This is a genomic window from Acetobacter senegalensis (assembly GCF_001499615.1).
Taxonomy (GTDB): domain Bacteria; phylum Pseudomonadota; class Alphaproteobacteria; order Acetobacterales; family Acetobacteraceae; genus Acetobacter; species Acetobacter senegalensis.
The window spans coordinates 1663848-1721518 of record NZ_LN606600.1 but is presented as its reverse complement, the minus strand read 5'-3'; the positions used below and the strand labels follow the sequence as shown (position 1 = coordinate 1721518).

Below are 57671 nucleotides of genomic sequence, written 5' to 3'. Positions count from 1 at the left end.
AGGCGTGATGGATAGCCCTGCAAACGATCCAGAAATGCAGAAACTTATTGCTATGGAAGTTGCCGATATTATGGAAGGCATGACCACCCCCACCAACTGGCCCAACCCCGAGCGGCCCGGTTATCCGATGTTTCCTGAAAAGACCTTGCACCATGTGCTCAAGAAGAAAGATACCGGCGAAATCATAATCCGAAATTGGAAATCTGATGGCCATCATTGGGATATGATTGGCCATTTTGCCCAATGGTGCTCTGAAACATACTTTTATGAAGGCCCCGTCCTTACCCCCGCGCAGATAACCGAGATGCTGACAGCAGAGCGTGAGCGGTGTGCGAAGGCTGCTCGGGAAGTTGATATGAAATACCGCAGAAAATGGCAAACAGCATCAATAGACGCTGATTTTATTCGTGGGCAATCAGAAGGAGCATATGAAGTGGCCGAAGCGATCCGCAACCTAGGAGCCGCGCCATGAGGACGAGAGAGGAGCAGATAGGAGCGTTGGCTTGTTGTTTGCACGGACAAGATATGACAGCAAACAGAGAAACAGCAGAGCGTATGGTGCGTGAGGCAGAACAGCGCGTGCGGGCGCAGATTGGGCGCGATAGTGAGCGGTTGGATTGGTTGGAAAAAACGAGATTTGTCACTCTTGAAGACGCAATAATCGGATGGCGTATCTCTTTTATTGGGGAAAGGTTTTTCTCCATGAAAGGTACAGTCAGAAAAGCCATCGACGCAGCGCGGGCATTATCAGGCAGCGGAGAAACAGAATGACAACGAACACCACGCTTAACAGCGCTCTGGCGTCCCTGAGTGGCCTGCTACGCCAACAACCGGATGTAGCCACAGTTGCCGTCAGCCGTTCAGAACTTGATGCCGTTGTGGGCAAAATTCTGAATGACGAACGCCGCCGCAAAGAAAGCCATGAAAAAAGCGATCAGAATCTGAAATTCATGGCTCGTATCTCTCCGCATGTCCTGAATTTCATGTCTCCGATTTTACGTGGCCCGAGAAGTCTGTCCCTGACAACAGATCATTGGCTGAGTTATGGCGGTGTGTCCGTGACACGCTCTGCTGCAGGTGGGTGCATTGTGGCCGCAACCAATGGACGCACAATAGCGATTGCCTATGACGCAGAAGCGTCGCTGGCTACTCCAGATGGCGTCCAAGAAATGCGCTTCACCTTACCAGACTGCATTCTTGATGCATGCAGACCACCATCTGCTCCAAAGCTGATCCCGCCGGGTGGAGAGCCAGAAGAGATACCCGAAGGGATCTGCGACCTGATGGTGCCGGACATGGTTTTTGCCAGTGGTGCTGGTATCTTTGTCTGTCCAGTTGGAAACCCGTCTGAATACTCTGGCTGCGATGAAGACGGCTGTGACGAATGGCCAGAAGGCGGCGTCCTGGCGACCAGTCATATTTCCACACGCGAACTGTCTGATAATCGTTACTGCATCATGGAAACCCGTGGGAAAGGCAATATCGTCAATGCAACTCTCCCCATCTTGGCGCGTGCTCTGGCTCAGAAAAACTTAAAGCCAATTTCCGATGTTGGCATAGGATCTGATGCTACTGGTCAGATGACCGACTGTATGGCCCGGATTTTGGAATGGGAGCATTTTAATCCGCACAGGGTGAATAAAGGACAAAAAGAGCCGGAACCATGTGGCATCTATTATAGCAATTTGGGTTGGCAAATGGGTGCATGCCCACCTCATAACGATGATCCACTCCGATCCCCTATGATTATTTATACCCACGGGTCAGGACGCTACGCCCTTATCCAGTGTGGCTTCAGGCTTGCGAAAATGCCCGATACACCCAAGGAGGACTGGTTCACCCCTGAGGCGAATGACTTCAAGGCGGCGCAGGAGGGAGAGTGATGGATAAAGCCATGAGCTTGCCACCGAAGATGATGAGCGTGGCTGATGTAGCTGATCGGTGGTCAGTATCATCCCAGACCGTTCTCAATATCATCAGACGTGGCCAGTTAAGAGCAATCCGAATTGGATCACGCTACCGAGTTCAACCTACCGCTGTTTATGATTACGAGAGCACCCAGTGTCACGCCCCAAGTCAGCTACCCCCACATACAGCCTCTGCAACCGTGGCGGGAAATACTACGTCCAATGGTGGGACGGTAAACAAAGCAAGCGCCTTTCGCTTGGGACAACAGATCGGGAAGAGGCAAAGCGCGCACTAAGGCAGTTTCTGGCTGGTGTAGATTCACCGGCCGCACCTAACTGCCCGCTCATCTCTGATATCTTGGCAGGCTACATACAGGACCGGACTGGCCGCGTCCGGAATATCGCCTCAATACAATATGCGTGCGCTGCCCTTAACGAGCACCTTGGGGATCTCCGGCCGGATCATATCACCACTCAAGTCAGCCGGAAGTATGCGCAGAAAAGGCGCGCCCAAGGACGCCGAGGCGCAACTGGTCACGGGAAACCATTGAGTGACGGCACAATCATCAAAGAGATTGTCACGCTCAGGGCTGCTCTGCGCTGGGCCGTCAACGAGCGATGGATCCAGACTGCGCCCAAAATAGAGGCACCGCCTTCCCCCCACGCGAAAGAGAGATGGCTGACACGAGCCGAAGTAAAGAGGCTTCTGGACGTGACTGGAACGCCTCACGTCCGCCTGTTTATCCAGCTTGCTCTGTACACTGGCGCACGGACAAGCGCGATCCTTGAGCTGCAATGGGACCAGGTTGATTTCGAGAGAAACGTCATCAATTACGGCACGGGATCCGGGAACAAAAAACGGGCTATCGTGCCGATCATACCAGAGTTGCGTGAAGTCCTGTGGGAAGCAGCGACGATTCGCACCCGCGATTGCGTGATCGAATTTAGAGGTGGCCCAGTGGCCAGCATCCGCCATGCCTTCCGTGAGCGTGTCAAAGCGGCAGGACTTCAAGATGTGACCCCTCATACTCTGCGGCATACCTGCGCCACCTGGATGGTCATGCAGGGGGTGCCATTTGAGATGGTTGCCAAATTCCTGGGCAACAGCGTGGACATGATAGAGAGAGTCTACGGCCACCACAGCCCTGATTGGCTCCGCAAGGCTGCGACTGCGCTATCAGGATTTGCAGGCTGAGAATCGGTGTTTTATGCTCGGCCAGAGGACGAGAAAACATCCTTTCCGTTTTGCTAAACTGCCGTTTTTTGGCGTTTCCCTTACCTAAAAACGGCAGTTTTGTGCGGCCATCAGAGTTTTGGTAAGGGAGAGGTCGACAGTTCAATCCTGTCCAGCAGCACCAGTTCTCTCCACAAAAAACAATCTTTGCGTTCTCTCCGCCCGTGTAAGGCAGAGGCGCATCTCTCCCCCTTCATTTTTTCCTGAAAAGCTGTTTGAAAATTCAGCAGGAAAAAACGGTAGCGGGACTGTTTCTGGCTGAGAAAATTGAATGGGGAATATCTGCGCGACCATAACGCAGCAAATTCATGTCCAGCAGACAAAAAAAGAGAGAAAGCGTGATGGCTTCCTCTCTTTTGATTTCTTTAAAACACGGTAAACGGGCCTCGTTTTAGCGAGGGCCGCGGGGGCCGCCGGAACTATGACCTCCGCCGCCGCCTCTTGAGGGACCGCGCTGGCCACCTCCGCCACCCGGACCTCCACCAGGACGCCCACCCGGACCACCATGAGCTCCGCCTCCCGGGCGACCACCGCCTCCGGGTCTACCTCCGGGCCGTCCACCACCACCCGGCCGTCCGCCAGGGCGAGGCGGCGGCGGCATGGGCCTTATCCTGCGTGCCGCATAGCCCCACCGTGGGCCGGGACCATAGCCGTAATACCCATCATATTGTGGGCCGTAGCCATAGCCTGAATAGCCATATGTTCCGTATCCCACATCCGGGCCCACACAGCCTGAAAGAGAGCAGGTTACAGCCAGACAGACCACGAGTAGAGGAATGCGCTTCATTTTTTCTCTCCGCCAGTCATCTCTGACAGGCCAGTCCCTTTACCCGGCCTTGATCAGCACATGATGCTTTTTACCTGAAGAAAGCCGAATAGCCCCTTCCACCGCGTCTGCCTGAGTCACCAGCCTGTTTTCATCAGCAACAGGCTGGTTATTCACGCGTGCTCCCCCACCGCGAATCAAACGCCGGGCTTCACCATTGGTTTTGGCAAGCCCTGCCTCCACCAGCAGACGGAACACAGGCACACCCTCCGTCAGCACAGAGAGTGGAACTTCGTGCACTGGCAGGTCTGCCGCGGCCACCTTGCCTTCTTCAAAGGTCTGGCGGGCCGCTTCTGCCGCAGCCAGAGCGGCTTTGCGCCCATGGCAGAGAGCCGTGGCTTCAGTTGCCAGAACTTTCTTGGCCTCATTGATCTCCGCGCCTTCAAGCGCTTCAAGACGGGCGCATTCTTCCAAAGGCAGATCTGTAAACAGGCGCAGGAAGCGGCCGACATCGGCATCTTCCGTATTCCGCCAGAACTGCCAGTAATCAAACACCGGCAGACGAGCCTCGGAAAGCCACACCGCGCCGTTGGCCGTCTTGCCCATCTTGGCGCCTGATGCGGTGGTCAGCAGCGGCGTGGTCAGCCCCATTACGCCTTTCTGGTCTGTACGACGCACCAGATCCACACCCGAGACAATATTGCCCCACTGGTCTGATCCGCCCAACTGAAGCGTGACGCCATGCCTGCGATTCAGTTCACGGAAGTCATAGGACTGGAGAATGGAGTAATTGAACTCCAGAAAGGTCAGGCCCTGCTCACGGTCCAGACGGCTTTTGACGGAATCAAACGCCAGCATGCGGTTGATGGAAAAATGCACCCCCACATCCCGCAGCAGGTCAATATAGGCCAGTTTGTCCAACCAGTCCGCGTTGTTAACCAGCTTGGCCTCAGATGCACCCTCACCAAATGTCAGAAACTGGCGAAGACAGCCTTCAATGCCTGCCAGATTGGTGGTGATGGTCTCTTCCGTCATCAACCTGCGGGCTTCCTCGCGGAAAGACGGGTCACCGATCCGCGCCGTGCCTCCGCCCATAAGGGCTACAGGCCGGTGGCCATGCTTTTGCAGCAGACGCAGCATCATGATCTGGATCAGGCTGCCCACATGCAGACTGTCTGCCGTGGGATCAAACCCGATATACGCGGCGACAGACCCCTTCGCCATGGCATCATCCAGCGCCTGTGCATCCGTGCACTGGAAAATGAAACCGCGGGCGGCGGCTTCCTGCATGAAAGGACTCTGATACCCGTTTTCGACCATTCTCTTACCCTTGTCTGTCACGCGCCAGCACGCCGCGTGGTCTTTCCGCACCACGCTCTACCACGAGAGCTCAAACAGCAGAAACCTCTCGATTCGCCCACGCATGCTCCTTTTGCCGCCTTTTTCGGTTCAATAAAATCCGCGCGTCAGCCCGCACGCGCTGCCACGCGTATCCCCTTTTTATGCTCAGGCCGTGCCGCCTACAGTCAGACCCGCCATTTTCAGGGTGGGCTGACCCACACCCACCGGCACGCCCTGCCCGGCCTTGCCACAGGTACCAATGCCCGGATCAAGTTCCATATCTTTCCCGATCATGGAAACCTGCGTCATGGCTTCTGCCCCGCTGCCAATCAGCGTGGCCCCTTTAACGGGAGCCGTAATTTTTCCATCTTCCACCAGATAGGCTTCAGATGCTGAGAACACGAACTTGCCGGAGGTAATATCCACCTGACCGCCACCAAAATGCACCGCATACAGACCGCGCTTCATGGAGCGGATCATATCTTCCGTTGACGCCTGGCCCGGCAGCATGAGGGTATTGGTCATGCGGGGCAGCGGCACATGTGCATAGGACTGACGCCGACCATTGCCGGTAGGGGCCATGTGCATCAGTCGGGCATTCAGGCGATCCTGCAAGTAACCCGTTAGAATACCGTCTTCAATCAGCACGGTGCGGCCCGTGGGGGTGCCTTCATCATCCACGGTCAGACTGCCGCGCCGATCAGGCAAAGACCCATCATCAATCACCGTGACACCGGGAGCCGCCACCCGCTTGCCCATAAGGCCAGCAAAAGCGGATGTACCCTTGCGGTTGAAATCTCCTTCAAGCCCATGCCCAACCGCTTCATGCAACAGAATACCGGGCCAGCCAGCGCCGAGCACCACTTCCATCTCACCTGCCGGAGCAGGACGGGCTTCAAGAGCGACCAATGCCTGCCGCAGGGCTTCATCCACAGCGCCCTGCCAAGTCGGTTCTTCAAGCAGGCGGTTGATTTCATAGCGGCCGCCCAGCCCGTGGCTGCCGCTTTCCCGTTTGCCACCCTGCTCCACCACCACGGACACATTTAAGCGCACCAGAGGCCGCAGATCGGCCACGCGCACCCCGTCCGCACGGATAATCTGCACGGCCTGCCACTCACCAGAAAGAGACGCCATAACCTGCACCACACGGCTGTCCTTGCCCCTGGCATAGGCATCAATGCGGGACAGCAGCCCGGAGCGGGCGGCAAAATCCGTATCCCCCAGAGGGTTTGCATCCGTATAAAGGCGCGTGTTGGTGGAGCGCGGCGCATCCGCCATGGTGCCGGACCGACCATTGCGCACAGCACTGACCGCATCAGCAGCCCGCTTCAGGGCTGAACGGCTCAGATCATCAGAATGGGCAAAGCCGGTTTCCTCACCCAGCACTGACCGCAAACCAAACCCGCAACTGGTATCAAAAGAGGCGGAGCGGATCACACCATCATCCAGCGCAATGCTCTCGCTTTCCCTGTATTCCAGAAAAAGTTCACCATCATCCATGCCTGTCAGCGCATCGCGGGTCAGCCCTTCGGCTTCGTCCCGTTGCAGCAAGGCGTTGGGCCGCTTGAAAAACAGGTCATCCGTAACGGCCAGAGCCCCGGGGCTTGAAAGAGGGGACGACATGAACAAAACTCCTGACAGGACTAAAGTGCGCGGGCCACAATCGCCCAGCATGGCTGAAAAGCATAGACAGTTCCGGTGTTACGCAAAACCCGATCCCGGTTGCACCGTTCTTTACCTACCAGCCGGAGGTTTCCATTCCCCCGCCTTGGCAAGAGAGGCTGACAGGTTTTGCGTTGGCCAGAAAGACTTCGACCGAAAGAAAGACATGAGCGCGCATACGGACAGAACAAGCCCTACAGCCCATATTTCCAGCATATTCCCTTCTTCCGTGCTGACTCCGCGCTCGTTGCCTGCTGCCACTATCTCTCGCTCACGCCTGCGCTCTGTGGCCCTGTTCCTTTTTCTGGCCAGCACACCGCTCAGCGGGTGGGCGCAGTCTGCTGCGCCACTTCCCTCCCCCACTTCCTCCTCCATGCAGGCAGACGCTCCAATAGGCGCACGAGCCCTCCCCTCAGTGGAAACTTCTAAGGTGGAAGGAGAAAAACCAACTCCGGCCCTCGCGGCTCCGTCCTCCGTGGTCAGGCTCACCTCCACCGCAACGCAGGCTCCTGCTCCTGCTCCTGCTCCTGCTCCTGCTCCTGCTCCTGCTCCTGCTCCTGCTCCTGCTCCTGCTCCTGCTCCTGCTCCTGCTCCTGAAAGCAACGCTGGCGTGGCGCAGCCCGCAAGCCCTCGTGATGCCTCTCCCGCGCTGGACCAGCAGGACGATGCAACGCCACCCGTGCAGGCCAAACTGTTCAATCGGCTTCCTGCTCCCCATGCGGGAGATCACCCTCTCTCCATTCCGCAGGATCTGCGTCCGCCGTCCATTGCGCTGGGAGAACTGTTCGCCGCCATTCATGCAGCCAAAATCTTCACGGATGCAAAAGCCGTGGCCGATGCCATTCCTGATCAGGCTCCTGTTGATCTGGTTGCCATGTGGAAGCAGCAGAAAGACCTGCCCGATTTCAACCTGAAGCTGTTTGTATCAGAACATTTCACCATTCCTGTTCTGCGGTCTGCTGCCTATTCACGCAAACCTGATGAAAACGTGCGCGATTACATTACCGGCATGTGGGATGTCCTGACGCGTGACGCCGATACTGCCGTGCCGTGGTCATCCCTGCTCGCACTGCCACAGAAATACATTGTTCCCGGCGGACGTTTTTCAGAAATATATTACTGGGACAGCTATTTTACCATGATTGGCCTCTATGAGGACGAGCGCATCGATCTGATGCGCAACATGGTGCAGGATATTGCCTCCCTGATCGCACGGTATGGGCATATGCCCAACGGAAACCGCACCTATTATCTCAGCCGGTCTCAGCCTCCGTTTTTCTCCGTGATGCTGGATCTGCTCGCCAGCCATGATGGGCAGGTGGTTTACACATCTTTCCTGCCGGAACTGCAACGCGAATATGATTACTGGACGGATGGAGCCGCCACACTCAAACCCGGAAACGCGTGGCGACACGCCGTAAAACTGCCTGACGGAACACTCATGTTTCGCCCATGGGATGACATGAACACGCCTCGCGATGAAAGCTACCCGCAGGATCTGGCCACTGCCCGCCAAACACAACGCAACGCCAATGATCTCTGGCGTGATCTGCGCGCGGGCGCTGAAACCGGATGGGATTATTCCTCACGCTGGCTGGCGGACGGCAAAACCCTTTCAACCATCCAGACAACATCACTCCTGACAATAGAATATAATTGTCTGATGGTGCATCTGATGCAGACCCTCTCCCACGCCTACGCGCTGAGTGGAGATAAAGGGAAATCCGCGTCATACATGCAGCAGGCCAAACAGCTTCAGGACGCCATCAACCATTATCTGTGGGATGAAAAAGAAGGCGCCTATTTCGATTACAACTGGAAAACCGGCAAACCCACCGGCATTCTGTCCACTGCCACGGCTGTTCCACTTTTCCTGCATCTGGCCCCGCAGGACAAGGCCGATGCCGTGGCGCACACCATCCAGAAACGGTTGCTGCATGTAGGCGGGCTGACCGTAACGGATCAGGTAACCGGCCAGCAATGGGATGCCCCGAACGGGTGGGCTCCTGAAGAATGGATGGCCATAAAAGGGCTGGAACAGTACGGGCATCATGATCTGGCAGCCGATATTGGCCGCAGATGGATGGCACGCGTTATTGGCACCTTTGAAAAAAGTGGTGTTCTATTGGAAAAATATGATGTTGTGGCAAACGACATAAGCCCCACCGGAGGCAAGGGCGGTGGAGAATACCCCATGCAGGTCGGCTTTGGCTGGACAAACGGTACTCTGCTGGGATTGATGAACCGCTACCCGCAAAGCACCCGAAAAGTTCTGGACAAAAACCCATTGGCTGATCAGCCATCCCAACAGCCGCTTCCCCCTGTTGACGCGTGGGATGCCAAGGGACCGGATATTCCTGTGACCGAAAAATCTCCGCTGAAGGGCGTGCCGCTTTCTGCTTTGCATACAGAAGAGAACGCACAGGATGATCAGCCCCGAAAAGACGCCCCTGCGGGAGCTAACGTGCAGCAAAACCCGCCAGCGGCGTCACAACCCATACCACCGGCAGAAAACGGAAAACCGCCGGTGGTCACGCCCCCGCTGTCACCCGCACCGCCTTCGCCACAACAGCAGCAACAGCAACAGCAACAGCAACAGCAACAGCAACAGCAAAAATCTGGCACTCCCTGAGAAGGGATAAAGCCTGATTTCTGCTGCCGATTGCTTAAAAAATCAGATGCCCGGCAGTTCGTTGACGGTTACAACCCGCCATCCCTCTTCCAGCCGCTCCAGGATGGTGAGAGATAGATTCTGGATGGAAAAATGCAAAGCTGTTTCAGCATGAATACGCAGAGCATGGGCCAAAGCCGCACGAATGGCACCGCCATGGCTGACAGCAATCATATCCTGCCCGGCATAGGTTTCTGCCAGATGATCCAGCCCGCGCCCCACGCGGGCGCAGACATCAATCATGCTTTCCCCTTTTGGGGGGCATTCAGAGGCCGCAACGGACCAGAACGGATGTGGCGCAAGATGCAGGTGATCCGGCAGATCCTGATGCGCCATTCCCTGCCATTCACCCAGATTCTGTTCAATCAGGGCTGGCTCAACCTTTAGCTCGGCAGGCCCGTATCCGGCATCCTGAATGGCTTCCGCCGTGCACCGCGTGCGCGAGAGGGGGCTGATCAGCCAGCGGGCCTTGCGGGGCAGGCGTGCCGCCAGCGCTTCATACATCGGGCGCTGGGCAATCAGGCTATCCGGGCAAAGGGGCACGTCCAGAGTGCCATACAGGCTCATTCTGGCATTTTGTTCCACCAGCGCGTGGCGAATAAGCCAGAAACGGGTCACACCCGTGGCCAGTTGAGGCGTATCCAGAAAGTTGCCCTGATTGGATTGTACGATTTGGGGAGAGGTTACAGATGCACTCATGCTGTTGTTGTGCTGTCAGGAACGACCCAAGGCAAGAGAAGAAATTGTAACGCTCGTCTGCTTCTGGCCTGATGGGTAATCGCGGGGCTCTGCCCCCGAAGCCAGAACACCCGCCTGAACCCTGGGGGCATATGAAGCTGGCGGATCTGCCTTGGCGATGGCGGACCAATGCACCAGAATAAGGCTGATTTTTTCCAGAACCTTGAGGGCGTCTGCGATCTCGCGCGCCATTCTGGCTTTGGTTCCCAGCCCATCATGGGACGGTTCACCCGAAATCAGGCGTGCTCCGGCAGAAAGCCGCAAGGCTGCCGCCTTTCCCCCTCGTGCATGAGGATGAGGAAGTGCCACGGGCTGACCGATATGGCACAAAAGCGCCCCCAGCTTGCGATCAGCCTGCGGTACGTACTCTGATACATCCGCATTCAGCCACTGATACACTTTTCGACATCGGTCAAAATCAAGCGGTGTATCAATATCCGGTGCCTCCGGCGCCCGAACCATGAAAGAGAGAATTGTCTGCCGCCTGTCCCAGTCATCTGTCAAAGCAGGACGTTGCGGCACATACGGGGTTAGTAATTGCAGGTCAGGCTGAGCAAGAATCGCCTGCGTTACAGCGTGAAGAAAACTATGGAGACGCTCGGAGACCACATCAGCCGGAATGGCGGCAAAAGCTTCCATCTCCGCGCGGGCGGCGGCCCAGCGCAACAACAGGCCATGATTGGCACTGCTTGCAAGCACTTGGCAGGCGGAAGAGGACGGCCATTCACACTGGTTGGCGTACGCTGCAAGCCCCACCGGAAGTGTTCCTTTTGCCAGGCGATTCTTCCAGGAAGCCGGTAACAGCAACGCCCCACAGAAGGGCGGGCCCGTATAGAATTTGGAGCCCGTGACCATCACGGCCCACTCTCTCTCCAGATACGCGCTGATCCGCTGTGGCATAAGGCGGGTCTGACAGGCATCGACCACCACATCCAGCCACCCGGGATAAGCGGCACACAAGGCTGCAACAGCCTCCATATCCGGTGCCAGAAGGCCCGTTTTGGACAAATCCAGCACGTGGAGAAGAACGCGCCGTCCTGCGGCAACCTCTTCAGCCACCATAACCTGACAGGCGCGCACAACGTCTTCTGATACGCACAGACCGCCTTCCACATTCCGCAAGGGAAGCGTCAGACTCCGCGCATCTGCGGGGAAACCCTCTATCAACGCGCCTTTTTCAACCGAGACACCACGCGCTGTTTCCTGCGCAAAATGACATCCCTGCGCAGCCAGGGGGATACCACTTCCTGTTTCGTCCGGTGCGGTCAGCACTGTGGTGACAGGCACCCCACCTGACGCCGACAACGCAAGCACAGCCAGCGCGCTATCCGTGCCAGATGGAGAAAGAATGACGGCATCAGAGTCGGCCACGCCAAAGAAGCCCGCCAGAAAACGTCGCATATCCCGCGCCTGTTCTCGCAAAAACGCCAGAGCATCGCCATGCAGCACAGCGCGCATCAAGGCCAACCGGGCAAGTTCTCCGCCAGTAAATCCCCGTTCAGACAACGATGATGCAGTAGAGGACGCGAAGGTCACAGCCCATGGGCGCGGTCGATGCGAACAGCCATAATGATTCAGCCCCGTGCGCACTCCCACGGTGAGGCGTGCATCGCCCCCTTCAGCCATGAGAGCTTCTACCGGGCCGATCAGCTCCCATGCTCCCGCCAGCCAGCGGAGAATCTCGTCCCATTCCTCAGAAGAAAGCGTGTGCTGTTGAGGACTTCCAGCTTCTGCCACAAGTGGCAAAAGAGCGGGGTAAACTGCCTTCAACGCAGCCTTTGCGGGGACATCAGCCGCCGTAAAAAGCCGTACCCAGGATTCGGGTTGAGGATGATCAGCAAAACTGTCCAACAGCCAGAATCGGGCTGTTGTGCGGGTTGCTGCAAAAAGGATTTTAGCGGTTTCACAGGACGATTCGGCCGTGCCTTTCAGCAGAACGGCCAGTTCAAGCGCATGGCGCAGGTGAAACGCCACCACTGTTTCTTCGCCTAAACAGGGGGCTCCAAGGACTATGTTGCCTTGCCGGTCGACCTGAAACGGGTGCCCAATGGAAGGGTTAAGGGTAATACAACAAAACTGTGCAAGAACTTTCAGTTCAGGCCGTTCCAATACCCTCAACAGCGCTTCCGTCAGGTTTTCGGCAAACATTCTCTTCGTCCCTACCAGTCAGTCACGCCGCGTCATTTAGCCCTTTTCATACTGCTGCCCGCCCTAATTGCGCAAATTATGCATGATTACTGGCGAACCGGAATTTTCTGCGTTATGCCTGTTATGTAGAAATTTGAACGTCTTCTTTGGTCACAAAAGCGGAAACTCTATGCGTATCTTATTAACTGGCGGATGCGGATTTATCGGGTCTGCGGTAATCCGACATATTATTCGGTCAACCGATCACTCTGTTCTGAATGTTGACTGCATGACTTATGCAGCTTCTGAAGAAACAGTGGAAGATGCCCCCTCCAGCGGACGCTACGAGTTTGCACGGGCCAATATTGTCAACGGTAGCGAGATGAGTCGTCTGTTCGAGGCGTTCCGCCCGCACGCCGTGATGCATCTGGCGGCTGAAAGCCACGTGGACCGCTCCATCGATGGCCCCGGTGTCTTTATCCAGACCAATGTGGTCGGCACCTATTCCCTGCTGGAAGCGGCACGGAAATACTGGCTCACACTGGACAAGGCAGATCGTGAAGCCTTCCGGTTCCACCATATCTCCACCGACGAAGTATTCGGGGCGCTGGAACCCAACGACCCGCCATTTACGGAAACTACGCCTTACGATCCGCGCAGCCCGTATTCCGCCAGCAAGGCCTCTTCTGATCATCTGGTGCGCGCCTGGTTCCATACCTATGGCCTGCCCACTTTTGTGACCAACACCACCAACAATTACGGTATCTGGCATTTTCCGGAAAAGCTGATTCCGTTGATCACCATCAACGCTATTGAAGGCAAGGATCTGCCTGTTTATGGCGATGGCGCCAACGTGCGGGACTGGCTGTTCGTAGAAGACCACGCAGAAGCGCTGGTCAAGGCCGTGGAAAAAGGCGTGCCGGGCGAAACATATGCCATTGGAGCCCGTCAGCCCCGCAGCAATCTGGAAGTGGTCAAGACCATCTGTAAGGTTCTGGACGAATTGTCACCGGATGCCGCTGGCCCGCGTGAACGTCTGATCCGCTTTGTGTCCGATCGTCCTGGTCACGACTTCCGGTATGAAATTGATCCATCCCATGCCGAACAGGCATTGGACTGGAAAGCCAAACATGATTTTGAAACCGGAATCCGCCGCACTGTGCAGTGGTATCTGGATAATCGTGACTGGTGGGAAGCCATCCGCGCCCGCCGCTATACCGGAAACCGTCTGGGAACTGCCGCAGAATGACACAGAAACCCCCTGTCGCCACGCCCATGAAGGGCATCCTGCTGGCCGGTGGTTCCGGCACGCGCCTTTACCCCATGACTCTGGCTGCCAGCAAACAGTTGCTGCCAGTTTATGATAAACCGATGGTCTATTATCCGCTCTCCACGCTTATGCTGGCGGGCATCAAGGATATCATGATCATCAGCACACCTGCTGACCTGCCGCAGTTCAAACGCCTTCTGGGAGATGGGTCCCAGTTCGGCGTACGGTTTGAATACCGGGTCCAGCCGTCTCCGGACGGGATTCCGCAGGCCTTCCTGATCGCGGAAGACTGGTTGGGGAACGCTCCCTGCGCACTGGCGCTTGGTGACAACCTTATTTTTGCTGATCACCTGAGCGCCGCCCTGCAAACCGCGGCCCTTCGCCCCACGGGGGCTACAGTATTTGCTTATCAGGTACGTGATCCGGAACGCTACGGTGTGGTCACGTTTGACAACACCGGTCGCGCGCTGAGCATTGTGGAAAAGCCGAAAGAAGCTCCTTCCAACTGGGCGGTGACCGGGCTCTATTTCTACGATAACCGGGTGTTGGACTTTGCAAAGCGGGTCAAACCTTCTGCCCGCGGGGAACTGGAGATCACGGATCTCAACCGCTTCTATCTGGAAGAAGGATCCCTGCATGTTGACCGCCTTGGCCGTGGCTGCGCTTGGCTGGATGCAGGCATTCCCGATAGCCTGATGGAAGCCGGTCAGTTTGTGCATACCATTCAGGCTCGTCAGGGCATGCTGGTCGGTTCTCCGGCTGAAGTCGCCTATCGCATGGGCTTTATTGATGCAGACCAGTTGCGGGCTCATGCACAGCGCATGATCAAAACCGAACTGGGCCGCCTGCTGATGCAGGTTGCCGATTCTGCTCCCGTGGGCTGCTGATCAGGCAGCCCTTTTTTCTATGCCCGCCTTAATTTTATGCCAGTCTTAATTTCTGGAGATCTGCCTTCATGAAAGTTGATCGTCTCGCCATTCCGGACGTCATCCTTGTTACGCCGCCGCGCTTTGGAGACAATCGGGGGTTCTTCTCCGAAACCTACAATATCGACCGCATGCGTGACGCAGGCATTACCCAGCCATTCGTTCAGGATAACCAGAGCCTTTCCCGCCAGAAAGGTGTTGTTCGTGGCCTGCATTGCCAGCTTGACCCATATGCTCAGGGAAAACTGGTACGCTGCACCAAAGGGGCCATCTGGGATGTCGCAATTGATGCCCGCACTGGCTCCCCGACCTATGGCAAATGGGTTGCGGCTGAACTGTCAGAAGAAAACTGGTCCCAGCTCTGGATTCCGCCGGGCTTCCTGCACGGTTTCTGCACGCTGACTGAAAACGCGGAAGTTCAGTACAAATGCACCGGCCTTTACAACAAGGCTTCTGAACGGGCGGTGATTTGGAACAGTGCGGAACTGGCCATTGACTGGCCTGTCAAACCTGAAGACGCCATTTTGTCAGAAAAAGATCTGGAAGCACCGGAATTTTCTGCCGCCGAAGGCTGGTTTCAATTTTAAGAACGGGAGCACGTCATGAGCATTCTGGCATCTGAGGGCAGTCCCATTCTGGTCACCGGTGGCACCGGGCAGCTTGCAACCTCTCTGGTCACACTTGGCGGTCCGCGCATTCATTGCGTTGGGCGTCCCGGTTTTGATTTTGACAAACCTGAAACATTGGCTGCCACGCTGGAAGCCGTCAATCCGGTTGCCGTGGTCAATGCCGCAGCCTGGACTGCTGTTGATCTGGCGGAAAAGGAACCTGAAGCGGCTGCCCGCGCCAACACGAGTGGTCCGGCAGAACTGGCCCGTCTGTGCGCCCAGCAGAATATTCCGCTGATCCATGTTTCCACTGATTACGTCTTTTCCGGAGACAAAGGCACACCGTATGTGGAAACAGATGCAGTCTCCCCTGACACGGTCTATGGCAGCACAAAGGCTGAAGGCGAAAAACAGGCACTGGCCGCCAATCCCAAGACCCTGATTTTCCGGACCTCCTGGGTGTATTCGGCTCATGGCAAGAACTTTGTTCGCACCATGCTGAACGCAGGTGCCAAAAATCCGGCCCTGAAAGTGGTCGGGGACCAGAAAGGCAATCCCACCAGTTCAGATGATCTGGCGCGCGCCATTCTTTCCGTTCTCGCCATTCTCGAAAAAGACGGCTGGAAAGATGATTTTGCCGGGATCTACCATGTGTGTGGAACCGGTGAAACCACATGGCATGGTCTGGCGGTAGAAGCCCTGAAAGATGCGGCGGACCATGGGCAGCCGATGCCCACAGTCACCGCTATCCGCACGGAAGATTGGCCCACCCCGGCTAAACGGCCCGCTGATTCACGGATGGACAATTCCAAGCTCACGCGTGTATTTGGCATTACCATGCCGGCGTGGGAAGAAAGCGTAAAGAAGGTTGTAAACCAGATTTTTGCCCAGACTCCTTCAGCCTGAGCAAAACGCACCTGCTGCTTCTGACTGCGTTACAGAAGCAGCCTTCTACCCCCTGTCAGAGGACACCGAGTGCAGGATAACAGTCAGAGCACCATGCCCGGACGCTTCCCTGCACAATCGGGCCTGTCAGATGCCCCCGTTGCTATTCTGCTTTCGCTCTATAATGGGGGCACCTATCTGAGCGAACAGCTTGCTTCCCTTGAAGGCCAAACCCACACCAACTGGGTTCTCTATTGGCGGGATGACGGCTCTACCGACGGCACGCTCTCCCTGATGCAGCATTTCAGCCAGAAAATGGGCCATCGCTGCATCATGGTCACACCCCGCAATGGCCAGCATCTGGGTGTTACAGCCTCCTATTCCCACCTTCTGGCGGCTGTTCCGCCTGATATGCCCGTTGCATTCTGTGATCAGGATGATGTCTGGCTACCTGATAAACTGGCACGTGGGCTAAAAGCTCTTGCGACTCTTCCCCCCACGCAGCCCGGCCTGTACTGCGCCCGGCAAACCCTGACAGACAGAAATCTCACACCTGTTGGTCTGTCTCCGCCTCTGCCACAGGCAACGTCTTTTCTGGCGGCTCTCACCCAGAATATTGCAACCGGCTGCACCATCATGCTCTCCCCCGCAGCGTGCGATCTTCTGAAGAAAGCCATGCCAGCATCTTCGCATATCCTGCATGACTGGTGGGCCTATCTTCTTGTTGCTGGCGCGGGCGGGAATATTCTGACAGATAACCGGCCTGTTCTGCTCTACCGCCAGCACGGACAAAACGCTGTTGGCGCGCCTGCACGCTTCATGCAACGTGCTCTGGGTGCCTTACGACGCGGCCCCAGCCTTTTCATGGACATCTTCCGTGCCAATACCCTGTATCTGCTCAGCCGCCGCCAATTGTTGACTCCGCAGAATCAGGAAAGCCTGCGCCTTATTCAACAGGGGCTTGGCCGTGGGTGGCGTGGTCTGGCTGCCCGATTCTCCCTGTTGCAGAAGATGGAACAGCTCCGGCGACATGAAAAACTGGAGCAACTGGTGTTCCGGTTGTGGTTTCTGCTCGGGTAAAGAGCAAAAAACGGGCATTTTGCCAAAACTCTGCCTTACAAACCTTCTTTACAGCAGAAGTTCACGGTAGGTTGGGCCACCGTTTCCGAACGATGTTTTTGAATTAACTGTCCTGAAAGAAACAGGCTGCCATTTGGCCTGCATGATCTTCAGGGCCATTTGGAGTCAGGATCCAGACCCTTGGCGCGAGCGAGCCACACACGATCTGCCGACTATGTCCTTCCCACTTACAAGAGCGCGCTTCGGCTGCGGCTTGAAGAAGGAGGAGGCCTCCTTCTCTGTGTGCTTGCCTGCGCGCTGCTGGTTGCTCTGGCCACGTACAACCCGAAAGATCCCTCTTTCAATACGGCAACAGGCCAGCCCCCCACCAACCTGCTTGGCATGGTGGGCGCTGTGCTGTCAGACACGTTGCTGCAAGGTATTGGCATGGCGGCCGTGCTGCCTGCCTTTATTCTGATGGCATGGGGCTGGCGCTTCATGAGCCACCGGTTGCTGGGCCACGAATCCCTTGTGGTGTTTGGCTTGCGGTTTCTGGCTATCCTCTGCCTTCTACCGGTAAGTGGGGCCCTGCTGGCCGCCATCCCCCTTCTGTTTACTGCCCTCCCCCCCATGCATTGGCCCACAGAAGCTGGTATTGGCGGCGGTATCGGGTTTTCCATCGCCCAGACCTCGCTTTCCGCCGGAACTGCCGCCATTGGTCCGGCTGGTGGCATGCTGGTGTGGATTCTCGGTCTGCTTCTGTCATGCCTGCTTCTGGCGCTAGGCACCGGGCTGCGCCGTCAGGAATGGGCGACGCTATGGCACGGGGTGATGGTTGTGCTCCGTCTGCCGGGCCAGCTCGGTATGCGCTTTGTACGCTATTATGCCAGCCGCAAACCGCGTGAGGAGGAAGCTCCCATTGGTACGGCAGGCCGTTTTGCCACCGCGGAGGAAACCTCCTACGCGGCAAGCAGAACCTCTGCCCACTCCCTTTTTGCGCAGGAAGAAGAGGAAGATGATCTCTCACTTCCTGACCACACTCCCCCTGGCACCGCTCTGGCCCTGCGGGAAGAAGACGCACCGGCAGTCTCACCCAGTGCAAGTTCTACCGCTCCAGCCCTGCGTGAGCCACCAGCACCAGCCCCCACACCTGCTGTTGCGCCGCAACCTGTAACGGCCGCAGCCCCCAAAAGCGGCCTGTTGGGTCGCCTGTTTACAGGTAAGGAAAACGCAGCCGGGCCAAGCATGCCCAAGGCTCCCGCCGTATCTGCCAAAAAAGGCGGCTGGGAACTGCCACCCCTTGATCTGCTGAAACCAGCCCCCGCCCACACGCAATATGGCCCCTCCGCCGAAGCACTGAACGCCACGGCGCGCCTGCTGGAACAGGTGCTTTCTGATTACGGTGTGCAGGGAACCATTGTGGGCATGAGCGCTGGCCCTGTGGTCACGCTTTATGAACTGGAACCCGCCGCCGGTATCCGCTCCGCCCGTGTGATCGGGCTGGCGGATGATGTTGCGCGCTCGCTCTCGGTTCTGAGTGTTCGTATCGCCACCGTGCCGGGACGGAATGTGATTGGTATTGAAGTACCAAACCAGACACGCGAGACAGTTTATCTTTCTGAACTGCTCAGCCAGCCGGATTGGCAGAATGATCCGGCCCACCTCTCCCTTGCTCTGGGGAAAGACATTGCGGGTGAGCCCGTGTTCAGTGATCTGGCACGCATGCCGCATCTGCTTGTTGCGGGCACCACGGGTTCAGGGAAATCGGTTGGCGTAAACGCCATGATCCTCTCGCTGCTTTATCGGCTTTCCCCCGATGAATGCCGCCTGATCATGATTGACCCCAAGGTGCTGGAACTTTCCATTTACGATGGTATTCCGCACCTGCTCACCCCGGTTGTGACAGAACCCCCAAAAGCCGTGAACGCCCTGAAATGGGTGGTGCGGGAAATGGACCGCCGTTACCGCACCATGGCGCACATGCAGGTGCGAAACATTGCCGGCTATAACGCCCGCGCCGCCGAAGCCCGTGCTGATGGTGAAGTGGTGGTGCGCCGTGTGCAGACGGGCTTTGACCCTGAAACCGGCAACCCTGTGTTTGAGGAACAGTCCGTCACGCTGGACCCGATGCCCTATATCGTCGTGATTATTGACGAAATGGCGGATCTGATGATGACCGCCGGCAAGGAAATTGACGCGTGTGTGCAGCGGCTGGCCCAGAAAGCGCGTGCGGCTGGCATCCATGTGATCATGGCCACGCAGCGCCCCTCCGTGGATGTGATTACCGGCACCATCAAGGCCAACTTCCCCACCCGTATCTCCTTTCAGGTGATCAGCAAGTTTGATAGCCGCACCATTCTGGGTGAACAGGGTGCGGAACAATTGCTGGGCCAGGGTGACATGCTGTTCATGCAGGGGGGCGGCCGCATTACCCGCGTGCATGGTCCGTTTGTGGCCGATAGCGAAGTGGAGCAGGTTGTCAGCTTCCTGAAAGAACAGGGCGAACCCATTTACGATGATGACGTGCTGGCCGAACCCGTGGAAGAAGCGCCCGCTGGCGGCGGCAAGTCGGGCGGCGGAGATAGCGGCGAATCAGACATGTATGATGAAGCCGTAGCCATTGTAACGCGGGAAGGGAAAGCCTCGACCTCCTTCGTGCAGCGGCATCTTTCCATTGGCTACAACCGCGCCGCCAAGCTGATTGAACAGATGGAAAAGGAAGGCATTATCAGCCGGGCCGACCATGTAGGCCGCCGCAAGGTGCTGGTGGGGTCCGCCCGCGAGGAATGAGCACCCTTTCAGCTCCGCCCTTTCCTCTCTCCGTGCTGTATCAGGACCAGCATGTGGTGATTCTGGACAAACCGGCGGGTATCCCTGTGCATGCAGGACCGAAAGGTGGCCCCTGTGTGGAGGACTGCTTTCCGCTTCTGTCGCGGCGCAAGGATGGGCCATGGCTGGCCCACAGGCTGGATACGGAAACCTCCGGCTGTCTGGCCATTGCGCTGCGCAAGCAACCCTTGCTGGCCATGCAACAGGCTTTTGCCAGCAGGACAGCGCAGAAAACCTACTGGGCCGTTGTTCAAGGCGGCCCCAAGAATGATACTGGCGAAATTGATCTGCCCCTTCTCAAACAGACAGATCGCAGCGGTTGGCGGATGATCACCAGCGAAAAAGGCACTCCTGCCCGAACGTCCTGGCGCGTGTTGGGTCGATCAGACTCACTCTGCTGGCTGGAACTTCATCTGCACACGGGCCGGACCCATCAGGCTCGAGTCCATTGCGCCGCCATGGGCTGCCCCATTGTAGGGGATACACTTTACGGGGCGCCCCATCCGGAGGGGCTTCACCTGCTGGCACGTAGCCTGACGTTGCCTTTTACGCCACCAGTGAAGGCCGTCGCTCCACCCCGCAAGGGTATGCAAGCGGCGTTACAAGCCTGTGGATGGAACTGTGGGTAGAATCGGGGCGACTCCTTTGAAACCCCTCTTATCCTGCGAAAAAAGACCTATTTGTCGAGTCTGAGTAAATTTTCAAAATTATCTTTCAGGCGTGGAAGGTGCCTTTCCAGCGCCATTCCCGCACAATGTCCTGATGCAGAAGGCGCCGCTTTTCACGCACGATGGTTGTATCAAACAACCACGCCCGCTGGCGGGCGTCCTGCCCCAAGGTCTGGCGCAGCGGTTCATCCCGCATCAGGCGCTCAATAACCTGAACCAGTTTGGGAAGATCATCCGGGTCTGCATACAGACCTGTATCGCCCACAACATCGGGCAGGCTGCCTTTGCGTGACGCGACAAGGGCGGCCCCGCATCCCATGGCTTCCAGCGCGGACATGCCAAAAGGCTCCGGCCAACGGCTGGGCACAACCACAATGGCGTCATGCGCCATGGCGTTCAACACGACCTCATGCGGTTGGTAGCCATGCAACACTACCCCTGCTTCAATCGCCTTAGGGCGGAGTGCTGCCAGAAAGGGAGTCTCTGGCGAATCCGGGCCAAAACGGTCCGCACCGATCATATCCGCCCGCCATTCCGGGTACCGGGGCAGAATCTGGGCACAGGCCGCAACAAACGCATCGGCCCCTTTGTCCGCCACAACCCGGCCTGCAAACAGCAGGCGTTTTTCCCGCTGGTCCGGTTGGGCGGGAAGAGAGGCCATAGTCAAACTATTGGGCAGAACCCGTACACAGGCTTTGACATTCTGGCTGACAAAGCGCGAACGCACCCATTCTGACACAGCCACAATGGCGACCGCCTGCCCCAGCTTGTCGCGCTCCCCCGATGTTCGCGCGCGCCGCATGCCACAGGGATCATTATGCAGCACCAGTACAACCGGCACGGTGGGGCACAGTTTGCGCAAGGCAAGCGCCACATCCGGACGATTATGCACTTCCAGCAGATCAGGCTGCACCTGCCGTGCCAGACGTGCCACCCCACCAGCGTAACGGTGAATACGGCTGAAAGGCCGAAAAACGCGCTGCACGGGCAGAAAAGAAATACCAGCAAAGGGTGCGCTGTCCGGCGGCAACCCCACCACAATTTCTCCCGGCGCAGCCATGCGCTGCACCAGCAGAGAAATTGCACCAGCCTCCCCCACCGCAAAGCGCTCTCTCGGGGGCAGGACAGTCATCACCTTCAACGGCATTGCGTCCTCATCCTGTGGTCTTGAGGCAGAAGCCTGCATCGACACCATAAGTCTGATGCCTCCCGTCAGGGATCACGCAATGGATTCGTACATGTCCAGATGCCACGCTTCCGGCTCACGCGCCGCAGCCTCGTACCATTCCTGCATCAGGGGATGATGACGCACTGCCTGCATATAGGCCCGAGACGCCTCGGAAAGCCCTGGCACGGAATAGGACAAAAAGCGCGAGACAACTGGCGCGAACATGGCATCCACATTGCCGAACTGCGCCCCGAACAGGAAGGGTCCACCCTGACCATAACGCGTACGTGCATCGGTCCAGATGGCATCAATACGCGTAATATCTTTCAGAACATCCGCATCAAGGGGTGTTGCCAGAGGACGAGCATCCCGCCCCAGATTCATGGGGAATGTGGAGCGTACACCACGAAACCCCGAATGCATTTCTGCCGAGAGAGACCGCGCAACAGCGCGCTCGCACCGGTCTGCAGGCCACAGGGCCGGGGCCTGCTCCGCACAATATTCAGCAATGGAAAGAGAATCCCACACCTGCACCCCGTTGTGCTCCAGATAGGGAACGCACCCGTTGGGAGAAAGGGTTTTAAGCGCCTTGGTCTGGCCAGCCCCTTCAAGCGGAACAACCTGTGTGGAGACATTCAGCCCAGCCAGCTTCACCATAAGCCACCCACGCAGAGACCATGATGAATAACGCTGCGTGCCGATAACAAGACGACCATCTGCCATGCTGTCTCTCCCTCAGGCTGCCGACGCGGCTGCTTCCCGGCGGATAAAACCACCGCCCAGAATACGGCTGCCATCATAAAACACACAGGCCTGACCGGGCGCAGGCATTGCCGGTTCGGTCAGTTGCACCAGCGCCCCGTCTGCCGTGGGAATAACCCGGGCTGGACGCGGCACTTCCCGCGCGCGCATCTGCACATGGCAGACAAGGCCCTCCGGCGGCGCATCCACTAGCCAGTTGACATCCCGCACGGAAAGAGAACTGACAAAAGAGTGCTCACGCGGGCCGATAATCACACGGCGGCGGCCCGGTTCCACGCCCACCACCATCTGACGCTCACCATTCAGGCGCGCCGCATTGCCCAGCCGTTTGCTCTGCCCCACGGTAAAGCGCATCACGCCCTCATGGTGGCCCACAACCTGCCCGGCACTGTCCACAATTTCGCCAGGCCCGGCCATTTCCGGATGCATGCGCTCAACCAGATCCACATAGGACCCATCGCTGACAAAGCAGAGATCCTGGCTGTCGGGCTTGCCTGCAACAATCAGACCAAACTTTTCCGCTTCCGCCCTTACGGCACCCTTGTCTGGCATATCGCCTAAGGGGAAGCGCAGAAACGCCAACTGTTCGCGCGTGGTGGCAAACAGAAACCAGGACTGATCCCGCGCGCTGTCCACCGGGCGGTGCAGTTCCACGCCATCGGGGCCTTCCACGCGCCGCACGTAATGGCCTGTGGCCATGGCATCCGCGCCGATTTCCTTGGCCAACCCTAGAAGATCAGTAAATTTCACGCCCTGATTGCAGGCCACGCAGGGCACAGGCGTTTCACCCGCCGCATAGGCATCAGCAAAACGCTCTATCACGCTGTCCTGAAAGCGGCGCTCGGCATCAATCACATAATGCGGAAAGCCAAGGCGATCAGCCACGGCCCGAGCATCACGGATATCCTGCCCCGCGCAGCAGGCCCCCTTTTTGGCGGCTCCGCGCGAATCATAAAGCTGGAGGGTGGCGCCTATCACCTCGTGCCCCTCTGCCTGAAGGCGGGCGGCAACCACGGAACTGTCCACCCCCCCGGACATGGCCACAAGAATGCGCATGGCGCTCCCTTTCTTACGTTAAACGGTGTGTGTTCAGGCCGTGCGCGGCAGACGCACCACCAGCCCGTTCAAATCTTCGGTCATGACGATCTGGCACCCAAGGCGAGAGGTTTTTTCAAGCCCGAACGCCAGATCAAGCATATCTTCTTCGTCATCCGTCGGCGTATTGAGCTTCGGCGCCCAGGACGGATCAACAATCACGTGGCAGGTGGCGCAGGCCAGAGAGCCTTCGCAGGCACCTTCAAGATCAATACCGTGCTTATGGGCAATTTCCAGTACGGAAAGGCCAAGCGGCGCATCAACCGTACGCTCTGTTCCGTCCTGCTCAACAAACGTCATCTGGGGCATTCGTCTTTATATCCTGCCAAGGCTGTCTCAACTGCGGTGAGGGTCACACGCATGCGGTCTCTTCGGGCATGCGTTGGCCGCGTACCCGCAGGGCGGCCTGCGCCAGCACATCCGCCGCACGCTCCGCCTCGGCGGGTGAGGTAAAACGTCCGGGGGAGAGACGCAAGCTTCTTCCCGCTTCTTCCCGCGTTAAACCCATGGCTTCCAGCACATAGGACGGTGCCAGTTCAGCCGAGGAACAGGCCGAACCAAGCGAGGCGGCAATGCCCGTTGCGGCCTCCAGCACATCAAGCGCGCGCAGCCCGGCTGGTAGACGCACACTGAACAGACCGGGCAAATGGGGCGCATTTTCCGCGTTGATGCCAACACCCGGCAGGCACTCCGTCAACCGTTGCATGAAGAGACTCCGCAGAGTCGCGAGATGGGTGGCATCCTTCGCCATCTCTTCTCGTGCAATACGGCAGGCCTCCCCAAATCCGGCCAGCAAAAAGCCGGGCAATGTGCCGGAGCGCAGGCCGCGCTCCTGCCCGCCGCCGGAAAACAGCGGTTCCAACCGCACACGGGGCCGCCGCCGCACATACAACGCCCCGGCACCTTTCGGGCCATACAGTTTATGGGAAGAGACCGAGGCCAGAGCCAGCCCCATGGCTGAGACATCTACCGGTATCTTGCCTGCGGCCTGTGCCAGATCCGCATGCAGAAGTGCCCCTGCCTTCTGCACAAGAGGTGCCAGTGTCGTGAAATCCTGCAGCACGCCCGTTTCATTATTGGCCGCCATGAGGGAGACCAGCGCCGTCGGAATTTCCAGCGCGCGCGCCAGCACATCGGGCGCAAGTTGGCCGTCAGGCTGCACTGGCAGAATAACGGGCTCGAATCCTTCTGCGGCGAGATCACGCACGCTTTCCAGCACGCATTTATGCTCGGTCGCCACTGTAATGATGCGTTTGCGCGGGCTACCCTGTGCGGCAAGATGCCGGGCTGCGCCCTTGATGGCCAGATTATTGGCCTCTGTCGCTCCGGACGTAAAAATAATCTCACGGCTGTCGGCTGCCAGAAGATCGGCCACCTGCTGCCGCGCTGCCTCCACCAGTACAGCCGCTCTCCGGCCCGAGTCGTGTGTCGCGCTGTGGGGGTTGCCGTTTTCCTGCTCAAGGGCCGCCATCATCACAGCCTGTACCCGCGGGTCACAAGGGGTGGTCGCAGCGTGATCGAAATAGAGTTCTTCCATTTGGTCCCCCATCAGACGTCTGCGGAAAGACTTTTTGAACAGCCAGCAGCCGGTATCTTATAGCCCCAGAACAGGGGAGGCACTTTGCGCCATGCCAGCATAAGCCTGAATAAACGTATCTATGTCCTGTTCCTGCACATTCCAGGGCAAAGACACACGAATCGCCTCTCCAGCCAGAGTATCCAGCCCCATGGCCTGCAAGACATGGGAAAACGCCACCTTGCCCGAGGAGCACGCGGAGCCCGCCGATACGCAGATATTGGCCAGATCAAGCCGCATCAACTGCCCTTGGGCCCGCCGCCCGGGCAGCGCCAGTGAGGTTGTGTTGCCCAGGCGCGGCGCTTCCGCCCCACACACCACAGCGCCCGCCGCTACTGCCGCCTGCTCCAGCCGGTTGCGCAAAGGACTGAGGTCACGCGGGGTTTCAACCGCGGCTTTCAAAGCGGCAGCAAGCCCGGCAATGGCCGGCAATGGCTGTGTGCCGCCCCGCCGCCCCTGTTCCTGCCCACCGCCTTCAAACAAAGGGGCTACCCGTGCCGGAGCCGGGCCAGCCAGCAGCAGGGCCCCCGCGCCTTTTGGGCCCCCAATCTTGTGGCCGGAAATCGCAACACTCTGCGCACCAATGGTTGCGACAGAAAACGCCATTCGTCCGGCTGCCTGCACGGCATCTACATGCAGGTGCGCCCCATAACGCTGGCAAAGTGCTGCCACTTCCGCCAACGGGTGCAGCACACCTGTCTCATTATTGGCCAACATCAGGCACACAAAGGCAGGCGACTCGTCCGCCGCCAAGGCTGCCTCAAATGCGTCCAGTTCTACCTGCCCATTGGGGGTGACCGGCAACCAGTTAACCAGTGCTCCCTCCGGAACACCTTTGCGCACGGCGTCATGTTCCGTCGCCCCCACCAGAAAACGACGTCCCTGCCCCAGACCGTGCATGGCCAACACATTGGCTTCCGTGCCGCCTGAGGTGAAAATACAGTTCAGCGGTTCAACCTCGAACATCTGGGCCACGGTATCCCGCGCGCTTTCCAGCACGGCCCGCGCCATACGGCCTGCCCTGTGCACGGAAGAGGGGTTTCCCGTCATGTCCGCCACTTCAAGCAGTGCGTCCCTTGCCTGTGGACGCAGAGGTTCTGTGGCGTTGGCATCCAGATACACAACACGGCTCTGGCCATCCCTGCTGTGTGTATGTGCGGTCATGATCCCGTTCCTGCCTGTTTCTGGGGTGCAATGGTGTCCTCTGCAAAGGGCACAAAACAGCCATTATAACGATTTATGTGGAAATTTCGGCTCCGCACCCGTTATAGAGGGGCTTATGGTCGATACCATACAGCGCAGCAAGGCCGTCTTTTGTGGAAACACTGTTTCCATAACAGAAGGCCGCGAGACAGAACGAGGGGATTATGCCCTCATTTCCGACGCCGTCAATGCCGGAAAAACTGCCTCCCCCTTTTCCTGCGTCTTGCATGATACCATGTCCATACTGTATGCCCGCCGCCCTCTGCCTTCCCTCCATGGTAGCGGATGAACAGTTCTTGACCTTTTTGCGGGCCTGATAACCCGCCTGTTCCGGCACGGTGCGCGGCATCGTTCCATGCTGGGACCTTCGCCAAACCTGGATGCGTCATGCCCAAGGGCGCATTCAAAGATTATGCGGAATACAAATGCCTGAGGTTATGTTTGCCGGCCCTGACGGTCGCCTTGAAGGGCGTTACCATCACTCAAACGAGCCCAATGCGCCGCTTGCCCTCGTGCTGCACCCCCACCCGCTGCACGGCGGCACCATGAACAACCGTATTACGTATGCGATGTACCGGTCCTTTGAAAAAATGGGCTTTTCGGTCATGCGCTACAACTCACGCGGCGTCGGCCGGTCTCAGGGCCGGTATGATGGCGGAATTGGCGAAATTTCAGATGCCGCCGCAGCACTGGACTGGATGCAGATGGTTAACCCCAATGCTTCCGGCCTGTGGATTGCTGGCTATTCCTTCGGGGCGTTTGTGGGCATGCAGCTTCTGATGCGCCGTCCGGAAATTACCGGGTGGATCAGTGTTGCGCCGCCTGCCACCTACTATGATTTCGGCTTTCTGGCTCCCTGTCCCTGTGGTGGGCTGATGATTGCTGGTGGCAAGGATGACATGGCTCCTGAACCTGCCATCCATAAACTGGTGGACAAACTGAACACCCAGAAGGGTGTGACGGTTGATTATCGCGTCTTTCCGGAAGCGGACCATATCTTTGCCAAGCAGGCCGACAAGATTACGGCTGCACTGGAAGACCATGTGACCACCGCCATGGCTCAGCGCAACATGCCGCTGGCTGCCGACTGAGGATTTTTATCTGTCAGGTGTGCCTGCATGCCTGACAGATAAACTCTCAACAGGGACCATAACCGGCCTCCCTGTTTCTCTCGCAAAAACACGAATCCGGCCTTGGATGCTGCCTGAAAAGTCAGCACTTACGGGGCACGAGGATTTTTAAGGCTGATAAAGCCGGATCTGAAGGCTCCATGCCGGACAATCTGGAAGAAAATCCTGCATACTTAGCCATCAAAAGAGAACCGGACCGACCTGAGCAACTTTTTCAAACAGTTGTCTTGGATTTCCGATGAAGGCCGCAGCCTTCTGCGTAAGAGTGGGTCTGTAACTCACACACGCCGCTCAGGAAAACCGTAACCCCACCAAACCGTGTACCAAACTGGTCCGCCCTTACCCGTCGCTTTGGGGGGAACTCCTTTATTTCAAACCGTCCCCAACAGATCAGAGACAGTTTGAAAAACCAATCAGACTTTTGCGCGCCTCTTGTTGGCCAGTTCACGCACCACCCCATGCATGGTGCGCAGTTCTTGCTCGGTCACTTCCCCCCGCGTAAAGAAATGACGGAGGTTCCGCACCATGCCGGGGCGTTTTTGCTCATTATGCAGAAAACCGCACTCATCCAGTTCCCGAACCAGATGCCCCATGAAATTTTCAAGCTCACCCTTGGTGGCAACATGGGTTTCATTGGTCATGAGCTCACGCGGCGGGGTCTGATCTGCAGCAAGCCACCATTCATACGCCATGATCATGACGGCCTGCGCCAGATTGAGGGACATGAAGGCCGGATTCAGCGGATAGCGAATCAACCCATCCGCCCGCGCCATATCCTCATTATCCAGACCAGCCCGTTCCGGCCCGAACATAAGGCCCACACGCAGCCCCCGGTTGGTTGCAGCACGGAGTTCGGCAGCGCCTCCGCGGGCGGTCATGACCTGCTTTACAATGTGGCGTGGGCGCGGACAGGTGGCGAACACATGGTGTAAGTCCGCCACTGCATCATCAACCGTTTCATGCACCGTTGCGGCATCCAGAATCCGGTCTGCGCCTGAGGCCGCACGCCATGCACGCTCCTGCGGCCAGCCATCACGCGGGGCCACAATGCGCATGTGAAACAGGCCGCCGTTAGCCATGGCCCGTGCCGTCGTGCCAATATTTTCAGCAAGCTGAGGCCGCACCAGAATAACAACCGGCGTATTGCCTATCGGCTCCAGCGGCGCGCCGCCATCACGCCCGGTCATGCACGCCTCCAGGTGGTGCCGTCCTTGCTGTCTTCCAGCACAATCCCCTGCGCCTGAAGCTGATCGCGCAGCGCATCGGCCTTTGCAAAATCCCGTGCTTTCTTTGCTGCCAGACGGTCGGCTATCAGGGCTTCAATGGCTGCATCATCTTCTGAAGCATCCCCTTTGAACCATTTTTCCGGGTCTTCCTGCAAAAGCCCCAGCATGCCTGCTCCGGCTTTCAAAGCCCCCGCCGCTGCGCGGTCTCCCGCCAGTGCTAGCCCTGCCAATGCATGCAGTTCGGCAATAGCCATGGGTGTATTGAGATCATCCGTCAGGGCTTTCAACACCCCTTCCGGCACATCCGTTTCAGGCACAGGGCCTGCGGCCAGTGCGCGGTAGAACCGGTCCAGCGTTTTGCGCGCTTCCTGCAACCCTGCCTGCGTATAATTCAGCGTGGAACGATAATGCGCCCCCAGCAGCAACAGGCGAAGCGCCTCTGCCGGAGCCTGAGCCAGCACATCACGAATGGTCAGGAAGTTGCCGAGCGATTTCGACATCTTCTCCCCTTCCACCAGCAGCATGGCATTATGCACCCAGTAATTGGCGAACTTGCCCTGAGGGAAACAGCACAGACTCTGGGCCCGTTCATTTTCATGATGCGGGAACAGCAGATCAGACCCACCACCATGAATATCAAAGCTCTCGCCCAGATAGCGGTGCGACATGGCCGAACATTCAATATGCCACCCCGGACGCCCGCGGCCCCACGGGCTTTCCCACCCTGGCTGGTCTGCATCGGAGGGCTTCCAGAGCACAAAGTCGCCAGGATCTTTTTTATAGGTGGCCACTTCCACGCGGGCACCTGCCACCAATTCTTCAGGGTCACGCCCGGAAAGCGCACCGTAAGATGGGAAAGAGGCGACAGAAAACAGCACGTGGCCATCGGCCTCATACGCATGGCCGTTTTCAATCAGGCGGGCGATCAGGGCCTGCATCTCGCCAATATTATGGGTAGCTCGGGGTTCAATATCAGGCGGCAGCACGTTCATGGCAGCCAGATCGGCATGGAACTCTTCCGTGGTCCGCTGCGTCAGGGAACCAATATCCTCCCCGTTTGCGCGGGCACGGGCGGTGATCTTGTCATCCACATCCGTGATGTTGCGCACAAACGTGACACGCGGGAACAGATGCCGCAGAAGCCGCACCAGAACATCCGCCGTCAACATGGCGCGCAGATTACCGATATGGGCCAGATCATACACCGTAGGCCCACAGTAATAGACCTTCACATGGCCCGGATCGAGCGGTGTGAAAGGCACTGTTGCGCGGCGTTGGCTGTCGTGCAGAGAAAGAAGGGGCATTGGTGCAGGCTCTGAGTACGGCATGATCGCCTAGATGCGCCAGCGCCTTGCGGGATGCAATATCATAACAGCCAAAAATCTGTACCAGGAGTGAAAACCAGCCCTTGACGTGCGTCAAAAATTGCCGTTTTAATCCTGCCCCTGCACCAAGTTGTGCTGTGCCCTTATAGCTCAGTGGTAGAGCAACCGCCTTGTAAGCGGTAGGTCGTGGGTTCAAATCCTACTGGGGGCACCATTTTCTCCCCTTTTTTATTGAAGTCTCTTCCGCTTGGCGGACTGGTGACGGCTATGTTTGGCAGGCGCTTTTATGCGCCCGGTTGCCAGCCATCCTGCGTTAACGCCACACCAGCCAGATACAGGCTGCCACAAATCAGCACCCGCGCCGGTTTTCCTTCAGACTGCGCCTTGAGGCCATCAAGCGCCTGCGCCAGCGTTGGCCCAACCTGCGCCTTACCACCGGATGCTGTTACAATGGCCTCTACCGGCAATGCCAGATGCTGCTTGGGTTCACTGATAGCCCAGACCGTTGTGGCGTACGGCAGCACAGGGTCAAGAAAACCGGATGCATCCTTGGTCTGCTTCATGCCCACCAGCAGGTGGAGCGGACGATCATCCCAGTTCTGAAGTTCCTTGGCCAGCGCATGGCCAGCACCGGGGTTATGGCCACCATCCAGCCAGACGTCCCACCCCTCCGGCACGCGCGCAGCCAGAGCGCCATGAAGGCGTTGCATGCGGGCTGGCCAGAAAACGTTCCCAATCCCCTGCCACGCCGTGGCGGGAACAGACAAGCCGGAAACCCGCAAAGCCTCCACGGCCAGACCGGCATTTTCAATCTGCCACGGGCCAGACAATGCCGGAGCAGGCAGATGCAGGATCCCTTGCCCATCCGTAAAGATGAGTGCGGAAGATGGTTTTGCGGTCTCGGCAGAACGTTCTGGCGTAATCTGCCACTCGTGCCCACGCCGATGCAAAGGCGCCCCGACCTTCTGGGCTTCCGCTTCTAAAACCTGCATCACGGCTTCCGGTTGTGCGCCTGTAATAGCCGGAACGCCGGGTTTAAAAATTCCGGCCTTTTCTGCCGCTATGGCCTGAAGCGTGTTGCCCAGAAAGGCCTCATGATCCATGGAAACAGAGGTAACAATGCATGCGGCCGGGTGTTTGAGCACGTTGGTAGCATCGCACCGGCCACCCAACCCGACCTCGATAATCGCCAGTTCTGCCGGATGGCGGGCAAACAGCAGAAAACCAGCGGCGGTCAGCACCTCAAAAACCGTAATGGGCGCACCTGCATTCACCCGCTCGATTTCTTCCAGCGTAGAGACCAGTTCAGCCTCGCTGACCAGCTTTCCCGCAATACGGAAGCGTTCAGTAACATCCACCAGATGCGGGGATGTCATTACATGCACACGCCAGCCTGCGGCCTCACCCATGGCGCGCAGCGTGGCGCAGGTGCTGCCTTTGCCATTGGTGCCCGCCACATGGATTACAGGAGGCAGTTTTTCTTCGGGGTTACCCAGCTTGGTCAGCAGGGCTTCAAGCCGCCCCAGCGAGAGATCAATCAGCGCCGGGTACAGATGGTTGAGGCGCTCCAGCACCTCACCAGTGCGACCAGAAAATTCGGTTGTCGGCGCTGCGCCGGCGGCAGAAGCGGGCACGCTCGCCAAACTCAGACAGACGGAGCCGCGGTGGGTGCTTCCTCTACCGGCGCAGGCCGATCAGGTGCTGATTTTTCAGCACCAACCGGCGCGCGCGTCAGCAGTCCAATCACGCGGCCCAGCGTGGCACGCATGTCCTTACGCACCACCACCATGTCCAACATGCCGTGATCCAGCAGATATTCGGACCGCTGGAAGCCTTCGGGCAGTTTTTCACGCACGGTATCCTGAATAACGCGCGGGCCTGCAAACCCGATCAAGGCATTGGGTTCTGCAATCTGCACATCACCCAGCATGGCGAAGGAGGCCGTAACCCCGCCCGTTGTCGGGTTGGTCAGCACCACAATGTAAGGCAGACCGGCTTCTTTCAGCATCTGCACGGCAATGGTGGTGCGGGGCATCTGCATCAGGCTGATGGCGCCTTCCTGCATCCGCGCCCCGCCAGATGCGGTGAAAACAACCAGCGGAGATTTCTGCAAAACAGCCAGACGCGCGGCGGCCACAAAGCGTTCGCCAAAAGCCGCGCCCATGGTGCCTGCCATGAATTCAAACGCCATGACGGCCACAACGGTAGGATGCCCGCCAATGCTACCGTGCGCCACCACAAGGGATTCATCCACATGGCTTTTGGCGCGGGCGTCCTTCAGACGGTCCGTATATTTTTTCTGATCCCGGAACCCTAGCGGATCAACGGGAGCGGAAGGCAGTTCAATACGGGTGAACTCGCCGTTATCAAATGTCCATTCAAGGCGTTCCGTCACCGGAGCCTTCATGTGGTGGCCACAGTGCGGGCACACATTCAGGTTCTTGTGCAGTTCCTTGGTCAGAATCATCTGACTGCAGGACTCGCAGTTGGTCCACAGATTATCCGGCACTTCACGGCGGAGAAGGCCGCGAATTTTGGGACGGACATATTCGGTGATCCAGCTCATTTTGAACCTTGCAACTGCGAGACATGAAAATGGGCATGCAGCCCCAATGAGGCGTGCATTACGCTGCTTGGGCCTTCCTGCCAAGCATTATGCGCCGGAACGTGCCCCGCACACAGCCTGCCAGAAAAGCCCAACCCTGAATGTTTCAGGCGTTACAGAGCGCCTTCAACCCAGGCTTTAAGCTGGCTCTTGGGCAGAGCGCCTACCTTGGTTTCCACCACCTTGCCATCACGCACCAGCATGAGGGTCGGAATGGAGCGCACGCCATAGGCGGTCGGCGTTGCGGGGTTTTCATCAATGTTCACTTTGGCAACCGTGACCTTGCCAGCAAAATCCTTGCCGATTTCTTCCAGCGCCGGGCCGATCATCTTGCACGGGCCACACCATTCCGCCCAGAAATCCACCAGAACCAGACCGGATGCCTTAAGCACATCGGCTTCAAAGGTGGAATCGCTGACAGCAAGCGTATGTTCACTCATTAACCTGTTCCTTTTTCTGGGCGGGACATTTCAGCCCCTGCCTCCTTGGCTGCCATAAACCGGATGCCGAAAAACGGTTCCGCATCATCTGATAGCCCTACACTTAAGGCGGCAACGCAGGCGGTCAAGATGCAGGGTTACCCGGAGCATGTGCATCCAATAGCGAATCAGGCAACACGTCCGCCCGCGGGCCTTCCGTCCACACCAGCACACAGCGCACAGGCTTATCGGGATAAAGGCCCTGCAACAGAGCGCGATAGGCCGCCATCTGCCGCAGATACAGAACCGGCGTGCCCGCCACGGTACGGGGCGTGTGCCGACCAGTTTTGAAGTCACACACCACAATGCGGTCTGGCAGAACGCGCATACGGTCCACCTGACCCACAATCACCTGCCCGCCGGCCACGCCCGCCAACCGCTGCTCCGCACGCGCCTCAGGCGTGAACAAGGGCGCAAGATCCGGCAGAGCCAGAACCCCCAGCACCTGATCTGCCAGCACTTTGGCCTCCTGCGGCTTCAAGCCACTGGCGGGGCGCGCCAGCCACCCATGCGCCAGATCGGCCCACCGCTCAGGCGGGAGCCCTGGCAGATATTGCAACAAGGCATGCACCAGTGTGCCGCGCCGGAACGCAGCCTCACGCGCGGCGGCAGGAGTCACTGCGGCAACATCCAATGGGGAACGCACAGGAGGCAACGGGCCCAGCATGGCATCATCCGGTCGGCTGGGGGCCAGAGGCCGGGCCAGTCTGGCATCAGGCACAGGTGGCACAGGCCGCCAGTCTGGGGCTCGCCCCATCCACGTGGGCAGAGAAGAGACTGTCGGTTTACCGGTTTCGGGTAGCGCATTCGCATCCGCCTTTGGGGTCTGCTCCTTGACCTCTGCCCGTTCTTCCAGAACCAGTATGGTGTCTGCCCAATCACCTTCCGTCCACGGTTGGGGCTGGGCGCCCGCAACGTCAAACCCCTGACGACAACGCTCGTACCAGCTTTCAGCAGGTACATGCCGGCCCGGCATCCAGCCGCACACAATCAGCCTTTCCGCCGCACGCGTCAGCGCCACGTAGAGCAGGCGATTGTACTCCTCTATGGCGCTGGCCTGCATGGAAGCCCGCAAGGCCTGCGTCAGCCCTACGGCAAGCGCCCCACGCGGCACATATACCGGCACGTCCAGCCCTGTATGGTTGTCCTTTGCCCAGAACAGCCGATCCTCATACCGGGGCCTGCTGACCGTGTCTGGCAGAATGACCAACCGGGCCTGCAAACCTTTGGACCCATGGGCTGTCATCACCCGCACGGAATCTCCCCCGGCTTCGGCCTCACGCTTCACGCTTTCTTCCGAATTACGCAGCCAGTGCAGAAAGCCTTGCAGAGAGGGTGGATGCATATCCTGATACCGGAGAGCCGCCGAGAGAAGTTCATCTACCGATTCCGCAGCTTCCGGCCCCAGCCGCGCCAGCAGGCGTGCCCGGCCTCCTGCCCGGCCCAGTGCTTCAGACAGCAGTTCATGCGGGGTCAGATAATCCACCCGGCGGAAGAGACTATCCAGCAGCGCCCATGCCTGCGCCCAGTCCGGCCGCTCTGCATGCCGATCCCTGAGCGCGGACCACAAGGGCTCGGCAGGTTTGCGTCCGGTAGCCAGCAGCATCAGGCTGTCATCCGACACGCCCCCCAATGGAGAGGTCAGCACGCACGCCAGCGTCAGGTCATCCTGCGGCAGCAGCAGGGCGGCACACAGCGCCATCAGATCCTGCACGGCGAGTTGGTCTGCCAACCCGGTGCGCACCAATGTGGTCACCGGCACGTTCTCGGTTTTCAACGCCCGCACAAGAGCCGTGACAAACTGAGACCGGCGCGGCACCAGAATCAGGACATCGCCCGGCGTGAGGGGTTTTTCACCCAGCGCAGGCGGCGTGGCAAGCAGGCGCGCAATATGCCGCGCCAATGTATCCGCCAGTTTCTGCCGGGGATTCTGCCGCGTGGCATTGGCCAGCGGTGGCTCCCACGGGCTGGCAGGATCAACCTCCTCTTCCGTCGCTTCCGCCAGTGGCCAGAGTTCAACCCGGCCACCCTGCCCCGGTCTGGCCGTTATGTGGTGCATGGGCCGACCATCTTCTTCCGCCACCCCCTTGGCTGCCTCTGGAAGAGAGAAGACAGAATCAACCAGTTTCAGAACAGGTGCTGTTGAACGAAAGGAAACGGTCAGTTCCGGCTCCCGCCATGGCAGGCCGGCTGACGTAGTACGATTGTGGAACACACGGCGCCATGTGCGGAAGGCATCCGGGTCTGCGCCCTGAAATCCGTAAATGGATTGTTTATAGTCTCCCACAGCAAAAACGGTCCGCGGGCCAGCCTCTGGCGCGTGGGTGCCCTCGCCCGCAAAAAACTCCTCGGTCAAATCTCCAGCAATGCGCCATTGCTCGCCCGATGTATCCTGCACCTCATCAAGCAGCAGATGATCTATTCCGCCATCCAGCTTGTATAGAACCCAGGCAGCACCCGGCTCTTTCAAAAGCCCCAATGTTCGGTGAATAAGGTCATCATACTCCACAAGACCGCGCTGTGTTTTACGTGCCTCATAAAGATCAGCTACAGGAGCAGCATTTTTCAGAAGAGCTACCCCCAGGCGCGCCAGTTCACGGGCACGCAAGGCTTCCTCTATTCCCTGAATCCGCTCAGCCTCCCGCGCAAGGCATTCAGCCTGCTCCGCATATTTCTCCGTCAGTTTTTTGGTAATCAGTCCTGTTTTGCGTAATGTTCCTTCTTTGGTCAGGAAGCCATTACGCCAGACATCCCATTGGGCTGCGCGCTGAGGCGGCTCACCACTCAACCAGTCCAGCAACGCCAGCGCATTGCGCTTGACCGCTTCCGTTCCTTCATCTGCCAACAGACGCAGGAAATGGCGTAGCGTCTCCTCACCAGAAAACATTTTACAGGCCCGCTGGAGAAACTCCTGATTGCTTCCCTTCAACGCACCCGCTGCAAGCCCCAGAACCCGACAAAAAATTGCTGGCAGATCTTCCGGTTTTTTTGATACCCACCCCCGGATACGCTCAGCACGGGAATCATGCCGCAGTGATCCTGCAAGACTGACAAAATCGCCCAGACCAATCTGTCCGGCCACAGGCGCCAGCACGGCGGAGGAACGGCTTCCCAGCACTGTTTCCACACATCCCTGCAAGGCAAGAGAGGCATCCGTTTCTTCCATGACCGTAAAATGCGGGTTCATGGCGGCTTCCAGCGGAAACCGGCGCAGCAGGGACTGGCAAAACGCATGAATGGTGCCAATCCGCATACCGCCTGGCAGATCCAGAACATCTGCAAACAATGCCCGTGCCTGCCGCCGTGCTTCTGGTGTGCAGGGCACGAACAGAGCCTTTAGTTCCTTGTCCAGTTCCGTATCAGATAAGGTAACCCACCGCCCCAGCCGGGTTTGCAAACGGATGGCCATTTCTGCCGCTGCGGCCTTGGTAAAGGTCAGACACAGAATACGGGCAGGATGACTGCCCGGTACAGTCTCACCTTCTGGCGTACGACGCGGCAACATCAGGCGCAGCAGGCGGTCAATCAGCAGTTTGGTTTTACCACTGCCCGCCGAGGCCGATACAAACACGGACGCCAACGGATCTGACGCCAGCGCCTGTTGCTGGTTGGCCTGTTCAATCGCATCAGACACCAGAGTACGCTCAGTCATGATTCGTCTTCCACTCGGGCAGTATTCCATTCCGGCACACGGGCCAGACGCGCATAATCGGCAAAACGCGGCTCCTGTCCCGGATGAGGATGAGACAGGTAGGGCTGGGCCGGATTGTCATACGCCACCACACGGTCCCGCAAACGTGCCCATGTCTGCTCCGCCAGGTCTGTCAGCGAAATATCCTTCCCGGCGGAGACAGCCACCTCTCCTCCCGGTTCTGCCCCGCCGGTCAGTCGCCAGTAGATCAGGCCGCCAATCTCTGGCGCCTCTTCTGCATCCATTTTCGGTAATCCTGAGAAACCACCACGCAGAATCATGGCAGCCTCAAGCGGTAGCTGCGGGCTCCACCCAGATTGCACATCCCGCGCCGTTGGCAAGGTGCCTGTTTTGTAGTCCCGCACAATCACGCGGTTCTGCGCATCAAAATCAATACGGTCAGCCCGCCCGACCAGACGGAAGGGACCGCACGGCGCATCTGGTATCTCCACACGCCCGCGCAACTCGGTTTTGATGGCATGAGGTGTTCCCGCCGTTTCACGCCATGTTTCTTCCGCCTGCACCACCCAGGTGGCAATACGCATCAGGCGCGGTTCCCACCAGGCCCGCAAGGCAGGGCGTAGCGTTTGGGCATGCAGAACATCCTGAAATATTTTTTGCAGACCTGCTTCGGCATTGGTTGGCCATGTTGTGCCATGCGTACTGAACCAGCGTTCAAGGGCTTCATGCACAATCATCCCGTAATCGGACGCATCTGCCGGTTCTTCCAGTTCCTGCAAAGGCTGAAGCCGCAACACATGGCGTGCATAAATAGCGTACGGATCACGCATCCATGTTTCAATTTCCGTCACACTCAGACGGCGGGGTCGTAGGGCGACGGGCGGCATGGGGCGCGGCGGCGCAACCGGGCGTACCGGCCCTGCTGGCCGGTCCACCTGATGCAGCCATTCCATAACCGGATGCGTTGGCACAGACAGACCACGCCCAGCCAGAAACGCATCCAGCCGGGATAACCAGCGGGCAGGCACAACGGGTGCGCCTTCACGTCTTTTGGGGCAGGAGAGCACCACTTCATCCGCCGCCGTCGCGCTGGCAAAAAAATCATGCGCGGCCTGCCCCACACCCTGCTCTGGTGAAGGCAACCCCACACGCTGGCGCATGGGGCGGCTCATCCACGGGCCTGCTTCGGCCACCGGTGGCCAGACACCCTCCGCCAAGCCGCCCAGAATCACTGTATCCGCTGTTTGCAGACGTGCTTCAAACAGCCCCCAGATCAGCACGCGCGGATGCAACGCTGCCGGGTCTCCCCCCCGCCTGCTGGCCACACGCTCTTCCGCCAGAACGGCGCTGAGCAGACCATCCAGAACGGCAGGAGGCTGAGGCGGCAAAATATCAGATGCCATCATCAGGTCCGTCAGACGATTGGCCAGAAGATTTCCCTCTTCCCCCCGCCATAAACGATCAGCCGCTTCTTCAGCATCTGTACCCACCAGACGCTCAACTGTCTTGATCAAGGTTTCCAGCAGTTCCGGCACAGGAGCCCGGTAGGTATCGGCCAAACCTTGAAGATGCTCCGGCACATCTCCCTCTGCGCCCTCATTCTGAGGCCACGCCAGCACCGGCTCGAAACACACCGCCAGCCGGTCCATGAACATCAGAAGCGGTTCCGGCCCAAAAGGACGATCTGCCTCTGCTCCAGCTTCAACACGTTCCGTTTTTCTCTCATCGCACGTGTGTTCGGCCAACGCACGTTCAACAGCAGCCCGCAACGCCGCAAAGCCGGGGGGCGGTGCAGGCCCCCGCAGCACCACTCGCTCCAGAAGACGGGCCGAGGCACGACACACCCCGGCAGAAAGCCCGCAGGCCACCAAAGGGTGTTTCAGAACAGAAAGAAGAGAAACCGGAGAAAACCGATTATCCACCAGTTGCGCCACCAGCCGCAACAACACACCACCTGGCGTACCAATGAGAGAGGCCCCACCACTATCATCCGCCAGAACACCCCAGCGCGAGAGTTCCGTAACCACGCGGGCTGCCAGACCACGGTCTGGTGTAATCAGCGCCACCCGTTTCTGCGGCTGCTCGATCACATCCCGCATCAGCATTGCGATAGCAACGGCTTCTTCCTGCTGATCCGCCGGGTCCAGGCGGGTTACGTGGGGCAGGGTCACCTGTCCGGCCCGTGCCCAGTCTTCCAACGCAGAGGCCGGTAGCAGGGAACGACTGAGCGCCTCCGCACGCTCCGGGTAGCCCCCTTCCGCCATCCAGACATCAACATCTGCCCGAACGGCATCCAATGAGGCAAGCAGATGGCTCAGACCAGCCTGCGGGTGGCTATCCGGCAGATGGGCAAAGGTTTCTTCCGGCATGGCGGTATCCAGCCCCGGAAGCACCACCAACCCGCCGGGGCAGGCCATAACGGCCCGCAGTGCTTTTGCCGTAGCGGGCATAAGATTTGTAAAACCCGCTGCCCATAACCGGCTTTGATCCCCTTGCTCAGCCTGTTCGTGCCAGAGTTTTGCCTGCGCCCGCAGCAGAGTCACCTGCCGCGCGACGGGGTTCATCAAACCCTGCCCGCTCAACCATTCCGGCCATGCTTTGGTAACAATATCCAGAAACTGCAAAATAGTTTGCCAGTGCTTGGCAAAATCATCCTGCACCGCTTCTGGCAGACGCGCAGCAAGATCAACATCCGCCCATTCCGCTTCATCCATAAGATCAGCAAGCGCCTTGGCCAGAGGCCATGCCTGATCAAGCGTGGGCCGTGTGCCAAACGCACCTTCTGCCTGCAACACCAGACGGGTCAACACGGCAAGGCGGGTCATGCTGGCAACAGGAGGCGGCAGATCCAGCCCCTCCGTTCCTCCCAGATCAGACGCCAGCCCCAGTTCCGCTTCGTCAAGGGCACTGATTGGCATAATACGAGGCAGCAACATGGGCTTACCGTCCATGTGGCGTAAAAAGGCCTCTGTCAGCCCACGCGCAGCCCGGCGGCCAGGCAGAACAATAACGCCTTCACCAATTGCCTCCGGGTCTCCACCCGCCGCTTCAATCCACCGTAACGCCAGATGATCCAGAAAGGGGAGATGCGCTGGAATTGTCGCCAAACTCATATGTTCTGACCCTATCGTCTTCAGGCGTTCTCTGGCGCGGCAAAAAAGCCCTCAGATCGGGGCCGCCAGACTGTTCAAACCGCCTTTTACACCTGTGCCTGTCAGCCAACAAACAGACCGGCTTCTTTAAGTCGATGGGACCATCCTTCAACGGAAACCTGCCTACTGCCATCAGGCTGCACGGAAAGAGTCAGATGCAACGCATCTTCCGGTGTCAGATCTTCAAGCCGTTCTGGCCATTCCACCAGCACAATGCCGTCACGTGCTTCTTCCCATCCCAGCTCTTCCAGTTCATCCGGACCACTCAGGCGCCATAGATCAAAATGAGACACCGCACCTTGTGGTGCGGCGTAGGTCTGAACAAGGGTATAAGTCGGGCTTGGCACTTCCAGACTGGGGTTTTCACACAAGGCGCGTAAAAAAGCGCGTGCAAACACACTTTTCCCCGCCCCGAGTGGACCAGAGAGCAAAATCGTATCTCCCGAACGCACTATTCCTGCAACCTGCATGGAAAAATTCTCTGTAGCTTCTTCATCTTTGAGAATCATGCTCGTTCCCATACCCCTCCCCCACCTCATGCCTTGCCTGACTGAATATTATCTTCAGGTCTTTTTATCAGATCCGCACAGTGCAGCACACAGGCGGGGCTTTCTTTAGCTGGCACCACGTACGATCCAAAAAATGATTTGTGATTTTATTTAAGAAAAGAATGTTTCAAAAAAATTATTACTATTTGATATTATTTTCTTTACAAATAATGATGGAAAACCATTTGACGATAGCCTTTTCATCTTTGCCTCGATCAAATGTCTTAAGTGAAAATATTCAATCATAAGTTGTAGTTAACGGTTGCATGATGCGCCATGCGATAAGTGCATACCCTCATCACGATACAACTAATGGTGGTAAAAAATTCGTTTACGTTATATGAAGCGATATGAATTGATATTATAACACATAAAGCACAACCATAAGGTGTGCTCACACTCTCTTCCGGGAGAAGGGATTAACGCCATGCGAATCTTGTTGGCCGAAGATAACAACACATCCGCCCAGACGATCCTTCCTGTGCTTGTACACGCGGGTCTTCACGTAGATGTGACTGACACAGGGCGCGGCGCGATTGAAATGCTGCGCAATTATAATTATGGCTTGGTGATAGTAGAGTTATTTTTGCCAGATATGGATGGTTACGATTTTATTGCGTCTCTGCGCGCAAGAAAAATCCAGACGCCTATCGTCATTCTTTCAGCGATTGACAAACCTCATTCAAAAATAAAGGCGTTTTCAATCGGGGCTGATGATTATCTTACAAAGCCATTCGACCCTGAAGAGCTTGTTGCGCGTGTTCAGGCGATTTTAAGGCGCTCAAACGGCTACAGCCAGCCTGTTACAGAAGTGGGCAATATGGCCCTTGATCTTAATCAGCACACAGTCAGCGTAGCAGGCGTTCCTGTTCATCTGACCGGCAAGGAATTTGCCATTCTGGAACTGCTTGTGTTGAGGAAAGGTATTTCCTTAACCAAGGAAGCCCTGCTGAATCATCTCTATGGCGGACATGATGAACCTGACATCAAGATCATTGATGTTTTTGTCTGCAAATTACGCAAAAAACTTCAGGCGGCAGGGGCCGGCAACCTTATCTCCACCATATGGGGACGCGGTTATGTTCTGAATGACTCCCAACCCAAAAAAACCGTAGCAAACCGTATTAGCCCCGCCACGCATTATCAGGAAAACCGGGTTCCCCAGCTTCAGGCTGCCGGGGAGTAGAAGACTGCCCCAAAAATGAGGCACAAGTCATGAGCCAAGAGGTTTTTTCAGGCCTCTTGGCTCATGACTTCACAAAAGAATGTGCATGCCATAGTGGCCCTGCCCCTTGGCCAAACCCGGGTGCTTCAAGAATAGCGTTCCGCACATACTGGCGGCTTAAATGAATGGCATCCGTCATGGAATGATTTTGGGCAAGCAGCGTTGCCAGCGCACTGGCCAGTGTGCAGCCCGTACCATGCGTATGACGGGTAGCAATCCGTTTATCCGCAAATTCCGTAAAGCCGGCATCGTCCAGAAAAACGTCAACCAGATCTTCACCTGATAAATGACCGCCTTTTAGCAGGACCGCAGCCCCTGTTTCCTCTCGCAATTGTCTGGCCGCCAGCCGCATATCCTGCACAGTCTGCAAAGAACGGCCTGTCAGCCTTTCCGCTTCCGGCAGATTGGGGGTCAACACAGTCGCAAGTGGAAACAGATGGGTCTTTACCGTGCTGATGGCATCCTCAGCCAGTAAGGCAGCGCCACCTTTCGCCACCATAACAGGATCAAGCACCAGAAGCGCGTGCGGAGTCTGCTGCCGGTAGGCCGCAATTTCCTCCGCCACGACCTGAATTTCAGCGGGCCCACCCAGCATACCGGTTTTAAAGGCATCTGTGCCCAGATCATCCAGCACACTGCGAATCTGTTGGCGCAGAAAATCTGGAGTAACAGGATAAATCCCTTGCACACCCAGGGTATTCTGGGCTGTCAGCGCGGTAATGGCCGTCATGGCGTAACCACCCAACGCCGTTATCGCTTTGATGTCGGCCTGAATGCCTGCGCCACCGCCCGAATCACTTCCCGCGATGGAAAGCACGCGCGCCGGAGTGCTTTGCCGCCGTCCGTCCATCAGGTTTTCATCCCCCGTTAGCGCTTCAGGCGGGCTCACTCACAGCCTGGAGCGCATCACACATCTGGGCGACAACTTCATCCACCAAAGCGGCATCTTCGGCTTCCGCCATCACCCGCACCAGAGGCTCCGTTCCGCTCTTGCGCAGAACCAGCCGCCCACGGCCTGAAAGCTTTTTCTCTACTTCTTCCTGCTTCGCCTGCACGCTATCCGCCTCAAGCGGGCTGTCTCCCGTAAAGCGCACGTTCTGCAATTTCTGCGGGAAAGGCTTGAACATCCGGCAGACTTCGCTGGCGGGACGTCCGTCTTCCACAAGTACGGCCAGAATTTGCAGGGCGGCAATCAGGCCATCCCCCGTGGTGGCGAAATCTGTCAGCACCATATGGCCGGACTGCTCGCCGCCAATATTGGTGCCCAGCTCCCGCATGCGTTCCACCACATAACGGTCTCCAACAGCGGTGCGTTCAAGGCTCACGTTCAAAGTGTTCAGAAAACGTTCCAACCCCATGTTGGACATGACTGTGGCCACAACGGCCTCGCCAACCAACCGCCCTTCCCGCGCCCAGGACTGGGCAATCAGAGCCAGAATCTGGTCACCATCAATGAGGCAACCCGTTTCATCTGCAATCAGAACGCGGTCTGCATCACCATCCAGTGCAATCCCTAGGTGGGCCTTATGCTGCACCACCGCTTTACACAACGCTTCCGGATGGGTGGAGCCACATGCTTCATTGATGTTCACGCCGTCAGGCGTACATCCAATCCGGATCACTTCCGCCCCAAGTTCCCACAGGGCTGTAGGCGCCACGCGGTAGGCTGATCCATTGGCGCAATCAATCACGATCTTCATGCCATCCAGCCGCAGCTTGCGCGGGAAGGAGGCTTTCGCACTTTCCACATATCGCCCGGCAGCATCATTCAGACGGGATGCGCGGCCAATTTTTTCCGGCGTTGCAAGCCGCCCGGTCAGATCGGCAGCCATCAGGTCTTCAATATCCGTTTCATCCTGATCGGACAGTTTGAAGCCATCGGGACCGAACAGCTTGATACCGTTATCCCCAAACGGGTTATGCGAGGCAGAGATCATGACCCCCAGATCGGCACGCAGAGAGCGCGTCAGCATGGCAATGGCCGGTGTGGGTAAAGGCCCCACCAGTGTAACGTCCATGCCAGCAGACAGAAAGCCGGCCACCAGCGCGCTTTCAATCATGTAGCCGGACAGGCGGGTGTCCTTGCCAAGCAGAACGCTATGACGGTGATCACCGCGCGTAAAACGCAGCCCTGCGGCCTGCCCCAGCTTTTGAGCAGTTTCCACGGTCATGGGAGCAATGTTCGCGGTCCCCCGGATGCCATCTGTCCCGAAAAGACGTCTTGTCCTGCTCATGTCATCTCTCTCCATGCCGTCTGGCCGTTTTGCAGACGATGTGACGCCCGAAAATGGCTTTTTTCTTTCTTCCCTTCTCCCTAAAACGATTCAGGGTGTGAAGAAACCGTGAAGACCCCTAACAGCCGTCTTTTTTCAGGTTGCGTGTACGGCCCGCCACAACTTTACTGCCTGCACCATTCCTTCCACCGCATGCACGCGCAAAAGACTGTTCCCCAAAGGGAGAGCCTCCAATGTGGCGGCCTGTGTGGCCGGGTCCCTCCGCGCGGGGTCTGACACCCCTGTTAACGCTCCGATCATACGTTTACGGGACACCCCCAGCAGCACGCGGCAACCCAGATTGGCCAGCAAAGGCAAACGGGACAGCATTTCGAGGTTCTGTTCTGTGGTTTTGGCAAAACCCAAACCGGGATCAATCACCAGCCGCTCACGTGCAATGCCACCTTCCACCGCAGCACACACTCTCTTGCCCAGTTCCCTCACCACCTCACATGCCACATCCTGATACACGGCATGCTGCGCCATGGTTTCCGGAACGCCCCGCATATGCATCAACACCACGCCGCACTCACGCTCCGCCAGAAGCGGCAAAGCATCTGGATCATGCACCAGGGCTGAAACATCATTGATCACATCAGCGCCGGCAGCCAGAGCCTGTTCCATCACCAGACTATTACGGGTATCCACGGAAAGAACCGTGCCTTTGGCCTGTGCCCTCAGGGCGATGAGGGCTGGCCCTATCCGATCCCACTCCTGCTGGGGTGTGACGGGCAGGGCACCGGGGCGAGTGCTTTCCCCACCCAGATCAAGCACACCCGCACCGGCCTGAACCATCGCCAGCCCGCCTGTGACCGCATTAGCAGTTTCCAGGTGATGGCCTCCATCACTGAAACTGTCTGGCGTGAGGTTGAGAATACCCATAACCAAGGGGGTCTCGGGCAACATCCCGCTGACCGGGCTCCTTGCAACTCGCGCCAGCTCCGGCTGCCAACTGGCAGGGATAGAGGCTACGGGTACAAACCCGCTCCGTGCATCATCCTCTATCAGATCGGCACAGGTAAAAGCCGCAGGCCCCCCTGCCAGCGGCAAGGCATTTCCGCGTTGCACTGCCTGCCGGGCCGCCACGCCATACAGCAGCCCTGCGGGCTCCACCAACCGCCTGAAATCCATGACTCTCCCCCCGAAACGCAAAGAAGGCGGCATTGCTGCCGCCTTCCTTTAACCATAGCTCATCCTGCTCTTAGCCCGGCTGAGGCACGGGTGTCATGCCACCCTCATCCCCTTCCGGCTTGGAACCGGGCGGTGTGATGTCCGGCCCAGAAACCTGAGGCACGGAAGACCGACGGTTCACGGGAGCAGAGTCATCAATCTCTACCCGTTCAATCGGCTGTCCACGCATGATCTGGCGAATTTCCTCGCCTGTCAGCGTTTCAAACTCCAGCAGGGCTTCGGCCAGACGGTGCAGTTCATCCACGTGATCGTGCATGTAGTTGCGGGCCTGATCATAAGCCTCATCAATCAGGCGCTTGATTTCAGCATCAATTTCCTTGGCCGTATGTTCAGAGAAATTCTTGGCAGCCCCACCAAAGAAGCCCATGCCACCACCCTGATCATCATTGGCAAAGGCGATCATGCCAACCTTTTCGCTCATGCCCCATTCGGTCACCATGCTGCGGGCAACACGGGTCGCCATCTGGATATCACCCATCGCGCCGTTGCAGATGTTGTCCTTGCCGTAAACAACTTCCTCTGCCACGCGGCCACCCATGGCCACCACCAGATGAGCAATACAGTTCTTTTTGCTCATGGACAGGCGATCACCTTCAGGCAGACGCATCACCATACCCAGTGCCCGCCCACGCGGAATAATGGTCGCCTTGTGAATGGGTTCACTTTCCGGCACCAGCACAGCCGTAATGGCATGGCCAGCTTCATGATACGCCGTGCGCTTCTTTTCCTCATCACTCATGACAAGGGAACGACGCTCAGCACCCATCAGCACCTTGTCCTTGGCGTCTTCAAACTCACGCATGGCAACCGTGCGCTTGCCCAGACGGGCAGCAGCCAAAGCGGCCTCGTTCACCAGATTGGCAAGATCAGCCCCGGAGAAACCGGGCGTGCCACGGGCGATAATGCGCGGGTCCACGTCAGATGCCAGCGGAACCTTGCGCATGTGAACACGCAGGATTTTTTCACGGCCAGACACATCCGGGTTCGGCACTACAACCTGACGGTCAAACCGGCCGGGACGCAGCAGGGCCGGGTCCAGCACGTCAGGACGGTTGGTGGCCGCAATCAGAATAACGCCTTCGTTGCTTTCAAAGCCGTCCATTTCAACCAGCATCTGGTTGAGTGTCTGTTCGCGTTCATCATTGCCGCCGCCCATGCCTGCCCCACGGTGGCGGCCTACGGCGTCAATTTCGTCAATGAAGATAATGCACGGTGCAGCTTTCTTGCCCTGCTCGAACATGTCACGCACGCGGGAAGCACCCACACCTACGAACATTTCCACAAAGTCAGAGCCGGAAATGGTGAAGAACGGCACATTGGCTTCACCTGCAATGGCGCGCGCCAGCAGCGTCTTACCTGTCCCCGGAGGACCACACAGCAGAACCCCTTTAGGGATTTTACCGCCCAGACGGGTGAATTTCTGCGGGTCTTTAAGGAAATCGACAATTTCCTGCAACTCGCTTTTGGCTTCATCAATGCCAGCCACATCCTCAAACGTGACGCGACCATGCTTTTCCGTCAGCATCTTGGCGCGGGACTTGCCAAAGCCCATGGCCCGACCGCCGCCGCCCTGCATCTGGCGCATCATGAACAGCCATGCCCCCACCAGCAGAATAATGGGCAGAGAGTTCAGGAAGTAGCGCAGCAGCGGGCTGCCTTCCTGATCCAGCGGCTTGGCCACAACCTCAACTCCCTTGCCGACCATACGGCTGACAAGTGAAGGATCCTGCGGCGCAAACGTCTCAAAAGCGGTGCCGTCGGTCAGAGTGCCGGAGATATTGTGATTCTGCATCACAACGGAGCGGACATGGCCTGAATCCACGTCTGCCACGAAATCTGAATAGGCAAGCTGCTGGGCCGCATGCTGTGTGCTCCCCGGCTGGAAAACATCCACCAGCAAAAGCAGCAGCACGATGATGCTGACCCAGAGAGCCAAATTGCGGCCTAAATTGTTCATCTTGGCTGTGTTTCCATACTTATCGTGCGAGAGCGCCGGAGAGCCCCCAATCTGAGCGGCAGATGCCGGAAAATGCAACCTCTGCTGTTATAAATGGGACGCTGTACGGATATTCCTACCCCGCAAACAGTTTTTTCTGCCCGTTTGGTGACCTGCACAGCGCTTTTTTCTCCTGCCTTACTCTGGCAACTCTCCATACACACCGCTGCCAGAAACCGGAACAGGTGGGCGGAACGTAAACCGTGCTCCACACAGAACCGGATCTTCCCATATATTTAAATGAGGCACCGCAACACGCTGCCCCCGGTGCCACAGGGCTGGCAGGGTTGCGCATAAGCGCGCGGGCCAACCGGCACGGCTGGCGCGGGGCACGCCTATCCCTGCCGCACCCATCCGTAATCCTTCCGCCTCAAGCTCTGAAGGCAGGTGCAACACAAAACGGTTATCCCATAGGTTTCCATTCTGTGCGATCACACGACCCTGCATGGCTGCGGCCTCACGCAGTAAAATCCATTGCCCTTTATGCCGAAGCATCTGCACCCCCGCCAACGTGGCTGGTTGCGCTTCCTCACACAGGCGCGCGACGGCAGAGGGAGATGGAGGATAAGGCAATCCGCCCACGCTCCGGATAAGGGGAGAAAGCAGCGCTGGCTCCGGTAAGGTCGACCCCAGACACACCCACCCTTCCGGTAGAAACGCTGCGTTCTGCGCCAGATACTGCGTGTAATCCGCTTCCTGCTGCATGCGCGCCCGACCATAGCGGATGGCTTCTTGCCACAAGGTGTCTCGCCTATCTCCGGTGAGCAAAGCCTGCCGGACACGGACCCGTTCCGCTTTGGTATCCTCGTTGGAGGGATCATCCACCCACGCTACACCGGCCTGCAGCAATGTGTTGCGCAACGCCGCGCGAGAAAACCCCAGCAGAGGACGCACCAGCCGAATATCGGGCAGCACCGTGCTCCACCCCATCCCCGCCAACCCTGTTGGGCCGCTACCAGCACGGTGTCGCATGGCAACAGTTTCGGCCTGATCATCCGCTTGGTGCCCCAAGAGGAGATCAAGGCAGCCCATCTCCCGGCATGCGTGTGCCAGCGCCGCATAGCGCGCCTGCCGGGCACGCTCTGCCATGCGCGGGCCTTTTGCCAGATCTGTCAGTGTCAGAATACGTCCGGGCACGCCCAGATCCGCGAGACGACTTACCGTTAGACGGGCTTCTTCTGCGGATTCGGGGCGCAATCCATGGTCAACCACAAACGCAATAAGCCGCTTGCGCCAGCGCGACGCCAGCCACGCCAGGCAAAGACTATCCCCCCCGCCAGACACCGCAAGTGCGATGGGTGGAAAGGAGGGATCATCCGGCATCCATGGCCCAAGGCGTGTGATAATGGCCTGAAATTGCGCGGGCAAAACGGGAGTGTCAGAAAAAGGAGAGAGAGAAGGCAGAGCGCCATCGGCTTGCCAGAGTCCCTCCCCTTCAAAGTCGGTCAGTCCAGAAATTACTGGCAGCCGCCCCGACCGGCATAAATTTCAGCAGCATGAGAAACGCGCTGTGTTGGTGAGGGAAACTCTGACTTCAGTTTTCCCAGCGCCTGACACGCCGCCTTTTTGTCCCCCAACGCCAGCAGGGAAGCCGTAACACCCAGCAGGGCATCCGGCGCACGTGCACTTTTGGGAGCCTGACGGTACGCATCATAATACGCTACGGCAGACTGGCGGTATTGCTTTTCCCCGGCCAGAGACTGCGCCAGCAGGAACTGGGCATCGACCTTGAAGCTGCCTTTGGCATTTTTCAAAGCGCCCTCGGCGTTCTCGTGAGCGGTTGCGTAATCACGCTTCTGCAAGGCGGCTTTCCCGGCGGCCAGCATGGCGTCAGGCGTTGTCGGCTTGGCCGCAGCATCCGTTCCACTCCCGCTTGCTGCGGACGCGGTCGCTGCAGTTGCTGCCCCCGCTGCGGCACCAGCAGCAGCCCCGCCGCCGCCGTTCTGCGCGGCAAACTGTGCATCCGCTACCTGTTTGGAAAGCGCGGCTGTCTGCTTTTGCAGATCATTGGTAAGCTGATCAATCTCACCCCGCATTTCACGCTGCTGTTGTTCAAGCGTGTTCACCCGTTCCAGAAGCTGGGCTGTGAGATCCCCACCGCCACCGGATGACGGCGCGGGGGTAGAGGATGGCGCAGGCAGCGCGCCACTTCCCCCTGAAGACTGGATCTGGCTCAGCTGCTGCTGAAGCGCCATGATCTGGTTTTGCAGAGCAAGCCCTTCACGGCTGGAAACCTCCTGCGCATGCGCAAGCGGCGTGCCGGCGGCCAACACGGCAGCCAGCGGAAGACCCAGCACGGCCATGCGCCCGCAGGCGGAAACTGATGTCATCACCAGGCGTTTCATAAAGACCTCACCCTTTTAAAAAAGCGGGCAAGGATTTCATCATTCCAGCCCGGAAAACAAGAGCCTGAACGCAAAAACAGGCTGGGCGAAAACCACCCAGCCTGCTTTTTCAGACCAAATATGAACGAACTCGAAACTTATTTGACAGAAGTAATCGCGTTACGGTTCTGGGCCCATGCGCTTTCATCATCACCAACTGCGGTCGGGCGGTCCTTACCGTAGGAGATGGTGGAAATGCGGGAGGAATCAACCCCTTTGGCCACCAGGAAGTCACGCGCGGCGTTTGCACGACGCTGACCCAGAGCAATGTTGTATTCTTCCGTGCCGCGGTCATCGCAGTTGCCGGCAACTTCAACGTTGACCTGCGGGTACTGAGCCAGCCAAGAGGCCTGCTTCTGCAGGGTGGTCTGGGCGTCAGAGGTCAGGCCGCTCTTGTTCAGATCAAAGAACACGCGGTCCCCAACGTTGGCGACCAGATCGGCTTCACTACCGGGAACTGGGCCGCTCGGCTGTGCCGTTGCTGCACCCGTGGACGCACCGGTATCCGCCTTTTCATGCGCACAGGCAGAAAGAAGGGCAACCATACCAAGTGCAGCGATAAACTTCAGTCTCATGTGTCGGATCCTGAGATTAGTTCAATATGAGAACTATTCGGAGAGAAAAAACAAACTTAAGTGCTTGCATCCCCGCGTATTCTTCTGCTCCTCTCCGAAGCCTTCGAAGAGCCGACGAATTTTGGAGACCACCTTGCCCTAAGCCATAGCTTATTCTTCCGGTCAAGCGACATCTCAGATTTAGATGACAGCCATTCGCAAACCGATGCCAAATAGCCACAGAAGGGCGTCAACGGCAGCAGTTTACTAAGCATGCGAAGTAATCGAATCGCATTTCAGGCTTTTTATTTCGATACAATCCACACCTCTCCAGTTGGAGTCGGGTGTCTTGTTGTCCATTATCCGCCCCAATGCGGCATAAAAAAGGCGGAGCGGGCAAATTTCCCGTCCGCCTTTCATGACCTCGTTTTCGCGCACCCTTAGGCGCGCAAACTAAAGCCTCTTAGCCGTTAAGAGGAGACCATGCCGGATCAGACGCCTGCCCCGGTGTTGGCAGAACGCGATCATTGAAGCCGGTGATATCCACCATGCCGATCGTGGAGTTAAAGCCTGCCCCCCCTGCGCCAGCGCGGGTCTGGCGGCAATAGGCCAGAACACGGCCGTTGGGGCAGAAACTCGGGCTTTCCACTGTAAAGCCTTCGGTCATGATCCGTTCACCCGTGCCATCCGGGTTCATGACCCCCAGAGAGAAGCTGCCATTGGCAATGCGGGTAAAGGCAATCAGATCCCCGCGCGGAGACCATACCGGAGACCCATACGTGCCGTTGCCATAAGAAATACGGCGTGCCCCGCCGCCTGACGCACTCATGATGTACAACTGCGGGCTGCCGCCACGGTCAGAGTTGAAAACAATCTGTGAGCCATCGGGGCTGTAGCTGGGGCTGGTGTCAATGGCGCCGGATGCCGTGATCTGGCGGCGCGAGCCAGAGGCCAGATCAACCACGAACAGGTCTGACCCACCATTACGGGTAACGGACAGAACAACGGAGCGACCATCTGGAGAGAAACGGGGCGCGAAGGAAATCCCCGCAAACTCACCCAGAATCTGCTGGCGGCCACTGCCGAGGTCAAACAGATACACCCGCGGACGATTATTGGCGTAGGACATGAAGGCCACCTGATCCTTCACCGGGCTGAAGCGCGGTGTCAGGGTCAGCCAGTTGCCTGCCGTCAACATGCGGGCATTCGCGCCGTCCTGATCCATGATGGCAAGACGTGTACGCTGATGGGCCCGCGCGCCAGAGCGAGAAATGAAGGCGATACGGGTATCAAAGTACCCTTTTTCACCCAGCATGCGCTCATAGATCACATCCCCCACAATGTGGGCGATCCGCCGCCAGTTGGCGGAAGATGTTGTGTAGGCCGTGCCCTGAATCTGCTGCTGTGTCAGTACATCCCACAGACGCATTTCCACCCGGACGGACCCGCTGCCGGAAACTGTACCTGTTACCAGCGCCCGTGCACCAGTTGCTTTTGCGGTAGAGAAATCTGGCGCGCCCGTGGAGGCCCCACCCGGCAGAACCTTGAACAGGCCTGTATTGGTCAGATCATTGCTCAGCACTTCTGCAATCTGAGCACCCAGCCCACCGCCAAAATTGGGCAGGATAATGGGGATCGGTGCCGTGCGGGCCTGATCAACAGTAATTTCCGCTTCCGGTGCGGCGGCAGCGGCTGCCATGGCGGAAAGCGGGGTTGCCAGCAGGCCCCCTGCTGCCAGCCCGGCTCCCATCACGGTACGGCGGCCCAGAAAAGACTTCAGGTTGTCGGCATCCTGGTCAGAAATAATCGGCCGGGTATTCGTCAGCATACGTTTTTTCTCCCTGTGGCCTGAATCAAGGCCTGAATATAAATTTCAACTGCCGGGTCTGACCCAGAAGGTTTTTGGGAATTGGCAGCTTGGAACAGGTCGGGCTCAAAACCGCCGCCCGCGCCCGTTCCGCCAGAGCACGATAGGAAGGATCAGCGTTCATCTGTGCCTGTGTCTGCGGAGCAAACTGCACAATACGCGCCTCCCCTGTGGCATCCACCGTCACAATCAGGTGCGCCACAAAGGTCGCGTAATTCTTTGCGGCCGTATCTTCCGTATAGCAGCGCCGCACTGCCCCCCCGATGGCCTTCTGCTCACCCACACTCAGGCTGCGCGTAATATCCCCGGTGGGTGACCCACCCCCATTGGGTGCACCACCCTGCACGGGGTTGGCCTTTGCCGTGGGCGCATGCGTCTGCTTCTGGTCCGACCGGAATGAATCCAGGGTCTCCAGCAGAGAATGGCTGTCCGTCTGGGTTTTCTTCGCCTTGTTCGGCTGCGTGATATGCGACGGAATAGGCGTATCAGGCAGCGTATCCGTGGGTTCAGTCACGGGAGAAGGCGGCGCCACGCTCGGCGTCGCTTTTGGGGGCGACGGCGGAGACGGCGGCGTTTTCACCACATCCGGAGAAGGCTCATCCGCTTTGGGCGGAATGGGCGTATCAGGCAGCTTTTCCGCTTCCGGCACGGGCGGTGGCGGAATGGGCTGCGGTGGGGGTGGCGGAGGTGGCGATTCCTCGTTCGGAACAGGCTTAGGCGGTTCCGGCGTAGGCGGCGCATCATTCGGCACAGGGGCCGGAGCGGGCGCAGGTGTCGGGGAAGGCTTGTCAGCCTTGGCCGTGGAGCCGCCACTGTCAGCGCTTTCAAACTGCATTTCCACAACCGGAGGAGGTTCCTCCGGCGGCTTGGGGGCAGGCAGGGAAAGAAGAAGCGCCAACAGAAGCGCAATGTGCGCCCCGCCTGACAGATAGAGAGACCGCCGAAGCAGAATCTGTTCGGAACGGCGTGGCCGCACCATGAGTTTGTCCTCTCCGCGTGGGAGAATTTAGTGCCCGCTGCTGGCGGGTTGCTGCGCCAGCAGGGCCACGTGGGTGAAGCCGCCTTCGGTGATCTGCCCCATCACCTGCATGACACGCCCATAATCAATATGAGCATCACCACGGACAAAAATACGGTGTTCCGCATCGTTATTGGCAGCAGCGTTGAGCTGCGTCACCAACTGGTCCGGCGAGACTTCGGAATCTCCCAGATAAAGCGTTCCGTCAGACTTGATGGACACCGTTATGGGTTTGGTATCTGAATTAACGGGCCGGGCATCGGTCTTGGGCAGGTCCACGTTCACGCCGCTTGTCATCATGGGGGATGTGACCATGAAGATGATAAGCAGAACCAGCATGACGTCCACCATGGGTGTCACGTTGATTTCGGCCATCGGACGCCGCCTGCGGCGCCCCCCTCCTCCCGACGGCATCGCCATGGCTCAGGCCCTTTCTTCGGACTGGCGGGAAAGAATGGCCGCAAATTCCGTGCCAAACCCTTCCAGACGGTCCTGGAACAGATCAAGGCTGTTGCTGATCACGTTATAGGCCACATAAGCAGGCACAGCCGTAAGCAGGCCAATGGCCGTTGCAAACAGGGCTTCTGAAATACCGGGGGCCACAACGCTCAGATTGGTGTTGTGCATGGCGGCAATGGACGCAAAGGAATGCATGATCCCCCACACCGTGCCAAACAGGCCGACAAACGGTGCAACGGGCGCCACTGTCGCCAGAAAAATCACCCAACGGCGCAGGCGGTCCATTTCACGCGTCACCGTAATGCCAATGGCGCGGTCAACACGTTCCTTCACACCCCCGCGCACCAGATCCACACCGGGGATACGGGCAGAACGCCGCCATTCCCCCATAGCGGCACCGAATACGGCAGCCAGCGGGTGCACCGGCTTGGCGCCATCACTTTCATACAGATCATCAAGGCTGCCGCCAGACCAGAACCGGTCTTCAAAGGCTGAGGCCTGTTTGTTGATCCGCCGCAGTGTAACAATCTTGTCGAAAATAATGGCCCAAACCATCACGCTACACAGCACAAGCCCCAGCATGACCAGTTTGACCATAAAGGAGGCATTCATAAACATGCCCCATACCGACAGATCTCCCGCCGCTGCTACGCCGAGATTTGCCGCGTCAACCGCACGATCCAAAAACGCCTCCTGCCTCTGCACCCATAGTGGGCAACCAGTCACCGACTCGGGCTTTTACCTATGCTGCCCAACTGCACCGTTTTTACTGTCTTCCGTGCGAAAGCAGAAGAGGGCCTCTACTCTTCCGCTTCAAGTCGGCGTAAAAGATCACGCCATAACGGCGGAAATCGGGCAGGACGACCATCTTTTGCTTTGACGCAGGCCAGAACCACGTCAACACGCGCGCAAAATTCATCACCGCGGGTAAAAACCTGCTCAAGTCTGCAACTCGCAGCCTTTTGCTCAAGCAGGCGCGTGGTGACGGTTGCAATATCATCAAGCGTGAGCGGCACCCGGTAATTGATCGTGGCGTCCCGCACCACAAACACCAGCCCGAACTCGGATAAAAGACTGGCCGCCGGCATGCCCAAGCTGCGAATGGCCTCCGTGCGGGCCCGCTCGGCAAACGCCAGATACCGGGCGTGATACACAATGCCCCCTGCATCTGTATCTTCATAATAAATGCGAAAATCGATGCTATGCGTGGTCATTCGCCCTCCTCATCTTCCGGCAGAAGATCCATCTGGGCTGAACGCGGCTCATCCGGTCTGGCCGGTGGGGTCAGACCCAGATGCCGCCAGCCCCGCTCCCCAAGCATGCGCCCCCGACTGGTACGCATAATCAGCCCTTCCTGAATCAGATAAGGCTCAATCACGTCTTCCAGTGTGTCCCGCGCTTCAGCCAAGGCGGCAGCAAGTGTCTCTACGCCAACCGGGCCGCCATGGTGATATTCCGCAATGCGGCGCAGGTAACGGCGGTCCATGGCATCCAGCCCCAGTGCATCCACTTCCAGACGACTGAGAGCCGCATCCGCAACCTCACGACTGACGGGAGCCGTGCCTTTGCCGCTTACCAGCGCAAAATCCCGCACCCGGCGCAGCAGACGCCCCGCAATACGGGGTGTGCCACGGGAACGGCGGGCAATTTCCTCCGCCCCCTCGCTGCTGAGCGCAAAGCCGAGCTTTTCCGCCCCGCGCGCCACAATCAGCCGGAGTTCATCCGGCGTATAGAACACCAGCCGAAGCGGAATACCAAAACGGTCCCGCAAGGGGGTAGCCAACAGGCCCGCACGGGTTGTTGCCGCCACCAAGGTAAAGGGGGGCAGATCAATCCGCACAGACCGTGCAGCCGGGCCTTCCCCAATAATCAGATCAAGCTGGAAATCTTCCATCGCGGGATAGAGAATTTCCTCGATCGCGGGCTGCAGGCGATGAATTTCATCAATAAACAGTACATCCCGCGGTTGCAGGTTGGTCAGGATGGCTGCCAGGTCACCAGCCCGTTGAATAACCGGGCCAGATGTTGCCCGAAACCCGACCCCGAGTTCACGAGAGACAATCTGCGCCAGTGTGGTTTTGCCCAACCCCGGTGGCCCATGCAGAAGAACATGGTCCAGGGCCTCTCCCCGCTGACGGGCAGCGGCAATAAACACGGCCAGATTTTCCCGACTCGCACGTTGTCCGGTAAAATCCGCCAGAGTTTGCGGGCGAAGCGACCCTTCTCCCGCATCATCTTCGTGGCGGCCAGCATCGATTTCCCGCTCAGGCGTGAAGTCAGCACCGCTCATCGGGCCAGCTCCTTCAGGCTATCCCGCAGCACTGTATCCAGCGTGGCGGCTGCACCGCGTTCGTCCAGCAAGCGCCGCACAACCGGCACAGCCTCCGAGCGACGGAAACCCAGACCGGCCAGCGCCATCAGGGCATCCGCCTCGATCCCGCCGCCAGGTGTGGCCGCAGCAGGGAACACAATCCCACCGCCACCGCCGGGCATTTTACCCGCTTTATCACGCAGTTCCGTCAGGATTCGGTCGGCCAGACGCCCCCCTACACCCGGTGCACGGGTCAGGCTGGCTTTGTCCGCTGTGGAAAGCGCAGCCACCAGTTCACCCGGAGAAAGTGTGGACAGAATCCCCAAGGCCACTTTGGCCCCAACGCCCTGCACGCTGGTCAGCAGCCGGAACCATTCACGTTCCGCGCTTTCCATGAAGCCGTACAGAAGAATGGCATCTTCCCGCACCACTGTTTCAATCAGCACGCGGGCTTTTTCCGGCGGGTTGGGCAGCGCCGCCAACGTGCGTGTGGACGCCGAGACCAGATATCCCACGCCGTTCACATCAATAACGCACGATCCTGTTTCAACCTGAATGACCAACCCGCACAGAAACGCAATCATGCCATTCTTACCCCGGCCGCAATGTGGCGGGCGCTGGCCCGATGATGCGCATGGCAAATGGCCACTGCCAATGCGTCAGACGCATCTGCCCGCAAAACCTTAACCCCAGGCAGCAGACGGCGCACCATCATTTCCACCTGATCCTTATCGGCAGAGCCTGTGCCCACAACAGATTTTTTAACAGACAACGCGCCGTATTCCGCCACATCCAACCCGGCCAAAGCCGGAGCCAGAAGGGCCACGCCACGCGCGTATCCCAATTTGAGCGTTGCTGTGCCGTTACGGTTAACGTAAGTTTCTTCAACTGCCGCTTCAGACGGAGCCAGACGGTCTATCAGCAATGTCAGGTTTTCGTGCAGCACCTTCAACCGGTCTGGCACGCTATCCGCGCTGTTGGTTGCAATCACGCCGTTTTCAACGTGCCGCAACCGGTTACCCTCGACATCAATCACACCCCAACCGGTAAACCGTAGGCCGGGATCAATGCCGAGCAGGCGCACCACTGTCAGGAAGACAGTTTTTCGGCCAGATCATCCGGCAGATCAAAATTGGCGTAAACGTTCTGCACGTCGTCATTGTCTTCCAGAACGTCCAGCAGCTTGAACACGCTGGTGGCTTTTTCTTCATCCAGCGTCACGCTGTTTTCCGGCCGCCAGTCCAGCTTGGCGCTTTCCGGCTCACCAAACTTGGCTTCCAGCGAATCCCGCACAGTAAAGAAAGATTCCACTTCACAGGTGATCTCGTGCGTTGTGTCGGAAGACACAACATTTTCAGCCCCTGCTTCAATGGCGGCTTCCAGCATGTCATCTTCTGAAGCCACAGAAAGCGGATAAGTGATCACACCAAGACGACGGAACATGAAGGAGACCGAATTAGTTTCCCCCAGAGACCCACCATATTTGGAGAACGCCGCGCGCACATCAGATGCCGTGCGATTACGGTTATCGGTCAGGGCTTCCACAATAACAGCAACGCCAGCCGGGCCGTAACCTTCGTAGCGCACTTCCACATAATCTTCACCGCCCGCAGCGCCCGTCGCCTTCTTGATGGCGCGGTCAATATTGTCCTTGGGCATGTTCACATCACGCGCGGCGGCAATAGCCGCCCGCAGGCGCGGGTTGGACGCAGGGTCAGGCAAGCCGGAACGGGCAGCAACCGTCAGTTCACGAATAACCTTGGCAAACTGTTTAGCCCGCT

General features: G+C 58.1%; 53 protein-coding genes and 1 tRNA gene (3 of these 54 running past the window's edge). 18 read left to right on the top strand and 36 right to left on the bottom strand.

Going from position 1 to position 57671, the window contains the following annotated elements:
* Positions 1-8, top strand: the end of a protein-coding gene (locus ASN_RS20520; protein WP_082666619.1) for a Lar family restriction alleviation protein. The gene continues 169 nt to the left of window position 1, outside the view; the window shows 8 of its 177 coding nt (coding positions 170-177); its start codon lies off the left edge, out of view; it ends in the stop codon at positions 6-8.
* Positions 1-472: the 3' portion of a hypothetical protein gene (locus ASN_RS07645; protein WP_058987783.1), read on the top strand. Its footprint begins 23 nt before the window's first position; 472 of the gene's 495 nt are visible here — the last part of the coding sequence; its start codon lies beyond the left edge, outside the window; it ends in the stop codon at positions 470-472. The genes ASN_RS20520 and ASN_RS07645 overlap by 31 nt, the downstream gene beginning before the upstream one ends.
* On the top strand, positions 469-771 hold the full coding sequence (locus ASN_RS07640; RefSeq protein WP_157765141.1) for a hypothetical protein: 303 nt from the start codon (positions 469-471) through the stop codon (positions 769-771). Before ASN_RS07645 ends, ASN_RS07640 begins: the two co-directional genes overlap by 4 nt.
* Positions 768-1883 carry a hypothetical protein gene (locus ASN_RS07635; RefSeq protein ID WP_058987781.1) on the top strand — a complete coding sequence of 372 codons (1116 nt, stop codon included), beginning with the start codon at positions 768-770 and terminating at the stop codon, positions 1881-1883. Before ASN_RS07640 ends, ASN_RS07635 begins: the two co-directional genes overlap by 4 nt.
* The gene (locus tag ASN_RS20515) at positions 1883-2203 is read left to right on the top strand and encodes a helix-turn-helix domain-containing protein (RefSeq protein ID WP_082666617.1); all 321 of its coding nucleotides are present in this window, start codon (positions 1883-1885) and stop codon (positions 2201-2203) included. Before ASN_RS07635 ends, ASN_RS20515 begins: the two co-directional genes overlap by 1 nt.
* Before the next feature lie 62 nt (positions 2204-2265).
* Positions 2266-3102, top strand: coding sequence for a tyrosine-type recombinase/integrase (locus ASN_RS19600; protein WP_407922296.1), 837 nt, complete (start codon positions 2266-2268; stop codon positions 3100-3102).
* 141 nt (positions 3103-3243) lie between these two features.
* On the opposite strand, the gene ASN_RS19910 is transcribed toward ASN_RS19600, so the two are convergent.
* The 4 genes from ASN_RS19910 to tldD form a co-directional block, all read right to left on the bottom strand.
* Complete coding sequence (locus ASN_RS19910) at positions 3244-3435, bottom strand: hypothetical protein (protein ID WP_167541303.1); 192 nt, start codon at positions 3433-3435, stop codon at positions 3244-3246.
* Between the two features lie 97 nt (positions 3436-3532).
* Positions 3533-3928 (bottom strand): hypothetical protein, encoded by a 396-nt coding sequence (locus ASN_RS19595; protein WP_140385824.1) that lies wholly within the window; start codon positions 3926-3928, stop codon positions 3533-3535.
* 39 nt (positions 3929-3967) lie between these two features.
* A complete protein-coding gene (tyrS, locus tag ASN_RS07620; RefSeq protein ID WP_058987778.1) occupies positions 3968-5227 on the bottom strand; it encodes a tyrosine--tRNA ligase in 1260 nt (419 codons plus the stop codon).
* Positions 5228-5413: 186 nt separating this feature from the next.
* Positions 5414-6871 (bottom strand): metalloprotease TldD, encoded by a 1458-nt coding sequence (gene tldD / locus ASN_RS07615; protein WP_039905898.1) that lies wholly within the window; start codon positions 6869-6871, stop codon positions 5414-5416.
* Between the two features lie 205 nt (positions 6872-7076).
* Between tldD and treF the strand changes: the two genes are divergently transcribed.
* Positions 7077-9542, top strand: a complete 2466-nt coding sequence (gene treF / locus ASN_RS07605) for an alpha,alpha-trehalase TreF (protein ID WP_231948432.1) — start codon at positions 7077-7079, stop codon at positions 9540-9542.
* A gap of 42 nt (positions 9543-9584) precedes the next feature.
* Here the strand turns inward: treF and ASN_RS07600 are convergent, their stop codons facing one another.
* Positions 9585-10280, bottom strand: a complete 696-nt coding sequence (locus tag ASN_RS07600; RefSeq protein WP_058987776.1) for a histidine phosphatase family protein — start codon at positions 10278-10280, stop codon at positions 9585-9587.
* A 15-nt stretch (positions 10281-10295) separates the two neighbouring features.
* Entirely contained in the window at positions 10296-12467 is a 2172-nt protein-coding gene (locus ASN_RS07595; RefSeq protein WP_197603345.1) for a hypothetical protein, read from the bottom strand.
* A gap of 169 nt (positions 12468-12636) precedes the next feature.
* On the opposite strand from ASN_RS07595, the gene rfbB reads away from it, so the two are divergent.
* The 7 genes from rfbB to ASN_RS07560 all read left to right on the top strand — a co-directional run bounded on the left by rfbB (position 12637) and on the right by ASN_RS07560 (position 20652).
* On the top strand, positions 12637-13695 hold the full coding sequence (gene rfbB / locus ASN_RS07590) for a dTDP-glucose 4,6-dehydratase (RefSeq protein WP_058987775.1): 1059 nt from the start codon (positions 12637-12639) through the stop codon (positions 13693-13695).
* A 26-nt stretch (positions 13696-13721) separates the two neighbouring features.
* Positions 13722-14603: a glucose-1-phosphate thymidylyltransferase RfbA gene (gene rfbA / locus ASN_RS07585; RefSeq protein WP_197603357.1), complete on the top strand. Its 882-nt coding sequence runs from the start codon at positions 13722-13724 to the stop codon at positions 14601-14603.
* A 68-nt stretch (positions 14604-14671) separates the two neighbouring features.
* On the top strand, positions 14672-15229 hold the full coding sequence (rfbC, locus tag ASN_RS07580; protein WP_058987773.1) for a dTDP-4-dehydrorhamnose 3,5-epimerase: 558 nt from the start codon (positions 14672-14674) through the stop codon (positions 15227-15229).
* A gap of 15 nt (positions 15230-15244) precedes the next feature.
* Complete coding sequence (gene rfbD / locus ASN_RS07575; protein WP_058987772.1) at positions 15245-16156, top strand: dTDP-4-dehydrorhamnose reductase; 912 nt, start codon at positions 15245-15247, stop codon at positions 16154-16156.
* A gap of 69 nt (positions 16157-16225) precedes the next feature.
* A complete protein-coding gene (locus ASN_RS07570; RefSeq protein ID WP_231948428.1) occupies positions 16226-17215 on the top strand; it encodes a glycosyltransferase family 2 protein in 990 nt (329 codons plus the stop codon).
* A 180-nt stretch (positions 17216-17395) separates the two neighbouring features.
* Entirely contained in the window at positions 17396-19984 is a 2589-nt protein-coding gene (locus ASN_RS07565; protein WP_058987770.1) for an FtsK/SpoIIIE family DNA translocase, read from the top strand.
* Positions 19981-20652 (top strand): RluA family pseudouridine synthase, encoded by a 672-nt coding sequence (locus tag ASN_RS07560; RefSeq protein WP_058987769.1) that lies wholly within the window; start codon positions 19981-19983, stop codon positions 20650-20652. Before ASN_RS07565 ends, ASN_RS07560 begins: the two co-directional genes overlap by 4 nt.
* Before the next feature lie 85 nt (positions 20653-20737).
* On the opposite strand, the gene ASN_RS07555 is transcribed toward ASN_RS07560, so the two are convergent.
* The 6 genes from ASN_RS07555 to ASN_RS07530 are packed head-to-tail and all read right to left on the bottom strand — an operon-like array spanning position 20738 to position 26456.
* Positions 20738-21877, bottom strand: a complete 1140-nt coding sequence (locus ASN_RS07555) for a glycosyltransferase family 4 protein (RefSeq protein WP_058989228.1) — start codon at positions 21875-21877, stop codon at positions 20738-20740.
* Between the two features lie 33 nt (positions 21878-21910).
* Positions 21911-22582 (bottom strand): glutathione S-transferase, encoded by a 672-nt coding sequence (locus ASN_RS07550; protein WP_058987768.1) that lies wholly within the window; start codon positions 22580-22582, stop codon positions 21911-21913.
* Between the two features lie 12 nt (positions 22583-22594).
* Positions 22595-23677, bottom strand: coding sequence for a tRNA 2-thiouridine(34) synthase MnmA (gene mnmA, locus ASN_RS07545; RefSeq protein WP_006558170.1), 1083 nt, complete (start codon positions 23675-23677; stop codon positions 22595-22597).
* A gap of 33 nt (positions 23678-23710) precedes the next feature.
* Positions 23711-24025 (bottom strand): ferredoxin family 2Fe-2S iron-sulfur cluster binding protein, encoded by a 315-nt coding sequence (locus ASN_RS07540; RefSeq protein ID WP_006558169.1) that lies wholly within the window; start codon positions 24023-24025, stop codon positions 23711-23713.
* Between the two features lie 43 nt (positions 24026-24068).
* A complete protein-coding gene (locus ASN_RS07535) occupies positions 24069-25253 on the bottom strand; it encodes a cysteine desulfurase family protein (protein WP_058987767.1) in 1185 nt (394 codons plus the stop codon).
* A gap of 57 nt (positions 25254-25310) precedes the next feature.
* On the bottom strand, positions 25311-26456 hold the full coding sequence (locus ASN_RS07530) for a cysteine desulfurase family protein (RefSeq protein WP_058987766.1): 1146 nt from the start codon (positions 26454-26456) through the stop codon (positions 25311-25313).
* A 115-nt stretch (positions 26457-26571) separates the two neighbouring features.
* Between ASN_RS07530 and ASN_RS19590 the strand changes: the two genes are divergently transcribed.
* Positions 26572-26784, top strand: coding sequence for a hypothetical protein (locus tag ASN_RS19590; RefSeq protein WP_140385826.1), 213 nt, complete (start codon positions 26572-26574; stop codon positions 26782-26784).
* A gap of 136 nt (positions 26785-26920) precedes the next feature.
* Positions 26921-27586, top strand: a complete 666-nt coding sequence (locus tag ASN_RS07520; RefSeq protein ID WP_035382606.1) for an alpha/beta hydrolase — start codon at positions 26921-26923, stop codon at positions 27584-27586.
* A 452-nt stretch (positions 27587-28038) separates the two neighbouring features.
* Here ASN_RS07520 and ASN_RS07515 read toward each other — a convergent pair whose 3' ends face one another.
* Together ASN_RS07515 and cysS are read right to left on the bottom strand one after the other, a co-directional pair.
* Complete coding sequence (locus ASN_RS07515; protein ID WP_006558163.1) at positions 28039-28812, bottom strand: RNA methyltransferase; 774 nt, start codon at positions 28810-28812, stop codon at positions 28039-28041.
* Entirely contained in the window at positions 28809-30155 is a 1347-nt protein-coding gene (cysS, locus tag ASN_RS07510; RefSeq protein WP_058987765.1) for a cysteine--tRNA ligase, read from the bottom strand. Before cysS ends, ASN_RS07515 begins: the two co-directional genes overlap by 4 nt.
* Positions 30156-30315: 160 nt before the next feature.
* Between cysS and ASN_RS07505 the strand changes: the two genes are divergently transcribed.
* Positions 30316-30390, top strand: a tRNA-Thr gene (locus tag ASN_RS07505).
* Positions 30391-30460: 70 nt separating this feature from the next.
* Here ASN_RS07505 and ASN_RS07500 read toward each other — a convergent pair.
* From ASN_RS07500 to tsaE, 6 genes are all read right to left on the bottom strand, one after another.
* On the bottom strand, positions 30461-31810 hold the full coding sequence (locus tag ASN_RS07500) for a bifunctional folylpolyglutamate synthase/dihydrofolate synthase (RefSeq protein ID WP_058989227.1): 1350 nt from the start codon (positions 31808-31810) through the stop codon (positions 30461-30463).
* Positions 31811-31821: 11 nt separating this feature from the next.
* Positions 31822-32742 carry an acetyl-CoA carboxylase, carboxyltransferase subunit beta gene (accD, locus tag ASN_RS07495; RefSeq protein ID WP_058987764.1) on the bottom strand — a complete coding sequence of 307 codons (921 nt, stop codon included), beginning with the start codon at positions 32740-32742 and terminating at the stop codon, positions 31822-31824.
* Positions 32743-32894: 152 nt separating this feature from the next.
* On the bottom strand, positions 32895-33221 hold the full coding sequence (gene trxA / locus ASN_RS07490; RefSeq protein WP_006558158.1) for a thioredoxin TrxA: 327 nt from the start codon (positions 33219-33221) through the stop codon (positions 32895-32897).
* A 124-nt stretch (positions 33222-33345) separates the two neighbouring features.
* The gene (addA, locus tag ASN_RS07485) at positions 33346-36912 is read right to left on the bottom strand and encodes a double-strand break repair helicase AddA (protein WP_058987763.1); all 3567 of its coding nucleotides are present in this window, start codon (positions 36910-36912) and stop codon (positions 33346-33348) included.
* Positions 36909-40025: a double-strand break repair protein AddB gene (addB, locus tag ASN_RS07480; RefSeq protein ID WP_058987762.1), complete on the bottom strand. Its 3117-nt coding sequence runs from the start codon at positions 40023-40025 to the stop codon at positions 36909-36911. Before addB ends, addA begins: the two co-directional genes overlap by 4 nt.
* Positions 40026-40126: 101 nt before the next feature.
* The gene (gene tsaE, locus ASN_RS07475) at positions 40127-40573 is read right to left on the bottom strand and encodes a tRNA (adenosine(37)-N6)-threonylcarbamoyltransferase complex ATPase subunit type 1 TsaE (protein WP_082666616.1); all 447 of its coding nucleotides are present in this window, start codon (positions 40571-40573) and stop codon (positions 40127-40129) included.
* A gap of 466 nt (positions 40574-41039) precedes the next feature.
* Between tsaE and ASN_RS07470 the strand changes: the two genes are divergently transcribed.
* Complete coding sequence (locus ASN_RS07470) at positions 41040-41798, top strand: response regulator transcription factor (RefSeq protein WP_039903913.1); 759 nt, start codon at positions 41040-41042, stop codon at positions 41796-41798.
* Positions 41799-41859: 61 nt separating this feature from the next.
* Here the strand turns inward: ASN_RS07470 and thiD are convergent, their stop codons facing one another.
* The 16 genes from thiD to ASN_RS07390 form a co-directional block, all read right to left on the bottom strand.
* Complete coding sequence (gene thiD, locus ASN_RS07465) at positions 41860-42687, bottom strand: bifunctional hydroxymethylpyrimidine kinase/phosphomethylpyrimidine kinase (RefSeq protein ID WP_058989226.1); 828 nt, start codon at positions 42685-42687, stop codon at positions 41860-41862.
* A 25-nt stretch (positions 42688-42712) separates the two neighbouring features.
* Positions 42713-44071: a phosphoglucosamine mutase gene (gene glmM, locus ASN_RS07460; RefSeq protein ID WP_058987760.1), complete on the bottom strand. Its 1359-nt coding sequence runs from the start codon at positions 44069-44071 to the stop codon at positions 42713-42715.
* Between the two features lie 135 nt (positions 44072-44206).
* Positions 44207-45274, bottom strand: a complete 1068-nt coding sequence (folP, locus tag ASN_RS07455; RefSeq protein ID WP_231948424.1) for a dihydropteroate synthase — start codon at positions 45272-45274, stop codon at positions 44207-44209.
* Positions 45275-45311: 37 nt separating this feature from the next.
* Positions 45312-47258, bottom strand: a complete 1947-nt coding sequence (ftsH, locus tag ASN_RS07450) for an ATP-dependent zinc metalloprotease FtsH (RefSeq protein WP_035382664.1) — start codon at positions 47256-47258, stop codon at positions 45312-45314.
* A gap of 177 nt (positions 47259-47435) precedes the next feature.
* Complete coding sequence (gene tilS, locus ASN_RS07445) at positions 47436-48665, bottom strand: tRNA lysidine(34) synthetase TilS (RefSeq protein ID WP_082666615.1); 1230 nt, start codon at positions 48663-48665, stop codon at positions 47436-47438.
* 89 nt (positions 48666-48754) lie between these two features.
* Entirely contained in the window at positions 48755-49627 is an 873-nt protein-coding gene (locus ASN_RS07440; RefSeq protein WP_231948422.1) for a tol-pal system YbgF family protein, read from the bottom strand.
* Positions 49628-49779: 152 nt separating this feature from the next.
* Complete coding sequence (gene pal, locus ASN_RS07435) at positions 49780-50256, bottom strand: peptidoglycan-associated lipoprotein Pal (RefSeq protein WP_006559846.1); 477 nt, start codon at positions 50254-50256, stop codon at positions 49780-49782.
* Positions 50257-50698: 442 nt separating this feature from the next.
* Positions 50699-52063 (bottom strand): Tol-Pal system beta propeller repeat protein TolB, encoded by a 1365-nt coding sequence (gene tolB, locus ASN_RS07430; protein WP_006559844.1) that lies wholly within the window; start codon positions 52061-52063, stop codon positions 50699-50701.
* A 25-nt stretch (positions 52064-52088) separates the two neighbouring features.
* Positions 52089-53081, bottom strand: coding sequence for a hypothetical protein (locus ASN_RS07425; RefSeq protein WP_006559843.1), 993 nt, complete (start codon positions 53079-53081; stop codon positions 52089-52091).
* A gap of 27 nt (positions 53082-53108) precedes the next feature.
* Positions 53109-53540 (bottom strand): protein TolR, encoded by a 432-nt coding sequence (tolR, locus tag ASN_RS07420; protein ID WP_058987758.1) that lies wholly within the window; start codon positions 53538-53540, stop codon positions 53109-53111.
* Positions 53541-53543: 3 nt separating this feature from the next.
* Positions 53544-54284, bottom strand: coding sequence for a protein TolQ (gene tolQ / locus ASN_RS07415; RefSeq protein ID WP_176364784.1), 741 nt, complete (start codon positions 54282-54284; stop codon positions 53544-53546).
* A gap of 95 nt (positions 54285-54379) precedes the next feature.
* Positions 54380-54793, bottom strand: coding sequence for a tol-pal system-associated acyl-CoA thioesterase (ybgC, locus tag ASN_RS07410; protein WP_006557692.1), 414 nt, complete (start codon positions 54791-54793; stop codon positions 54380-54382).
* The gene (gene ruvB, locus ASN_RS07405) at positions 54790-55869 is read right to left on the bottom strand and encodes a Holliday junction branch migration DNA helicase RuvB (protein WP_006557693.1); all 1080 of its coding nucleotides are present in this window, start codon (positions 55867-55869) and stop codon (positions 54790-54792) included. Before ruvB ends, ybgC begins: the two co-directional genes overlap by 4 nt.
* Complete coding sequence (gene ruvA, locus ASN_RS07400) at positions 55866-56474, bottom strand: Holliday junction branch migration protein RuvA (protein WP_006557694.1); 609 nt, start codon at positions 56472-56474, stop codon at positions 55866-55868. The genes ruvB and ruvA overlap by 4 nt, the downstream gene beginning before the upstream one ends.
* The gene (ruvC, locus tag ASN_RS07395) at positions 56471-56977 is read right to left on the bottom strand and encodes a crossover junction endodeoxyribonuclease RuvC (RefSeq protein WP_006557695.1); all 507 of its coding nucleotides are present in this window, start codon (positions 56975-56977) and stop codon (positions 56471-56473) included. The genes ruvA and ruvC overlap by 4 nt, the downstream gene beginning before the upstream one ends.
* A 2-nt stretch (positions 56978-56979) precedes the next feature.
* Positions 56980-57671, bottom strand: the 3' portion of a protein-coding gene (locus tag ASN_RS07390) for a YebC/PmpR family DNA-binding transcriptional regulator (RefSeq protein ID WP_035382568.1). The gene runs 58 nt beyond the window's last position; 692 of the gene's 750 nt are visible here — the last part of the coding sequence; its start codon lies beyond the right edge, outside the window — the gene reads right to left on this strand; it ends in the stop codon at positions 56980-56982.

Coding starts and splice junctions, on each gene's coding strand:
- tolR (WP_058987758.1), bottom strand. CDS start 53,540: ATGGCGATGCCGTCGGGAGGAGGGGGGCGCCGCAGGCGGCGTCCGATG.
- thiD (WP_058989226.1), bottom strand. CDS start 42,687: ATGGACGGACGGCGGCAAAGCACTCCGGCGCGCGTGCTTTCCATCGCG.
- ASN_RS07595 (WP_197603345.1), bottom strand. CDS start 12,467: ATGTTTGCCGAAAACCTGACGGAAGCGCTGTTGAGGGTATTGGAACGG.
- ASN_RS07640 (WP_157765141.1), top strand. CDS start 469: ATGAGGACGAGAGAGGAGCAGATAGGAGCGTTGGCTTGTTGTTTGCAC.
- ftsH (WP_035382664.1), bottom strand. CDS start 47,258: ATGAACAATTTAGGCCGCAATTTGGCTCTCTGGGTCAGCATCATCGTG.
- rfbB (WP_058987775.1), top strand. CDS start 12,637: ATGCGTATCTTATTAACTGGCGGATGCGGATTTATCGGGTCTGCGGTA.
- ASN_RS19910 (WP_167541303.1), bottom strand. CDS start 3,435: ATGGTCGCGCAGATATTCCCCATTCAATTTTCTCAGCCAGAAACAGTC.
- pal (WP_006559846.1), bottom strand. CDS start 50,256: ATGAGACTGAAGTTTATCGCTGCACTTGGTATGGTTGCCCTTCTTTCT.
- cysS (WP_058987765.1), bottom strand. CDS start 30,155: ATGCCCCTTCTTTCTCTGCACGACAGCCAACGCCGCGCAACAGTGCCT.
- tsaE (WP_082666616.1), bottom strand. CDS start 40,573: ATGATTCTCAAAGATGAAGAAGCTACAGAGAATTTTTCCATGCAGGTT.
- ASN_RS07425 (WP_006559843.1), bottom strand. CDS start 53,081: ATGGTGCGGCCACGCCGTTCCGAACAGATTCTGCTTCGGCGGTCTCTC.
- ASN_RS07520 (WP_035382606.1), top strand. CDS start 26,921: ATGCCTGAGGTTATGTTTGCCGGCCCTGACGGTCGCCTTGAAGGGCGT.
- ASN_RS07515 (WP_006558163.1), bottom strand. CDS start 28,812: ATGACCGGGCGTGATGGCGGCGCGCCGCTGGAGCCGATAGGCAATACG.
- tyrS (WP_058987778.1), bottom strand. CDS start 5,227: ATGGTCGAAAACGGGTATCAGAGTCCTTTCATGCAGGAAGCCGCCGCC.
- ASN_RS19595 (WP_140385824.1), bottom strand. CDS start 3,928: ATGAAGCGCATTCCTCTACTCGTGGTCTGTCTGGCTGTAACCTGCTCT.
- addB (WP_058987762.1), bottom strand. CDS start 40,025: ATGAGTTTGGCGACAATTCCAGCGCATCTCCCCTTTCTGGATCATCTG.
- treF (WP_231948432.1), top strand. CDS start 7,077: ATGAGCGCGCATACGGACAGAACAAGCCCTACAGCCCATATTTCCAGC.
- ASN_RS07550 (WP_058987768.1), bottom strand. CDS start 22,582: ATGGCAGATGGTCGTCTTGTTATCGGCACGCAGCGTTATTCATCATGG.
- ASN_RS07560 (WP_058987769.1), top strand. CDS start 19,981: ATGAGCACCCTTTCAGCTCCGCCCTTTCCTCTCTCCGTGCTGTATCAG.
- rfbD (WP_058987772.1), top strand. CDS start 15,245: ATGAGCATTCTGGCATCTGAGGGCAGTCCCATTCTGGTCACCGGTGGC.
- ASN_RS20515 (WP_082666617.1), top strand. CDS start 1,883: ATGGATAAAGCCATGAGCTTGCCACCGAAGATGATGAGCGTGGCTGAT.
- tldD (WP_039905898.1), bottom strand. CDS start 6,871: ATGTCGTCCCCTCTTTCAAGCCCCGGGGCTCTGGCCGTTACGGATGAC.
- ASN_RS07635 (WP_058987781.1), top strand. CDS start 768: ATGACAACGAACACCACGCTTAACAGCGCTCTGGCGTCCCTGAGTGGC.
- ASN_RS07555 (WP_058989228.1), bottom strand. CDS start 21,877: ATGCAGGCTTCTGCCTCAAGACCACAGGATGAGGACGCAATGCCGTTG.
- glmM (WP_058987760.1), bottom strand. CDS start 44,071: ATGAGCAGGACAAGACGTCTTTTCGGGACAGATGGCATCCGGGGGACC.
- ASN_RS07540 (WP_006558169.1), bottom strand. CDS start 24,025: ATGCCCCAGATGACGTTTGTTGAGCAGGACGGAACAGAGCGTACGGTT.
- ruvA (WP_006557694.1), bottom strand. CDS start 56,474: ATGATTGCGTTTCTGTGCGGGTTGGTCATTCAGGTTGAAACAGGATCG.
- ASN_RS07440 (WP_231948422.1), bottom strand. CDS start 49,627: ATGACATCAGTTTCCGCCTGCGGGCGCATGGCCGTGCTGGGTCTTCCG.
- mnmA (WP_006558170.1), bottom strand. CDS start 23,677: ATGCGCATTCTTGTGGCCATGTCCGGGGGGGTGGACAGTTCCGTGGTT.
- addA (WP_058987763.1), bottom strand. CDS start 36,912: ATGACTGAGCGTACTCTGGTGTCTGATGCGATTGAACAGGCCAACCAG.
- ASN_RS07530 (WP_058987766.1), bottom strand. CDS start 26,456: ATGACCGCACATACACACAGCAGGGATGGCCAGAGCCGTGTTGTGTAT.
- rfbC (WP_058987773.1), top strand. CDS start 14,672: ATGAAAGTTGATCGTCTCGCCATTCCGGACGTCATCCTTGTTACGCCG.
- ruvB (WP_006557693.1), bottom strand. CDS start 55,869: ATGAGCGGTGCTGACTTCACGCCTGAGCGGGAAATCGATGCTGGCCGC.
- tolB (WP_006559844.1), bottom strand. CDS start 52,063: ATGCTGACGAATACCCGGCCGATTATTTCTGACCAGGATGCCGACAAC.
- ASN_RS07535 (WP_058987767.1), bottom strand. CDS start 25,253: ATGGAAGAACTCTATTTCGATCACGCTGCGACCACCCCTTGTGACCCG.
- ybgC (WP_006557692.1), bottom strand. CDS start 54,793: ATGACCACGCATAGCATCGATTTTCGCATTTATTATGAAGATACAGAT.
- folP (WP_231948424.1), bottom strand. CDS start 45,274: ATGCCGCCTTCTTTGCGTTTCGGGGGGAGAGTCATGGATTTCAGGCGG.
- ASN_RS19590 (WP_140385826.1), top strand. CDS start 26,572: ATGGTCGATACCATACAGCGCAGCAAGGCCGTCTTTTGTGGAAACACT.
- rfbA (WP_197603357.1), top strand. CDS start 13,722: ATGAAGGGCATCCTGCTGGCCGGTGGTTCCGGCACGCGCCTTTACCCC.
- accD (WP_058987764.1), bottom strand. CDS start 32,742: ATGAGCTGGATCACCGAATATGTCCGTCCCAAAATTCGCGGCCTTCTC.
- trxA (WP_006558158.1), bottom strand. CDS start 33,221: ATGAGTGAACATACGCTTGCTGTCAGCGATTCCACCTTTGAAGCCGAT.
- ASN_RS07600 (WP_058987776.1), bottom strand. CDS start 10,280: ATGAGTGCATCTGTAACCTCTCCCCAAATCGTACAATCCAATCAGGGC.
- ASN_RS07470 (WP_039903913.1), top strand. CDS start 41,040: ATGCGAATCTTGTTGGCCGAAGATAACAACACATCCGCCCAGACGATC.